This window comes from Brucella tritici (genome assembly GCF_902825325.1).
In the GTDB taxonomy this organism is placed as follows: domain Bacteria; phylum Pseudomonadota; class Alphaproteobacteria; order Rhizobiales; family Rhizobiaceae; genus Brucella.
This window is the reverse complement of the sequence record NZ_CADEAR010000003.1, coordinates 400772-458442: the sequence shown is the minus strand read 5'-3', so window position 1 is coordinate 458442 and position 57671 is coordinate 400772. Positions and strand designations below refer to the sequence as shown.

The window sequence follows — 57671 nt, the reverse complement described above, 5'->3', positions numbered from 1 at the left end:
GCCACCAGCCTATCGGTCTCATCACCCGTTTTGCGACGGCGAGCGAGCGACACAGCAGCGCCAACTGTCGGATGCCCGGCAAAGGGAAGTTCGTAGTCGGGCGTGAAGATGCGAACAGCCGCTTCATGCGCAGGATTGCTCGGCGGAAAAATGAACACCGTTTCGGAAAGATTAAACTCGCGCGCTATGGCCTGCATACGCGTATCGTTCAAACCTTCGCTATCATGGACGACAGCCAGCGGATTTCCAGCCAGAGCCTTGTCGGCGAAAACGTCGAAAACCTCATAGAATCTGCCGGAAACGGCGGCGTCACTCATCCTTCATTCTCCCCTCGACCTGCTTGCAAAACCGACTGTAAGGCCGATTTCACTCCAATGTCTCATGCTTCGCATTAATTGCGAGCATAGCCAATTTCGCGTCGCTGTCATCTGCAAGTCCGACCAAGTTTTAGAGATTGTTGAAATGCCAGTCGGCAAATGCTCGCACATAAGATGGTGTGGCCTCTCCCATGACGCCCGCTGCCTTCACCGTTATGATCTCTGATAGTTCCGGCTCCTCCTCTGCAGACAGGTGTTGCTCAATCCGCAATACTAGTTCCTTTGACGGCACATCGAAATAATAACGACGGAAAAGCGCAATACTGCGGTTTCCGGTCACAAGATTGACCTGTTGCTCTGCACGCGCATCAAGAAGATCAAGACCCGTTTCCTCGCGAACCTCCCGTCGCCGATTGGCGTCATAATCGACATATCCGTCGACAATGTCATTATCATCCACTGAGCCTGCCGGAAAATAGACCCTTCCCGCACCCGCATTTTGTGCGCTCATACGCCCGGCAATTAGATGTCCGTCGCTCGAGACAATCACGCCGACGCCGAAAATATGCCACGGACGTTCCTGCGACTCGTCATGCCGCCAATGCATCAGCGTCGCAAAGCTCGTGCGCTTGAAACCGGCCTGAAAAGCACTACCCGTTAATTCGGCTTGTGGTGCCAGATAAAACTCGCCGTCGAACAAAGTTGGATTCGCGACCTGCTCACGTGTCCAGTTTGACGCGATCGCGTCGCTGTTTTCCACGGCATATAGCAAAGGACCGGACAGCACCCGAACATCGGCGCTACCGATAATGTGGACAGTGTTTTCCCGTACCTGCTTCATCACTCAAACCATATTCAGGGTTACGGCTACCGGACAATGATCGCTCGCCTTTGGGCGATCCCATCCGGTTCGGGGATAACGATCGACCTGTTGGTCAGGCGGAAAGATTGTGCGCCAGGGCTGACCGCGCCGGATTATATTCGGAACCGCCTTCTCATTCTTCTCCGCGAATGATGGAGAAGCCATGATGTAATCGAGCTGGCAAAGATGACGCTCTTGTGGACCACGCGTGTGATAAAGCGTCCAGCGGTCCATAACAGGGCGACGCTCGACCAGATTGATCGCGAAGCCATCCCCTAAAAGCACGTCGAGCGCGCTTTCTTCTTCAACTATCGGCGTGAATTGATAGCCATTCCATTCGTCACCACCAATAATGATCCGCTCACGGTAATCATTGAAATCACCGCAGATCAGCCAGCGGCGATTTGCAACATTAGACGGTCCGAATTTATCCTCGATGATACGGCGAATGGCCCGCGCTTCTGCGCGTCGTACCGGCAGAGACGCTGTCCGTCCGTCAAATCCGTTGCGCGCACCCGTCATCGACTTCAGATGAGTCACAAAAAGCGATATGGGCTTACCTGCAATGCGAATATCCACATTCAGGCAATCCCGCTTGAAAATACGGTCATGGGGTTCAAGCCCGAGCTCGCCAAGGATAGGCTCATAAAGACCGAAATCATTATAAGTTACGTAGGCATAGCTCGTGACTTCATCGACCTCGATAGGCTGTCCGTCCCGTGTCGTGTCGCGCATCATAACGGCAACATCGATCCCGCGGCTGTCATTGCCATCTATGAGATATTTATGCCGGAAGCCATGGCCTATCATCTTGAAAAGGTAGCCATACTCGAAGGCATTGAGCGCAGCGAGATTGTCCACTTCCTGCAGGCAAAGAATATCAGCCCGTGTTTCGGCAATAGCGAGCGCCGTCATCTGGCGCGTATCGTCTGCATGCGCCACAGCGCGTGCCTGCTCGAGAAGGCGATATTGCGCCTCATCGTTGATTTCGAACAATTGCAAGGTGCGATCCTGATGCAATTCATTGCGAAAGCCGGAAAAATCGAACCGGCGCATCAGATTTTCGACATTGAAAGTAGCTATGGTAAACATGTCTTCGCAATCTCTCTGCTTGCCGCGGGATTGGCAAGAGGATGATTTTCGAAACCAATAAATTTCTGCCGAAGCAGTGACTTGGATATAGAATATACCCATATATCGGGAGAACGTTGATAGAAGCGAGCCGAAACGATGCGAAAAACTCTGTGCCTGACGATACTGACAGGACTGTTCGTTGCGGGCATTGCAAGTGCGGGTTCAGCCGTCGAACTGCGTAACAGCCAGTATCTTCCCTCGTTGAAACCGAGCGGTCCATTGATTATCGGCGGTCAGGCAGGCGCCAATCGGACAGATCCGAGCGCTCGCAACTGCTACGGTTCAACACTTTGCCGGGAAAGTGGGACTTATATTACTGAACACGGCGTATTGAACTACAAGAACGGCGATGCTCTGCAATATCGACGCACGATGCAACCGCCAACCGCCGGTGCGCGGCCAAGCAGCAATCATATTCAGTGGTGTTCAAACCGCTATCGCAGCTATCGGACATCCGACAATACGTTCCAGCCATTGGCCGGTCCGAGAACAGGCTGCAATTCGCCATTCCAGTAAGAAAAGAGCCGGGTCAAAACCCGGCTTTTTTATTTCCACCAACTCAGGCAGCAGCGGATTTCGTATGAGTCCGTATCAAACGGCCAAGACGCTTGATGCCTTCATCAATCATCTCATCATTGGCGCATGAATAGCTGAGGCGCAGCGTATTGGCACCAGTCCCATCGGCAAAGAATGCCCTACCGGGGACGAACGCCACTTTTTCACTATCGATAGATGCAGCCAGTAGCGCGGCACCATCCATACCTTCAGGCAGCGTAACCCAGATGAACATGCCACCTTCGGGCTTCGTCCAGCTTGTGGTCTCCGGCATATATTTCGCCAGCGCTTCGAGCATCTTGTCGCGGCGGTGCTTATAAACCTTGTGAAGCTTCGCCACCTGAACGCCAAAGCCGTTGCTCGCAACGCGCTGAATGGCGATCTGGTTGATCGTGGACGAATGAAGGTCCGCAGCCTGCTTCATCAGAACAAGCTTGCGAATAACCGGCTTCGACGCAACCACATAGCCAACGCGTAAACCCGGAGCCAGCGTCTTTGAGAACGAACCACAATAGATGGTGCGGGTTTTCTCGATGTCACCACCGTTTCGAGCAATGTCGAGCGCCAGGATTGGCGAGATCGCATCACCATTGTAGCGAAGATACTGATAGGCCGCATCTTCGATCACCGGAATGTCGAGTTCATCCGCCTGAGCGAGCAGTTTCTCGCGACCGGCAAGATCGACCGTTTCACCGGTCGGGTTACTGAAATCGGCAGACAGATAAGCAAACTTCACCTGACCGCCAGCTTTCTTGGCAGCTTCAACGTAGGATGCTGGGGTACGATTGCCGTTGATTGCCAGCGTATCGTAGTTCGGCTCATAAGCGTTGAAAGCCTGCAGCGCGCCGAGATAGGTCGGCGCGGTCACAAGTGCTGTGTCGGCAGGCGACAAAAACAGCTTGCCCAGATAATCGAGAGCCTGCTGCGAACCCGACGTGATAAACACATTGTCTTCCGTGCAGGGAATGCCGATCTTGGCAAGCTCACCCACCAGCCAGGTGCGCAGAGACTTGTAGCCTTCCGAAACAGAATATTGCAGCGCGGCATTGGCTTCAGGGCCAGTAAGAATATCCTTATAGGCTGCCTGGAATTCTTCGTGCGGGAAAAGAGCCGGATCAGGAATTCCGCCCGCGAACGAAATAATATCTGGACGTTCCAGAAGCTTCAGCAGTTCGCGGATTTCCGATGCGCGCATACGTTTCGAGCGCGTTGCAAATACATTTTCCCAGTCCAACACGGGAAATCTCCTCAATTAGACTATCCGTACATTTTACGGAACTTGTAACAGCCAAGTCTCCTCAAAACTTGGCTATTGGATGTGAAGCTCTAGCGCACTTTTCAGCAGACGAGAACAGCTTTTCCCATGCTTCTATGGAATAAAGATATTCGGAATTGTTTTGGCCTTCAAAGTGCACGAAACGAAAAAACTGGCGCAGAATTTGGGTTATTTTCGTTCGCCATATACTTACGATCACCCCTGTTACAACGCACCATGTATGAAGGGGCGCCAAGAAACGCCCCTCTTTTCATGTTTCATCGAATTCCAAAATCAAATGATATTCCGGCTCTGGCGTTTGCATCATTTGCAGACAACCAGAGCCTGAATCCCGCTGTTTTTAGTTGCGCGCCTTGTCGACGAGCTTGTTCGCTGCGATCCACGGCATCATGCCGCGGAGCTTTTCGCCGACTTCTTCGATCTGGTGGCTGTCGTTGTTGCGACGAATGCCCTTGAAGCGCGCTGCACCTGCACGATATTCCTGCATCCAATCGGAAGTGAACTTGCCGGTCTGAATGTCCTTCAGAACGCGCTTCATTTCTTCCTTGGTTTCAGCAGTGATGATGCGCGGACCGGTGACATATTCGCCCCACTCTGCAGTGTTCGAGATCGAGTAGTTCATGTTGGCGATGCCGCCTTCGTAGATCAGGTCCACGATCAGCTTCATTTCGTGCAGGCACTCGAAGTAAGCCATTTCCGGCGCATAGCCAGCTTCAACCAGAACTTCAAAACCGGTGCGGATCAGTTCGACCACGCCGCCGCAAAGAACAGCCTGCTCACCGAACAGGTCGGTTTCGCACTCTTCTTTGAAGGTGGTTTCGATGACGCCCGAACGACCGCCGCCAACGCCCGAAGCGTAGGAGAGAGCCAGATCGTGAGCATTGCCCGAGGCGTCGTGATGAATGGCGATGAGGCAAGGAACGCCGCCGCCCTTCTGGTATTCGCCGCGAACCGTATGGCCTGGGCCCTTCGGTGCGATCATGACGACGTCAATCGACTTCTTCGGCTCGATGAGGCCGAAATGCACATTGAGACCGTGGGCGAAAGCGATTGCCGCGCCATCACGAAGATTGTCGTGAATGTGTTCCTTGTAGATGTCAGCCTGCAACTCGTCAGGGGTTGCCATCATCATGAGATCGGCCCACTTGGCGGCATCGGCGACGTTCATCACTTCAAAGCCATCAGCCTGTGCCTTCTTCGCGGTTGCAGAACCTTCACGAAGGGCAACACGCACGTTGGCGGCACCGGAATCCTTGAGGTTCAGCGCATGGGCGCGGCCCTGGCTGCCATAACCGACGATAACCACCTTCTTCGACTTGATCAGGTTAACGTCTGCATCCCGATCGTAGTAAACGCGCATTTCCTTATTCCCTTCGTTCAGATTGTTCTTCGGCTTTCTTGCGTCCACCGATGTGATTAGGCCCCATAAAGGGCGAAAAACTGCTTGGTGGCGCGCCGGGCGTCCCGGATGACCACGTCGTCAGTCAATTCCAGATGGTCGCCAAGCAGCAACCGTATTTGCATGTCCCGGACGACAAGCCCGAAAAACGTGCGAAATGCCTCATCGATATCGTCGAAGGCCAGCAAACGTGCCTCCTGCCCCATATGGAGAATGGGTTTGAGGCGCTTGGCCATAGCCACTGGGCCGTTAGCCAGGACGATATCACCCAATGTCGATTTGCCAGACGCTGCATGGCTGACCGCCAGCCGATTCAGTGCAATCGATGTTTTTCCCGATAGCACCAGCAGCCAATCGCGTGCAAAATGCTCCAGGCTCGAGAAAAGAGATTCCGCATCCAGCTTCTCGCGGGTCAGCGGCACCACGCGGACTTTCGATGCTTGCCAGCGAACCATCGCCGTCAGCAGGCCATCGCGATCGCCAAACCATTTGTAGAGGCTTTCTTTCGAGCAGTTGGCGGCACGTGCAATGCTTGCCGTCGTCAAAGCGCGATCCCCGCCTTCCACTAGAAGACGCAACGCCTGCTCCAGAACGTCGTTCTGACGCGGCGAGAGAGCCTGCTGCTTTTGAGCCTGCAATTCGTCGCTGGTATCAGTCACGGGTCTTTTCCTCCACCTTGTACCGTACGGTACGGTTCCCTATTCATAATTATTGTTTCGTCAGCGGTCAAGCATGTTTTCTAAAATTGCAGCCGCCTAATACGGGAATATTTTCCATCGACATCAAATGCAAAAAGCGCCTTCCCGAAACCGGGAAAGCGCCCTTTAAAACTATCGATTCAGATGGATTTACAGATTCACCTGCGTTCCAATTTCCACCACACGACCAGTTGGAATCTGGAAATATTCTGTCGCGTCAGACGCGGTTCGAGCGAGCAGAATAAACAGCTTGTCCTGCCAGAGCGGCAAGCCGGAATGGGCCGATGCCTTGAGCGATCGACGCGACAGGAAGAACGACGTCGTCATGATGTCGAATTTCCAGCCAAGCTTGCGGCATATGCCAAGCGCGCGCGGAATATTCGGCTGCTGCATATAGCCGAAAGTGAGCGTTACCTGCATGAAGCGCTCGTTATACTGGGATACGCGCGCTCGATCAGCACTGGAAACCCATGGTCTCGACGCGGTCACGACCGTCAATATGACATTGTTTTCGTGCAGAACCTTGTAGTGTTTCAGGCTGTGCATGAGCGCGGTCGGAGCGCTTTTGGGATCGCCTGTCAGAAAAACGGCAGTACCCGGCACAATGGTCGGCGGGCGTTTGGTCATCTGCTGGACGATAAGATCAAGCGGAACTTCAGCCTTGCGAGTCTTGTGAAAGAGATGCCGCGTTCCGCGAACCCAGGTCCACATGATGAGAACGAGCACGACGGCAATACCGATCGAAGCCCAGCCGCCCTCATGAACCTTGATGATATTCGCACTGAAGAACATGATATCGATGATAAGGAAGCCGAGAATAATCGGCAGGGCGCGGCTCACGCGCCAGTTCCAGATACGGGTCATCACGATATAAAGAAGCACCGTGGTGACCAGCATGTTGCCAGTGACGGCAATGCCATAGGCTGCAGCCAGATTGCTGGACTTCTCAAATCCGAGCACCAGAATGACCACTGCCAATCCCAACAACAGATTGACCCGCGGAATATAAATCTGGCCATGCAGTTTTTCCGAAGTGTGCTGAATTTCAAGGCGCGGCAGAATGTTGAGCTGAACAGCCTGACGCGCCACCGAATAGGCGCCTGTAATCACTGCCTGGCTGGCAATCACGGTTGCCGCCGTTGCCAGCAGAACCATCGGCCAAAGCGCGAAACTCGGCATCATTTGGAAGAACGGCAATGCTGCGGCTTCACCATGCGAGAGGATGAATGCGGCTTGCCCGAAATAATTAAGCAGCAGGCACGGGAACACGACCCACAACCATGCACGTACGATCGGTTTGCGTCCGAAATGCCCCAGATCGGCGTAAAGAGCTTCAGCGCCGGTCATCGCAAGGAACACGGCACCAACCGTAATGAACGCCACACCAGGACTAACCGTCAGAAAGCGCACCGCATAATAGGGATTGAGCGCCACCATAACCGTGGGATCATCGAAAATATGCCATAAACCCGACGCACCCAGCGCCAGAAACCACAATGCCATGATCGGCCCGAAGACGATGGCGACCTTTCCCGTGCCCAGTTTTTGCACTGAAAACAGCGTCACCAGAATAACGACTGTTATAGGCACCACGAATGGCGTTAAGTCTGGAGCGACGATCTCAAGACCTTCCATTGCCGAGAGAACCGAGATTGCGGGCGTAATGACTGCATCACCAAAAAACAACGCGGCACCGCAGATACCGACACCCAGGATCAGGTCAGGTCTGCCTTTCAGTGCGCCCCTGACAAGCGCCATCAGCGAAAGAATACCGCCCTCGCCGTTATTGTCCGCACGCAAAACGAACAGCACGTATTTGATAGTCACAACAAGCGTCAGTGCCCAGAATATCAGCGACACAACACCCAAAATGTCGCTACGGGCGAGAATACCGTCGCTCGCCGCCGCATGGAGAGCTTCACGAAAGGCATAGATAGGGCTCGTGCCGATGTCACCATAAACGACGCCCAGCGCGCCAAGCACCAGCGTCTTCATACTCTCGTTGTGCTGCTCGGCATCTTCAGCAAATGCGACGCTCTCTGGAACGCCAACAGCAGGCATAGCGGCCTCTGTCGGCGTGTCATTGCCATTTAGCTCGCCGCTCATGTGCAGGCACCTCGCAACTTCCTGAAACGGTTCTGGCTGGAGTTACTGGGGATAGAATTGGAATAATGAGTGTATTCGCAAAAAGTTGCGAATTGCAGCATAGCTGCCGCACCTTTGCCCAAATCAGTTTTAATCATGGACATTGCGTCGATTGAGCGTAGCAATCTGCCCGAATGCAACAGATATTGAATTGCCTCGGCGCGGAAAGCGGACGTCGGAAAACTGCTTCAATGCGTCCCTCATACGATCCTGCGCGCCCCCAACGCGTATAATTAGTGGCGGACGCCTAAAGCTTGTCTCGCCCGAATGCAAATGCACTTTTTGCACAGCTCCAATCTGAGCCATGCATTGAGCGCATCGACTGATGCATTACGCCAGTGCGGCGATGTAACGACTAACCGTTACTGGCATCCCGTACATCAGTGCATCGGCTGTCAATCCATGTCCAATGGAAACTTCGTTCAACTGCGGAATACGTTTCACCAGCGCAGGCAGATTTTCTACTGTCAAATCATGTCCCGCATTGAGGTCCAATCCCAACGCTGTAGCCGTGCTTGCCGCCTTTTCCAGTCGATCCAGTTCACGCACTGCAGCAGCCGGATCGTCATGTGTCGCGCCATAGGGACCGGTGTAGAGCTCTACACGATCCGCGCCGATAGCTTTGGCACGTTCGTAGCCCGCCGGATCAGGGTCAGCGAACAATGAGACACGCATTCTGCCAGCTTTAAGGCGGGCCACGACCGGAGCCAGAAAATCAGCTTTCGACACGAAGTCCCAGCCATGATCCGACGTCGCCTGCGTTGGATCATCAGGCACGAGCGTCACCTGTTCCGGCTGATGCTTCTCCACGAGATCAAGGAACGCCTCGCTTGGGAAACCTTCAATATTGAACTCTGCCTGCGGAAATTCATCATCGATCAAAGCGCGTATATCGCCGAGATCGGAAAACCGGATATGACGCTGATCGGGACGCGGATGTACCGTCAATCCGGCAGCTCCGGCGGCAAGAGCAGCGCGGCCCAGACCGGTAACGCTTGGCCATGGCAAATCACGCCGGTTTCGCAGCATCGCAACAGCGTTGAGATTGACCGATAATTTCGCAGGCATTGAAGACTCCCGGATGAATATTCCGCTTTATAACGCCTGCTACGGAAAAATGTGAGTGTTTTGCCGTCGCACCGCAGCCGCAATCCCCAATCATGAAATCTGCTTGTAACAAATTGGGTTTGCAGGGTTTTCAAGCCCACATCAATTTACAGGGCAATCGCAACCTTTGTCGCTGCATCGGCGTTTAAAATAGATCAATTACGGAGGTCTACAATGCGAAATGAGGACATACCCGTCATTCGCCGCATTCCAACAAATCGGGACGACGTTTTCGCCTTTGCAATCGAAGGCCATCTCGATGATGCGTCATTGGAGAATCTCTACGGGCTTCTCGACGCAGCTTACGAAACGCATGAAGAAATCGATCTACTGATCCGCCTAACCGGCTATGAAGGGGTCGATTGGACGGCTGCGTTCTCAGAAAGCATGCTCTCCATGCGCTCTAAATCCCTGAAAAAGCTTCGCCACTATGCAATTGTCGGCGGGCCTTTATGGATTCAGGCAAGCATAACTCTGATGCAGCCTTTCCTGTCTATTGAGCTTCGTGCGTTCGAAGCAGACGAGGAAAACGAAGCCTGGGAGTGGCTCAGCGCACGACCGATAGACGAATAATTATTTTACAATGGTCAAACGTTCGGCTGCACGCGTGATCGCCGTGTAAAGCCACCGCTCACGTGTATCGCGAAACGCGAAACTTTCGTCAAAGAGCACGACTTCATCCCATTGAGAACCCTGCGCTTTGTGTACCGTCAATGCATAACCATAATCAAAATCGTCGTAGCGCTTTTTAGTCTGCCAGGGAATTTCACTGTCGGGATCTTCAAACTGCGCCTTGAGCAGCTTGATCTTCGCCACACCACGATCATCGTCCTCAGGTGTAACCAGAAGATTGATGCCGGGCTTCACCGTTTCCTTGGATGAAGTCATCACCTTCCAAAGTGAACCGTTGAGAAGTCCCTTGGCAGGATCGTTACGCAGGCAGACCAGCTTGTCGCCAGCCTGTGGGTAATCCGCAGTAAAGCCTTTTAGCTCCCGAAGGCGCTGGTTATAGCGGCGGCGCGTTCGATTGGTGCCGACGAGCACCTGATCGGCAGACAGCACCATTTCCTGATTGACGTCGCCTTTTCCGATAACTCTTGCAGCGCCATGGTCGCCATAGGGAAGCTCACGCCCTTCCCGCACATCGAGCGCCATACGGATGATTGGATTGTCCTGTGCCTGACGATGAATCTCGGTCAGGAGATAATCTGGGTCGTGTTCCGTGAAAAAGCCACCTCCGGAAATAGGAGGCAACTGTCCAGGATCGCCAAGAACGAGGATCGGAGTGCCGAAACTCATCAGATCGCGTCCCAGCGCCTCATCGACCATGGAACATTCGTCCACGACGATCATCGCCGCTTTGGCGACAGGGCTTTGCCGGTTAAGCGAGAAGGTCGGCGCGATGGAAGTCTTGCCGGTCGTTTCGTCCTCAATCGCTTCTTCGCCACGTGGGCGGTAGATGAGCGAATGGAGCGTGCGGGCATTGCTGGCGCCTTTCGAGCGCAGCACCTGTGCCGCCTTGCCGGTAAAGGCTGCAAACTGCACATCGCCATCCACATGCTCGGCGAAATAGCGGGCGAGCGTCGTCTTGCCCGTACCCGCATAGCCGAACAATCTGAAAATGGGACTGCGGCCGTCTTTAAGCCATTGCCCGACGGCCTTCAGCGCCTGATCCTGTTCCGGTGAAAACTGCATGATCCTTTCAGACAGGATTCGCTGCCCGAAAACAAGATCAAACCGTGATCAAACGTTTTTGCTCACCAGCGCTGCAAATCGATCGAGATCGACATTGCCACCGCTGACGATCACGCCCACCCGCTTGCCTTGCAGCTTAGATGCCACCTGCCGCGCACCGGCAAAAGCCAGACATCCTGTCGGCTCGACCACCATTTTCATCCGGCTGGCAAAGAACTTCATGCCTTGCACTAACTCATCGTCGCTGACGGCCAGAATATCACTAACAGCTTCGCGGATAATGGCAAAAGTCATGTCACCAAGGGCCTGTGTCTGGGCACCGTCGGCCAACGTCTTCGGCACGTCGATATGGACTATTTTGCCCGACCGGAACGACTGCTGACCATCATTTCCTGCCTCTGGTTCCACGCCGTAGACATTGCACTCCGGCGACAAGGCTTTCGCGGCCAGTGCCGAACCTGCAAGCAGACCACCGCCGCCAAGACAAACGAACAGAGCATCAAGCGGACCCGTTTCCTCGATCAACTCCTTGGCCGCAGTTCCCTGCCCGGCGATGATATCAGGATGATTGAACGGTGGAATGAGGGTCAGTCCCCCCTCTTCTGCCAGACGCTTTGAGATTACATCGCGATCTTCTTCATAGCGGTTATAGGTGACAACCTTCGCGCCGTAACCTCGCGTAGCGTCAAGTTTCGCGCGCGGCGCATCCTCGGGCATGATGATCGTCGCGCTAATGCCGAGCAATTTTGCTGCGAGCGCAATTGCCTGCGCGTGATTGCCGGATGAAAAAGCCAACACACCTCGCGCCTTTTGCTCATCTGTAAATCGGGACAGGGCATTGAAGGCGCCACGAAACTTGAAGGCACCTATCCGCTGGAAATTTTCGCATTTGAAAAAGAACTGGGCACCAGTTTCGTGATCGATGGTGGACGATGTGAATACCGGTGTCTGGTGAGCATAGCCTTCGATCTGCTTTGCAGCCGAAACCACGTCATCATAAGTTGGAAGCTTGTTCATCATTTGCCCTTCACCTTTATTTCAGCATCGGCCACAAGCTCAAAATGAGCAGTAAAGCCATGATAAAATTGAAACATTTCAACCGAAAGGGATCGGAAAGCCAACTGCGCAGCAATGTGCCAAATCCTGCCCACACTGACACGCTTGGCAAATTCACAATCGCAAAGGCGACGCTGACCAGAAACACCGCGACATAATAGTTGTCGTGGTTGGCATAGGTGGCAATTCCTGTAATCCCCATCACCCATGCTTTTGGATTGACCCATTGGAATGCTGCCGCCTGTAAGAAAGTCATTGGCTCGCTTTTATCCCGATGCTTGGCATCGCCAATGGAGCGCGACATCGCAATTTTCCAGGCGAGATAGAGCATATAGGCACCACCGGCAAACTTCAGCGCCACATAGAATGACGGCACCATCTCCATCAAAGCGCCGAGACCGAAACCAACCGCCAGCAGCAATACGAAGAAGCCCACGCCGATCCCCAACATATGCGGAATGGTGCGGCGGAAACCGAAGTTTACGCCCGAAGCCAGAAGCATCAGATTGTTTGGTCCCGGTGTGACGGACGAGACGAAGGCGAAGACAAGAAGCGCCAAAAAAACTTCAACGGACATAGGACGGCCTCGATTTATGGGGACAAATTAGCTCATTAAAAAACCGGCACAATCGAAACATTGTGCCGGTTTTCAACGATATTGTATCGGTTTTGATTGAAGGCTGTTACATACCTTCCGGCCCGCGATTCATGGCCGCGACGCCCGTACGGCAGGTCTCAACCAGACCAAGCGGCTTCATGATCGAAATAAACTGATCAATCTTCGCGGTTTTCCCGGTAATCTCCAGAATGAAGTGATCAGTCGTCGCATCAACCACCTTGGCCTTGAAAGCATCGGCAAGGCGAAGCGTTTCAGCCCTTGCCTCACCTTTGCCGGCGACCTTCACCAGCGCCAGTTCACGCTCGACAGGACGATCATGGCCGAGTTCAAAGGCGCGGTGGCTGAGATCGACAACACGATGAACCGGAACAATGCGGGCCAACTGATGGCGGATCTGGTCCAGCACGTGCGGCGTGCCGCGCGTCACGATTGTAATGCGCGACAGGTGTTTTTCATGCTCGGTTTCCGAAACCGTCAGGCTTTCAATATTATAGCCACGACCAGAGAAAAGGCCGATCACGCGAGCTAGGACGCCCGGTTCGTTGTCAACGAGTACGGCAAGCGTATGCGTTTCCGGCGTTTGCGTTTCGGCTGCAATGAAATAGGCCGATCCGGAAGCTAGGTTCTGTGCATTCATGATTTCTTTCCTCCGGATCAGACGAGCGCGCGGCCCTTGGCATCGATGGCGTTGGCAACCGCCTCATCTGTTGCTTCATCCGGCAACAGCATTTCGTTATGCGCCTTGCCCGACGGGATCATTGGGAAGCAGTTGGCGAGATTTGCCACGCGGCAATCGAAGATAACCGGCTTGTCGATGTCGATCATTTCCTGAATAGCAGCATCGAGATTACCCGGCTTGTCACAGCGAATACCATGCGCGCCGTAGGCTTCGGCCAGCTTGACGAAATCCGGCATCGCTTCGGTATAGGAGTGCGATAGGCGGTTGCCATGCAGGAGCTGCTGCCATTGGCGCACCATGCCCATATACTGGTTGTTCAGGATGAAGATCTTGATCGGCGCATTATGCTGGATGGCAGCCGACATTTCCTGAATGCACATCTGGATCGAGGCATCGCCTGCAATGTCGATAACCAGCGCATCAGGGTGCGCGATCTGTACCCCGAGAGCCGCCGGCAGGCCGTAACCCATGGTGCCGAGACCGCCAGAGGTCAACCAGCGGTTCGGTTCCTCGAAGCCATAGAACTGTGCAGCCCACATCTGGTGCTGGCCAACTTCTGTAGTGATGTAGGTCTTCCGATCCTTGGTCAGTTCATAAAGCCGCTCAATTGCATATTGCGGCATGATGACGTCCTTGTTCGGCGCATAGGCGAGCGAATTACGGGCACGCCAGCGATTGATCTGTTCCCACCAGGCACCGATTGCCTGCTTTTCGGGCTTCTTGTCAGAGGCACGGAACTGCCGAACGATATCTTCCAGAACATGCGCGACATCGCCAATGATCGGCACATCGACACGCACGCTCTTGTTAATCGACGACGGGTCGATATCGATATGGATTTTCTTCGAGTTCGGAGAAAATGCGTTCAGACGTCCGGTGATGCGGTCATCGAAACGGGCACCGATGCACAGCATGACATCACAATCATGCATGGTCATGTTGGCTTCGTATGTGCCGTGCATACCAAGCATGCCGAGCCAGTTCTTGCCGGAGGCTGGATAAGCGCCGAGCCCCATCAGCGTGGATGTGATCGGGAAATTGCTGATCTCGACCAACTCGCGCAGCAGACGGGAAGCTGCCGGGCCGGAATTGATCACGCCGCCGCCGGAATAGATGACGGGCTTCTTTGCATTAAGGAGCAGACGAACGGCATCCGAAATTGCCTGAGCATTGCCGTCGAGGACCGGACGGTAGCTGGTACGCGGCGCGGTTTCCGGCGGCGTATATATGCCCTTTGCGAACTGGATATCCTTCGGAATGTCGACCACAACGGGACCGGGACGACCGGTGGAAGCGACATGAAAGGCTTCGTGCAGGATGCGCGCCAGATCGTTGACGTCCTTCACCAGCCAGTTGTGCTTGGTGCAGGGGCGCGTGATACCGATCGTATCGCATTCCTGAAACGCATCGGAGCCAATCAGCGTTGTCGGAACCTGACCGGAAATGCAAACGAGCGGAATGGAGTCCATCAGAGCATCCTGCAGCGGCGTAACTGCATTGGTTGCACCCGGACCGGACGTAACAAGCATCACACCGACTTTGCCGGTCGAACGTGCATAGCCCTCCGCAGCGTGTCCTGCACCCTGCTCATGCCGGACCAGAACGTGCTGAACTTTGTCCTGCTGGAACAACTCGTCATAGATCGGAAGCACGGCGCCGCCGGGATAACCAAAGATGCTCTCCACACCCTGATCGATCAAAGCCTGAATGACCATTTCAGCGCCGGTCATTTCGCGTGGATTGCTCGCTTCTTGCGTTTCTGCGGCGTTTGCGTCCGCCTCACGTTTACCTGCAGTCATTGTTCTCTTCCCGTCGTCTGCATTTTATTTCTGATTTGGATAATAAAAAAGGCCCCCGAGGGAGCCTGTCTTTCGCGCATGGGAGCTTTCGCCGGATGGTTACACCATCCTGCCCATGCGCGCCCGTACCACAAGAATAATAATCATGTTCATGGTGGCGGACACTAATAGCCGGATTTGGCGTCGTCAACGCATAAATACATTGCCTGCGATATTTTCTTAGGCTCACCCGCCCCAAACGATAACTTTATTTCAACGGAAGATTCTTATCCTGACGCGAAACCTCCTGTTGAGGGCTGGGGCGGAGTGGGCAGCATGAGCGAAATCGGGGACAGTTCCAACGCGCGAGAACAAGGCGAATATGTGCAGCGCAATCGTACGGAAGGCCATGTCATCCAATGCGACGGCGAGAGCGCAATCGTCTCGGCATTGTCAGGTCCCTCTTCGGCAGCATCTGACGATTATTGGGCCGTAGGCCAGCTTATATCCATTCAGACCGGCAATAATCGCGTTGTAGGTCTCATCCGCAACGTGCTTGTTCCCGGAGATGTCTGGATACGCGGCGGTGACAATACGCTCCATATCCATGTCGAGTTTCTGGGCGAGGTTCGCGTGCAGCCGAACGGACAGACCTCATTCAATGGTGGCATTTCGCAGTTCCCCCACCCCGGCGCTATTGCCCATCGCATCCGTGCCGCCGATCTTGCTGCGATTTATGCACAAACCGCTCACAACAGCGTTTCGATCGGTACACTCACGCAGGATGCAACCGTTCCCGCCTACATATCTGTCGATGATCTTATCTCCCGGCATTTTGCTATCGTCGGCACAACGGGCGTCGGCAAATCGAGCGCCGTCATGCTGCTCCTACGCCGGATCGTCGCCGAAAAGCCCAATCTGCGCGTACTCATCCTCGATCCACACAATGAGTTCGCGAGCGCATTTCCCGATCTGGCCGTGGCGGTCGATCAGACGAATATCGAATTGCCATTCTGGATGCTGCGGCTGGATGAATTTGCAGATGTGATCTTTCGCGGGCGCGCGCCGAACCCGATGGAACTCGATATATTGCGCGATCTGGTCCTGCTTGCCCGCGAAAAAATGCAGGGCACTGAACTGTCAGCCACGAAAACATTGCGACGACAGCTTGCCGACCGCCAGAGCGTCAGCGCCGACACGCCTATCGCCTATCGTCTGCTTGACCTGATAGCCCTTATCGATGAGCGGATGGGACTTCTCGACAGCAAGGCGGAACGTCCCTATCTGCGCAGCCTTAAGGTTCGGCTGGAATCGATCTCTGTCGATCCCCGCTTCCGTTTCATGTTCGCAGTAACTGGTGGCCCGGAAACAATGCGGCAGGCCATTGGCCGGATTTTCCGCATACCGCAAAACGAAAGGCCTATCTGCACATTCCAGCTTGCAGGATTGCCGTCCGAAGTCGTCAATGCCGTTGCTTCCGTCTTGTGCCGTCTGGCATTCGATATCGCTCTTTCAAGCGAGGGCAGCCTGCAGACGCTCGTGATCTGTGAAGAAGCCCACCGTTATATTCCCGTCGACCGCGACGCCGGGTTCTGGCCGACAAGACAAGCCATAGCGCGAATTGCCAAAGAAGGTCGGAAATACGGCTCCTATCTCGGAGTGATAAGCCAGCGCCCCGGTGAGCTTGATCCAACGATCCTGTCACAGTGCAATTCGATTTTTGCGATGCGGCTCGGTAATGAGCGCGATCAGGAAATCATCAGGGGGGCTATTCGTGGCGGCGCGCAAAGCATGGCTGGCTTTCTGTCATCAATCGCTAACCGCGAAGCGATAGCCTTTGGCGAAGCATTCTCGACACCGATGCGCCTGACATTCGAAACCATCCCGCCGCATCAGCTTCCGGGACGCAGCAAGAGCGAAAGCGCTCTTTCAAGCTGGCGCAGCGATGGCAAAATATCGCTCGACCGTATCGTCGAAAAATTGCGTGCTTTTGAGAACAGTTCGCAGCCTGAACCGGTGGACCCGATCGGAAACGAGGATAATCTGTGGGGCAGCCCGGTCTCCACCAGTCGCCGTGACCCAACGCCTATGGACGAAGACTACCATCGTTCTTCTTCATCAAAGCCGCAAACATCACTTAGCCTCGACACAAAACAGAGCATTGAGAAGATGGGCGAACTGGTGCGCAGCTTTCGCAAGGACCGCGAGCGTTAGGCGCAGACGCGGTTACGGCCCATGTTCTTCGCGGCATAGAGCATCTTGTCAGCGCGACGATAGAGGTCCTTCGAGTTCTCGCGCCGGTCCCATATGGCAAGGCCAATACTGACGGTGACGCCAAGCCTCTCATCGCCCAGATCGATTTCAAGCGTCGATATGGCCTTGCGGATACGATTAGCAAGCTTGATCATCAATTCCGCGTCCATGTTCGGCGCAAGAACTGCGAACTCCTCGCCGCCAAGCCGGGCAACAACATCATGATACCGCGTATAGTCCTTCAGACACCGCGCCACTTCTTGCAGCACGATATCACCAATGTCATGCCCATAAGTATCATTCACTGTCTTGAAATGATCGAGATCGATAATCATCAACCCGACAGGCCGCTGAATCCGGTCGAACTGGACCAGATATTCCTTCAGCGCCTCATCGAAATACCGCCTGTTCTGCATGCCGGTCAGGCTATCCGTCAGCGCGGCATGTTCGAGGGTCTGCGACCGTTCGGAAAGATCCTGCGTGATGACCTGCAGCTTGCCGCGGTCCTGCGCATCGGTACGGATTTGCGGATAGATCAGGAAAAGCCCGCAAGCGATAGTCGCAATCAGCACCCAGATTGTGACGTAACTCAACTGATCGAGCCTCGAAACCAGTTCCGACGCACTCACATCAAGTGGCAAGGTCTGCAATTGTCCGATGTCGACACGAGCCTGGTAAAGCAACAGCCCAATACCGAACATCAAAACAATCAGAATAAAAAATGCCCGCTCCGATTTATGAAATCGCATAGTCCGCGCCCGCCTCTCCTGCTTCAGAGAGTGCCAGCGAGTTATTTCGTTGTCGTTAATTGAGCGAAGGCATCATCAGAATTTGCATGCACACACCAGCGATCATCAAGCTGATTTCGAAACCAGGTCGACTGACGCTTTGCATATTGCCGGGTGGCGATAACCGAACGTTCAATTGTTTCTTCCCGCGACATCGAGCCTTGCAGAAATGCCGTGATCTCACGCACACCAATGGCCTTCATTGCGGGCAATGCCGGGTCGAGATCAAGCGTCAGCAACGCTTTGACTTCATCAACCGCGCCATCGTCCCACATCAGAGCAAAACGCTGGGCAATACGCTCGGAAAGCCACGTCCGATCCGGCAGCAATACGATCTTGCGTGCTCTCTCATCGTCTATCAGTGCCTGCCCTTTCGTCTGCTGCCAAGCAAGAAGCGACTTTCCGGTGCCTTCAAAAACTTCCAGCGCCCGAACGATGCGCTGGCTGTCGAAGGGTTGAAGGGTTGCGGCCATATCCGGGTCACGTTCGCTGAGAAGCTGGTGAAGAAGTTCCGGACCATTCGCCTCCATACGTCCCCGCCAATAGGCCCGAACATCACCCGGCACCTCTGGCATCTGCGACAGTCCACCGAGCAGCGCTTTGAAATAAAGCCCCGTGCCACCAACAAAGATTGGGGTCCTGTGCTTCATGGCAGGTTGAGATAGCAGGCCAGCCACATCATCCAGCCATCGTCCAGTCGAATAGGATATCGACGGCGCGATGTGTCCATAGAGATGATGTTCGGCCGCAGCGAGATCCGCTTTGCTCGGTCGCGCACTCAGAAGATCAAGAACATCGTAAACCTGCATAGAATCGGTGTTCACGATGAAACCGCCAGTCTCACGAGCCATGCGAATGGCAAGTGCCGACTTGCCGCTGGCCGTTGGGCCAGCTATCAGGATTGCATTCGTGACCGCACCCTCATTCATCGCCGGAATTGTTCTCCATGTCCCAACAGGTTTCTCTCGTCGCCACTTTGATTGCCAACCCGGCCAAAGCATCGCTTGCATCAGCGCTCGGGATTAAAGCCTCAGCAGCGGTGAATGCAACCGGACTCTATTGGCTGGCCGACAACATTGCCTGCGACATTGCACTTCCATCGGGGATCAGCAGTGAAGAAGCCGAAACCCTGCTGCGCCACTCGCTTGATGGCGCGCCGATCGATGTGGTGGTGCAGGAACAGGAGCTCCGGCGCAAGAAAATTCTGATTGCCGACATGGATTCCACGATGATCCAGCAAGAGTGCATCGACGAATTGGCAGAGGAAGCCGGACTGCGCGAGCATGTGGCGGCAATCACCGCACGCGCCATGAATGGTGAAATCGCTTTCGAACCTGCCTTGCGCGAGCGGGTGGCCTTGTTGAAAGGCCTGCCGCTCAATGTCATCGACAAGGTCATTTCAACCCGCATCACACTGATGCCCGGCGGGCCGGAACTCGTGCGTACCATGCGGAAACATGGTGCTTACACCGCGCTTGTGTCCGGCGGTTTTACCTCATTTACCCAGCGTATCGCCGAAATGATCGGCTTCAATGAAGACCGCGCTAACAGGCTGATCGACGATGGCATGTATTTGACCGGCCTTGTCACAGAGCCAATTCTCGGTCGTGAAGCCAAGGTCGAGAAACTCGTGGAAATCGCCGAGCGCCTCGGTCTCACACCGGATGACGCAATTGCGGTGGGCGACGGAGCGAACGATCTCGGCATGATCCAGCTTGCAGGCACTGGTATCGCACTTCACGCGAAGCCGACTGTGGCAGCGCAGGCTCGAATGCGGGTTGACCATGGCGACCTGACCGCCCTCCTCTATATTCAGGGCTATAGAAAGGCGGATTTCGTTCAATGATCATTCTGCAAACGCCGCGCCTCATCATCCGGAACTGGGAGGATCGCGACCGCGACCTGTTCCATGTCATCAATTCCGATGAAGAGGTAATGCGTTTCTTTCCCTTCCGCAGGAACCGCTCGCAATCGGATGAACTGTTCGACCACCTCCAGAAGATGATTTCTGAAACGGGTCTCGGTTTCTATGCCCTGGAAGAAAAAGAAGGCGGTCAGTGCATCGGCTTCGCCGGTCTCGCCCGCACCAGCCTCGAACCTTATTTCCCGGACGGTACTGTTGAAATTGGCTGGCGGCTGGCCACTCCATTTTGGGGCAAGGGCTATGTAACCGAAGCGGGCAAAGCGCTGATCGAATATGCTTTCGGCACCCTTGACCTCTCGGAAGTCGTTTCCTTCGCCGTCCATAATAACAAGCGGTCCACAGCCGTTATGCAGCGCATCGGCATGACCCGTGATCCGTCGAGCGATTTCGACCATCCCCGTGTGCCGGATGAAACTCCACATTTGAAGCTTCATTCCGTCTATCGCATTCAGGCAGACTGACCGGCCACCCATCCCGAAGACCACGCCCACTGGAAATTATAGCCGCCGAGCCACCCCGTAACATCGACCACCTCGCCGATGAAAAACAGGCCGGGAACGGATTTGGCTTCCATGGTCTTGGAGTCGAGATCGCGCGTGTCGACCCCTCCAAGCGTAACTTCAGCTGTACGGTAGCCTTCCGAACCGGCAGGTTTGATGCGCCAGTCGTTTATCGCTGCCTCGACACGGCGGAACGTCTTGTCGGACATATCTGCCAGATGGCCAGTCGCACTGATATCTTCGGCTATGGTCTGTGCAAGTTTCCTCGGAAGATAAAGCGCCAGCGCGGTCTGCAATGCCTGCTTGCCGTTCTGTTTGCGTTGCTCGCGCAGTGCTTCGAAAATACCCGTTTCCGGCAGCATCGCAATGCGGATTTCTTCACCTTCCCGCCAGTAGGAAGAAATCTGCAAGATCGAAGGGCCACTGATACCACGATGCGTAAAAAGCATTGCCTCGGCAAATTTGGTTTTGCCACAGGAGACAACGGCATCGACGGCAACACCGGCCAGCGGCTTCAGGCGTTCCAGTGTATTGGGTTCAAATGTCAGCGGAACCAGCGCCGGTCGTGTTTCGACAATCCGCAATCCGAACTGCGTCGCGATATCGTAACCGAAACCCGTCGCTCCCATCTTGGGGATCGACTTTCCTCCACACGCCACCACCAGTGATCGACAGCGCACTGGACCATCCGACAACTGGAGAGAAAAGCCCTGTGCTGATTTCTCGACGGAACTGACACTGCAGCCAAGCTTCAGTCGCGCGCCATGGCGCTTCATTTCCCCCAGCAACATTTCGATTATCTGCAACGCAGAGCCATCACAGAAGAGTTGGCCAAGCGTCTTCTCGTGATAAGCGATGCGGTGACGCTCCACGAGCGCGATGAAGTCGCGCTGCGTGTAGCGACTCATAGCCGAGATACAGAAATGCGGGTTCTGCGAGAGGTAGTTCTTCGGGCTTGCATAAAGATTGGTGAAATTGCAGCGACCACCGCCCGATATGCGGATTTTCTCACCGGCTGCCTTGGCGTGATCCACGACCAGTACGGAACGCCCGCGTTTGGCCGCCTCGATGGCACACATCATGCCTGCCGCGCCAGCGCCTATGACCACAATATCGACTGTTTCCAACTCACCCTACTCCGAATGGCGCCGGTCCATAGCACACCGGAGGCGAATGAAACAGAAGGCCCTGCAATTTTGAACGACGAATGAGGAGCACTAGAATCTCTTCGTGCGGTTCCGACGCCAAGTGATTCAAACCGCAAAACAAAACGGCATTGCAGTTTTCCCTGCAATGCCGTTTCAGCAGTACACTCAATTCAGGATCAATTGATCCGGACAGTCACAAAACGCAGTTCTCCCGAACGTGAGGCCAGCATCATAAGCGCGTTCTTGCGTCCTTCGCGGCGCAGCGCATCAATACGCTTCTTCACGTCCTCGGGCGTCTTCACATTCACCTGTCCGATATCGACGATAACATCGCCGGTTTCGATACGTTTCTCACCTGCGGCTGAGCCGGGGGAAACATACAGGACCGCAACACCTTCCACATCTTCCGCAATGCCAAATTCTCCGCGAACATCGTCATTCAGTTCGCTGAGCTTCATTCCAAGCACGCTCGGGGCAGCATCGCTTTTCTGCTCCTTTTTCGGCATATCCGGCGTTACCGTGCCTTCATCACCGCCCTCACCTTCCGGCGGCGGAGCCTGATCTTCCGTCGCAGCTTCGGTGCTCTTGTCGTCCTCAACCAGACGTCCCAGCTTGACTTTCAGCGTCTTTTCCTCGCCTTGGCGAACCACAACGATCTCGACTTCCTTGCCGACCGGAGTTTCTGCAACTAAGCGCGGCAGATCGCGGGCGGTATCGACCGGCTTGCCTTCGTAGCGGATCACGACATCGCCGGCTTCAATGGCCTCGTTGTCAACACCGGAATTTTCAATCAGCCCGGCAATCAGCGCACCCTTGGCTTCCTTCAGACCGAGGCTCTGGGCTATATCTTCAGTTACAGGCTGGATACGCACACCAAGCCAGCCACGGCGAACTTCGCCAAACTCCTTAAGCTGGTCGATAACACCCACAGCCATCTCGGCCGGGATAGCAAAGCCGATACCGATAGAGCCGCCCGATGGTGAGATGATCGCCGTGTTGATGCCGATCACCTTGCCATCCATGTCAAACAGCGGGCCGCCCGAATTGCCTCGGTTGATGGCCGCGTCAGTCTGGATGAAGTCATCATAGGGGCCAGAATTAATGTCGCGCTTGCGAGCCGAAATGATGCCCGCTGTTACCGTTCCACCGAGACCGAATGGGTTGCCAATTGCAAGAACCCAATCACCGATACGCGCTTTTTCCGAATTACCGAACTGCACGGCCTTCAGCTGGTGCTTGGACGGATCAACCTTGAGAATTGCCAAATCGGTCTTGATGTCTTTTCCAACCAGTTCCGCTTTCAGCTTGGAACCATCGTTGAAATTGACTTCGATTTCGTCCGCATCGGCGATGACGTGATTGTTGGTGACGATGAAGCCCTTGTCGGAATCGATGACGAAGCCGGAACCAAGCGACTGGACCTTGCGCGATTCGTCTCCCTGCACACCGCCCTTGTCACCAAAAAAATCCTTGAAATACTCCTGGAATGGAGAGCCTTCCGGCACCTGCGGCATCGGAATCGCACCGTCACTTTCGCCGTCTTCTTTGACGGTCTGCGAGGTCGAGATATTCACGACCGCATCCAGCAGTCCTTCGGCCAGATCGGCGACGGAAGCTGGCCCCTGAGCCGCGATTGCCGGAGGCGTTCCTATCGAAAGAGTGCCAGCGACGGTCATCGCTCCCAATGCCACGGTTGCGAAAAGGGTGCGAACAAATCCCGCCTTTGGTGCAATTGCCATGAAGCCCTGCTCCGTTCCTGTCTGCTTGCAGTCGTTTGATTAGCGATAAGTCGCTGCAAAATACGGCCTGTTTACGGCCCCGCATAGACTACAGACGATAAATAACGGAAGGAAAGCGGCTTATCCCCTGACAAGCCAGACAATGCCGACGCCGATTGCAAGGGCTGCAATCCCGGCAATGCGCAACATATTCTCCGGCGTCTCGCTCGCTTCACGAGCGAGCTTCTTCGCCAAAAAAGGAAAGCCGCCGTAGAGCAGCCCTTCGAGAACGAAGAGAAGACCTACGGCGGCTAGAAAATCGCTCATGAGCGTTTGACCCGGTTGTTACTGGGCAGGCGTTGCCAGCTTGCCGCCAGCATCACGGAAGAACTTGAAGAACTCCGAATCCGGCGAAAGAACCAGCGTTGTATCCGGTGTCTCAAGCGCTTCACGATAAGCGGACATCGACCGATAGAAGGCGAAGAAGCCAGGGTCTTTGCCTGCAGAACGTGCGAAGATTTCACTGCGCTGCGCATCGCCTTCACCGCGAAGGATTTCTGATTCCTTGCGTGCTTCCGCAATTGTTTCGACGACCTGGCGATCTGCAACAGCGCGGATACGCTGGGCAGCTTCACGGCCACGGGCACGCAGGCGCTCGGCTTCGGCAAGACGCTCCGCCTTCATGCGGTCATAGGTCTGCTGCGAGACTTCAGCTGTCAGATCGGTACGACGGATGCGCACATCGGCGATGGTCAGGCCAAGCGACGTTGCATCGGGACGAAGCTGGTCACGCACTTCGCGCATCATGTCGCCACGTTCTTCCGAAAGTGCCGCTTCGAAACCACGCTGGCCGTAAACACTACGCAATGCAGCATCGAGACGGGTGCGAAGACGCTGTTCAGCAAGCAGCGTGCTACCGGAAACGGTTTCACGGAACTTGCGCGCATCGGTGATGCGGTAGACGAGGAACGCGTCGACATCATAGAACTTGCCGCCCGAAACCTGAACGCGGATATCGTCCAGATCGAAACGCAACAGACGATCATCGATCAGCTGCACGGTATCTGCATCGAGGAAACCGAAAGGCAGTTTGAAATAGATGCCCGGTTCCGTCTTCACATCAACAATCTGACCGAAACGAAGCACGATGGCCTGCTGACGCTCAGATACGATAAAAGTAGCAGAGTAGATCAGGAAAGCGATGACGGCGATTATACCGCCAATGATTGGGAGCCTGTTCTGGGCCATTACTGGTTACCTCCGCTCGGGGTCGTCGTGGTCGCATTCACGCCGGGACGTGGCTGCTGGCGCATGAGTTCGTTCAGCGGCAGATAAGGCACGACATCCTTTCCAGGTTCGACAATAACTTTCTTGGTGCTCTTCAGCACCTGTTCCATGGTTTCGAGGAACAGACGGTTGCGCGTCACTTCCGGCGCCTTCTGGTATTCACCCAGAACGGAGCTGAAACGCTGCGCCTCACCTTCCGCGTCCTGAACGACACGGTTCTTGTAAGCGGCTGCCTCTTCGCGAAGCTGTGCTGCTTCACCGCGAGCCTGACCGAGCTTCTGGTTCGAATACTGGTTCGATTCTTCTACGAAACGATCTTCGTCCTGTTCAGCACGCTGCACTTCATCAAAGGCATCAGCCACTTCACGCGGCGGCGCTGCATCTTCGATGGAAACGGCATTGATCTGGATACCGGCCTTGTAAGTATCGAGCGTCTGCTGAACGATATCGCGAACGCTGGATGCGATTGCAGAACGGTTATCACGGAAAACGTCTTGAGCGGGACGACGACCGACGATTTCGCGGATCGCGCTTTCAGAAACCTGCTGCACCATCGCATCCGGATTATCGACGTTAAACAGATATGCCTGCGGATCGGAAACGCGGTAGAGAACCGAGAACTGAACGTTGACGATGTTCTGGTCGCCCGTCAGCATCAAGCCCTGCGTGGCACTCCGGTTGCCCTGCCCGCCAATATTGATCTGCTTTTCGACGATCTGCGCCTTTTCATAGGTTTCGATTGGCCACCAATGGAAATGCAGGCCCGGCTCGGACACTTCTTCCTTCGGCTTGCCAAAGCGCAGTTCAACGGCAAGTTCGTCCGGCTGCACGGTATAGATCGACTGGAAGAGCCAGAAGCCGACGACTGCCGCGCCAATAAGGAAAAGAACGCCGCGATTGCTGCCGCCCTTGCCACCACCACCGGGGAAGACCTGCTTCAGACGATCTTGTCCTTTACGCAGAATGTCTTCGAGATCAGGTGGTGTGTTCGGGCCGCCGCCGCGTGGGCCCTTCGGTCCTTGTCCCCAGGGGCCGCCATTATTGTTGTTATTGTTATTATCGCCGCCGCCGCCCCATGGGCCGCCGCCACCATTCTGATTACTCCAGGGCATCCTCACCTCTCGTCCAGGCGACGGGAAAGCGAGCTGCCCACTCCCGTCATCAACTAATGTTTCCGTTTTATAGGCATCGGGAGGTCCGCTTTCAACGCGAAGACGACAAAATTCGTGAACTATGCTTTACACAGCACGTTTTTCGTACACGAAATAGCGCGTTGGGTGACTATCCTTGTCACCGGCGGGCACATCCTCCTGCGAAATGACGCACCAGATTTGCGGATCGATTTCTGGAAAATGCGTATCTCCGTCGATCTCGGCCAGAACCCGAGTCAGATGAATGCGATCGGCAAGCGGCAAGGCCTCCGCATAAATCTTTCCGCCACCTATGATGCAAACCTCTCTGAGGCCCAGATCAAAAGCCAGCTTTTGTCCGAGCGCAATTGCCTCTTCGAGAGAACCGACAATGCTCGCGCCTTCAGTCCGAAATTCCTTGTCCCTCGTCACCACGATATTGGGTCGCCCCGGCAAGGGACGTCCGATGGATTCCCAGGTCCTCCGCCCCATGATAACCGGCTTGCCGAGTGTCAGGGCCTTGAAACGCTTGAGATCAGTCGAGAGACGCCATGGCATATCGTTGTCACGCCCGATGACACCGTTTTCGGCGGCAGCAACAATGATCGAAACTATCGGCCGACTAGAGGACATAGTGCACCTCAGACCGCAATCGGGGCTTTGATCGTCGGGTCAGCTTCGTAACCTTCAAGCTGGAAATCCTCGAAACGGAAGGCAAATAGGTCCTTCACTTCTGGATTGATCCACATGGTCGGCAATTTCTTTGGCGTCCGGGTAAGCTGCAAATGCGCCTGCTCGAAATGATTGGCGTAAATATGCGCATCACCCAGCGTATGAATAAATTCTCCCGGCTTCAGCCCGGCGACCTGCGCGATCATCATCGTCAACAACGCATAGGAAGCGATATTGAACGGCACGCCCAGAAAAATATCCGCCGAACGCTGATAAAGCTGGCAGGAGAGCTTTCCGTCCGCGACATAAAACTGGAAAAGACAGTGACATGGCGGCAGGGCCATTTCATCGACCAACGCCGGGTTCCACGCCGATACGATCAGACGCCGCGAATTGGGATTTCCATGCAGCATTTTCATAAGATTCGCGATCTGATCGATGTGACGGCCATCCGGCGCAGGCCAAGAGCGCCATTGATAGCCGTAAACTGGCCCGAGATCGCCATTCTCGTCTGCCCATTCGTCCCAAATCGAGACACCGTTCTCCTTCAGATAGGCGATATTCGTGTCGCCTTTCAAGAACCACAGCAGCTCATGGATAATCGAGCGGAGATGCAGCTTCTTGGTCGTAAGAACCGGGAAGCCTTCTTCAAGATTGAAGCGCATCTGATAGCCGAAAACCGACCGCGTGCCGGTGCCTGTGCGGTCGCCACGGTCCACGCCGTTATCCAGCACATGTTGAAGAAGATCGAGATAGGTGCGCATGAGGATTATCCGGAACCGATTCGTTTTGAAACCACTATAAAGAAAAAACCCCGGCGTGAGACACCGGGGCTTTGGATTCACGAGATCGCTGTGGATCAAAGGTCGCCGAGTTTTCCGAGCTGCTTTGCAACCAGATAATAGAAGGTGACGCGATTTTTGTTGCGGTCGCCCTTCATAACTTCTGCAACATGCGCAACCACTTCATCGCCCTTGGCTTCATCATCGACGCCGAGTTTCTTCGCAACCCAGTTGGTGCGGACGCGCTTCATCTCTTCCGGGTCCGTTGCCGAAACGAGCGAGGAATCGCGATTGCGCAACGCAATACCCAGATGCTTGACGATCTTGTCGACTACAGCTTCATCGGCACCGGCATCGTAGCGACGGACATCCGCGAGATATTCACTCATATATCCACTCTCCTTCGAATGGGGTACAGTACCCCGTTTCAGCCACGGAATCCGGCTATATAAGAATTCACTTGCCGACCCCGATATGTTGCGAGGATTGACCAGCAAATGCAGGCTGTCAATGAAAAATGAACGCAAGGGCTAGTTGTCGAGGTTCGCAGGCAAACCCCGTTAAAAACTGCGCCCCCTCTTCCAATCACGATCAACCGCGCCTATATACGGCGTGTCGGCGCAAGCCGACTATGGTGATAAACGGACGGTGTAATAAACCCATTGGACCCGGGGGCGGTACCCGGCGCCTCCACCAGAATACAGATCAGCCTATCGGTTTGTACTGTGGCGGGGGCGAAATAGGATCGACAAGGGTGTAAAGATCGCTCTTTTACTCGGCATGATACCACCGTTATCGGGTCAATTGAGTAGTTGCAAATGACAACAAAGCTCAGGGTTATGCTCTCGCTGCCTAATGGCGGTGCGGGAAACCCACTCTAAAGTCCTTAGGGTTAGCCCCTTAAGGCGGGGTTCGGAGGCACCTGGCAACAGAAGCCTCCACTTTCCCTTCCCCAAAGCCTATGCAGCCGCAGCTTCCGTATCCAGTTCGCTCGCCTTACGCGAAAGAACGATCTGCGTCAGCACGAAGGCCGTCAGCGCACAACCGGCGATTCCGCCTACCATCGGCAGAGCCGTTCCATCAAAGAATGAACCGGTTACACCAATCGCCACGCCGCCAATCACGAAATGCAGCGTCCCCATCAGCGCGGAAGCAGTTCCAGCAATCTCGCCGTAATCCTCAAGAGCCAGAACTGCCGTTGTCGGGATAACGAGGCCGAGAAAACCATATCCCACGAACAGGAAGCCTGCGATCAGCCAAAGCGACTGATGGCCCATGAGTGCCGCGGCGAACATGGCGAGCATTGCCGCTGCAAAACCGGAGACCGCGAATCGCATGACGCGGCGAAGCCCGAAGCGCGATCCCAACCACCCATTCAACTGCGACACGCCGAAGAACGATACCGCATTGGCCGAGAATGCAATGGCATATTGCGTCGGCGTCAGGCCGTAATGGTCGATAAGCACGAAGGACGAATTCGCGAGATAGACGAAGAACGACGCGATGCCAAAGCCGCCGACAAAAACCAACCCAAGGAAATAACGGTCCTTGAGCAGACGGCCATAGCCGCGCAGGGCACTGCCCAGATTGCTTTCAAGTCGTGCCTCTGCCGTCCGCGTCTCTTTCTGTGCAGTTGCCACCAGAATGATACCGATAGCGGCAGCGACCAGAACCGCCCAGAAAACACCACGCCAGCCAAAGAAACTGATGATGACCGAGCCGGTCAGCGGCGCCAGAATCGGCGAAATAGAGAAAACCAGCATCAGAAGCGACATCAGACGCGCTGCCTCGATGCCTGTATGAAGGTCGCGCACGACAGCCCGTGGAATGACCATACCTGCCGCTGCTCCCAGCCCCTGAACGAAGCGGAAAAGCACCAGCACATCTATATCGGTCGCCATAGCAGAACCGATACTGCCGATACCAAACAGTACCAGACCGCCGTAAAGCGGAAGTTTGCGTCCGACCATGTCGGACAGCGGCCCGCAGAAAAGCTGCGCAACCGCAAGAGCAATGAAAAAGGCCAGAAGACTCATCTGCACAGCACCAGTTTCCGCATGCAAATCAGCGGCAATGGTGGGCAGAGCTGGCAGATACATATCGATCGCAAATGGGCCAATGGCGGAAAGAAGGCCAAGAACAATGGCATTGCGCACAAGACTAGAAGCCATGGGGGACGCGCTTTCATCAATGTTTCGTGAGATTCCCGCACCGATTTCGGATCTCCGGTTTTGCTTGGGAGGATGGCGCCATCGGGCTCGCAAAATCGGTACAGGACAGATAATTATTTGTATTCGCTACCAGTTTTCGTCTGAGCCGTATGATGTCGACCTGTTTTCCATTACAGTCGACACTTGAAAACTCTGCAACGAAAGGCATTCTATACGCATGGTCAAAACAGATTTGACACTAATGTCAAATTAGACACCATTGTCCAAAACGTCAAGCTATCTTATGTTGGAGTTATGAAGCCTACTGACATAATCGACATGGCCGCCCTGCCCGAGAAGCGTGCTGTATCCGAAAAGGGCCTGAATTCCGCGGCGATAAAGCCCGGACAGTGCATGAAGCGCGACTTCATTTTGTGCTCTGCGGCACGCGTTTTCAATCGCGATGGTTTTCAGGGCGCGAGCATAGACCTTATTGCCAACGAAGCGGGCGTGTCGCGTCAGACCATCTATAATCACTATCGCGACAAGGAAGCCTTGCTTGCCGCCGTCGTTGAGGATGCGCTTGCGCGCATGAATGCGAGCCTGTTCGCAGTTCTGGCTACCTTCCCCCAGACTGGGGAAAATCTGGAGCACGATCTGGTGGCTTTCTCGATCCGCATGAGCCGGAATTGCATTTACGATTCGTCCGGTGCGTTTCTGCGCAAGGTCATGCAGGCCAACGATACCAATCTGCCGCTCGCAGCCAATATTTGCAGCACCAAAGGTCCGGCACAAGCTATTCCGGCTATAGCGGCACGTCTGGCGCGCCTTGCCATGGATGGACATCTACGCGTTGACGATCCAGATCTTGCTGCACGCCATTTCATGGCACTCATCAATGCCGATACGCACTATCATATGCTGACGGGCCAAGGCGTTGATGATGCAATCATCGAGAAGAGCGCCGTCAACGGAGTGCGCACCTTCCTGATGGCCTTCGGAAGACGATAGGGCAAGCGCACCCTGCTGCGTTCAAAAATTGCACATCTTTCCGCCACAGGCATCGCCCTGTAGCATTTTCAAGTCATATATCATCGGTTCCTGCGAGAACGAACTTGACATCGACCTCCGAATCCGTGGGATAAGCAAACCATGGTACAGGACCTAATCCGTTACGATATTCTCGCTCAGGAAGCCCTACGCGGCGTCATTCGCAAGGTTCTTGCGGAAGTGGCCAAGGCTGGCTTGCCAGGTAACCATCATTTCTTCATCACGTTCCTGACTGGAGCGCCCGGTGTGCGAATTTCCTCGCGCCTGAAGGAGAAATATCCCGAGCAGATGACAATCGTTTTGCAGCATCAGTTCTGGGACATGCTGGTTACAGATCAGCTGTTCGAAGTTGGCCTGTCGTTCGGTGATATTCCTGAAAAGCTTACGGTGCCTTTTTCTGCCGTCCGTGGCTTCTACGACCCTTCGGTCAATTTCGAACTCGAGTTCGATGTCGCGGTCGCACAGCCGGAAAGCGACAATGACGAAGGCGGCAATGTAGCCCCTATCGAAATCCTCCCGACGGAAGCACCGGTCGAGAAGTCAGAAAAGCCCAAATCGAAGTCGCGCAAGACTGCAGCCGAAAAAGAAGCCGCCGCGGCCAAAGACAGCAATGCAGATGATGGCGCCGACAAGGAAGCCAAACCTTCTGCCGATGTTGTTTCTCTGGATGCCTTTCGGAAGAAATAATTCCGCGCGGTCCATCCTCATGTGAAGAATGTGCCAGAGCTCCTGCTGGTTTCGTCCGTTTGTTTGATTGGATAGTTCAGATTCACTGTTGATCGTGATCAATGGTGAAAAACAAGCAGGCGTTTTATACTCTGTTCTGACGGCAACCAGTTCAGGATTGATTTCGATGATTCGTGCAATTGCTCAGGCAGTATTGTGGATAAGCGGCATCGTAGCCGCCTTCTTTGTGGCAAAGGACGAACCCAACTTTCCTCTTCTGCAGATGACAGTTGGGCTCATACTTCTAATTCTGGTGTCCTTGGCCATCTGGTGGTTTACCAATCCGAAGGACCCCCAGAAATAAAGCCAGCCTATTACGAGCTTGCTAGATTGAACCGAAACGCAGTATTTTTTCAGAAGCTTCAACATTTCCACGTGGTTCCATGAGCGACATCGTCAATCTCAGGCAGTTTAAAAAGCAGAAAGCCCGCGCTGAAAAAGAAAATCGGGCTGACCAGAACCGCATTCAATTCGGTCTAACGAAGACTGAAAAGGCCTTCGCCCGTACGGAAGCAACGAAAGTGGAACGTTTTCTGGATCAGAACCGTCTGGAAAAGAACGATAAGCCGGACGAGACAAAGTGAACTCGTCCGGGCGGTTACGCAAACATTCCGTCAGTATTCGCGGACACGCGACCAGCTACACGCTTGAAGACCCATTTTTCGAACTGATTGAGGAGATTGCTGCCGAGCGGGAGTTGTCCGTGGCGGCTCTGATCGCCGAAATCGACAGCAAGCGTGACAGGTCAATCAATCTGTCTTCCGCGCTCAGGCTCCACGTTCTCGACTGGCTTAAGTCCAGAATAACTCAAGGCTGAGGTGCTGGTAGCGCAGGTGTCGGTTCCAGACTTTTCAGGAATTCATTCAGGGATTGACCGCCCTCTGGCGATACCAGGGGATCTTTCGATCCACCAGCCGGCCCGCCTTGGGGTTTCTCTGCCTCAAGCCGTTGGGCTTCCTCAGCAGTTTTCCGAGCCACTTCGCGCGCACTGGCCTCGGCGCGTCGTCTCGCCTCGTCCTCACGCTGCGAACGATCACGTTCCGCTTCATCCGCTTCGAAAAGCCCAAGCTGACGACGAAGACGCTGCTTTTCCATCAGGCTCGCCTGCATGGATTCAACACGTTCCTGTTCCCGTTCAAGCGCACGCTGGGTCAGGAACTGAACGAGCGGCTGCTTGTCGAATGACATCTGGGGCTCGTTGTAGCTACCGCCCAGCGAGAAGGCTACCTGCGGCGAGATGCCAGTATCGGCGCCATCCCCGTTCTGGAATGTCAAAGTACCGTTTCCGCCAATTCCAAGTGTCGACAGATCGAATTGCAGATCGCTGAGAAGAGCAGCACTTCCATCGCTCAGATTTGCCGCAGCCATACGCGCGACACCGCCGCTGATCGTAAAGTCAAACCGCGCATTACCGGGTGCAAATGTGCCCTGCCCGGTTGCCTTATCGGCAATGGCGACAAATTGCTTGGAAGCGAGCTTGTCAGGACCGGAAGACTGGTCGCCCGTGGCATCGGCTGCCGCGATCATTGCAGGCAATGCCGTCCCATCCAGACCATTGACGGTAAAATTCTCCACATCAAAACTTGCAGTTCCGGCCAATGACCCGACCAGTGCGGTAACGCTCTCACCACTGCCATTCAGATTAACAGCAGCCTTCACTACACCGCCAAGCGGTGCAATACCACTCTCGAGCTGGTAAAAATCCTTGAGGTTTGCGCCACTCCATTTCAGCTCTGTCGAGAGGATAGCGTTCTTGTCGCTGTTGCTCAGAGACACGTTGCCAATGAGATATCCACCCGCCCAGTTGCCGGTCAATTCATTCAACTGGAGCCCGTCCATGGTCTTCACAAGCCGTGCGGCAAAGTCCGTGGCCGTTCCAAATCCATCCATGTGAGCCTGCGCCACGCTGAGTTTCATGTCCAACAGCAGCGGCAGTGACGGGCGGACCGCGAATGCTCCGCGTGGCCAGATTGACTTCGCGGTGGGCTTTGCCGGCTCGAATGCATCCTGCCCAAGCATGATCGCTGCAAGACTAGCGACCTCAAGCGTCGCGAGCTTTGCCTCCCCCTTCAACTGCGGCAGACCGCTATCGGCAAAATTGGCCTCCAGCCGCGCGGAAACATCTTCTCCATCCAGCTTTCCGGCGAGATTGGGGAACCGCAAGATACCCTTTGCAAACTGAAAATCGCTGGCAAGGTCTGCCGAAAGCCCTTCACCAAATCCGGGCAGTGCGAAACCCGCCGTTGCGATGAACGGTTGCAGATCGGCGGACTTCAGTTGGGCCTTGCCGCTGGCAGCGACATCCCCTCCGATCAACGAAATCACACCATCTGCCACAGCCGACCCGTCAGGTACCGTGAGCTTGAGCAATGTCCGCATGCCTGCACTCGGCGCACCCTGCATGCTCAGATCGGCAGTGAGCTCACCAGCAAGCCCAAGCGGCAAGGCGGGTAAGCCGATCAATGCGAGTACCACCTCGCCTTGATCCGATGTTGCCGTGCCGTTCAATTGCATCTGTAACGGCTCGCTCTCACCCTCGCCGCCGCTCGCCGTGCCCGAAAGGTCCAACTTCATGCCGCCTGTTTTTCCGGTAACGCTGAACGAAAATTCGCCGACACCAGGAGCGCTTTTGGTATTTGTCTCGACAGGCCGTGCACCCTTGCCCTTGGATGCCGTACCTTTTGAAGGCACCTTGTCGGCTTGTGGCACGGACGGCGCCACCGCGTTGGCAATGACATTAATTTCGCTATCCTCGAACAACCCTGGAAAATTCGCCGCACGGATCGAGAGCGCATGAAACAGCGGGAGCTGCGGATAGCGATTGGCCATCAACGAGAGGAAACGCGAAAGGTCGCCGGACAGGATCGTCGCATCGAGCGAGCCGGAAGGCGTATTGGCAAAAGGCTCATAAGTGCCTGTTGCGGTCAGCGTCGTGCCCGCTACATCACCGACCAGCAGCCGGTCGAAATCGAAGCGCCCGTCATGCAGCCGAATCGCCATATCGACATTGCCCGCTTCCATGTCCTGATAGCGGACGGGCCCTGCCTTGAATGCCAGGTTCAGCGACTGACCGTCGAGAAAACCCAGCCCGTCACCACTGGAGAAAAAGGCTGTAAAGGCTTGTAGCGCTTCGCTTTCAACCGCGCCGCCATTGAGGGCTAGCGTGATCGCTGGCTGCGCCAGCCCCTTCACTTCGCGAACAAACGAGCCTTTGAGTGTTGTCTTCCCCAACGCAATTTCGAGATTATCGATCCGCTGCATTCCGTCACGAAGATCGACCTGTCCTGAAAAACCCGCGCCTTCGAGCTTGCGCACGGAATCGTCAACAGTCTCGTTGAGCCAGCTTGCCAGACCGGACGGCTGACGTGAGGCAACGAGCATATCGCCCCTGAAGCCGAAATCCTTGCCAACCGAGAGCGTGCCCTTGGCTTCTACCTTGGTTCGTCCCGGAAGGTCGGCAGCGAACTGACGAATATTCCAGTTCTTTCCGTCCGGTTCCGCGCTCACTGTGACCGAGCGTATCGTTGTGCCGCCCGCGATGACGGCAGGAAGACGCAAATCCACATTGCCGGGTATGGTCGGAATGGGCAGTTGCTCGAGAACGCGGCGTGCTATCGTAATACGATCAGCCGCCGGCATTGCGGAACCGGATTGTTCTTCGCTGGTGGCTTCATTCGGCCCCCAGAAAAGCTGCTGTCCATCGGCGCTGACCTCGAAACGCGGCTTGTCGCCATAATCGATAAATGCCTTGCCGTTCACTACATAAGGATTGTCGGCAGGTCCCTGCTCCATCCGGAATTCGCTGGCATCGAAGCGATTGCGATCCGCCTTGAATTTACCGGTTACTCGCACACCACTGAAGAAGGGCGCTTCCGTCGGCGTTTTCTGTTCCTTAGTCGTCTTGGCAACCATATCGGAAGAGCGAAGCGAAAAATCACCGGCATAGTCGAGCCGACCGTCAGTTACGGTCACATCGCCATCCGTCTCGAAAGTAGCTGGGATAGCATCCGGCGAGATTCGAGCGCGTACACGTAGCGACCCGTCCGGCTTCGCCTCGCCGCTCGAAAGATCGATCGCCAGCCTTTCGCCCTGAAGAACGAGACTTCCGTTTGCTTGCCACGGACCTGCAAGACTGTTTGCCGAGATCACAGCATTGAGTTCGGTAGCTGTATGACTGCGACCGCTTGCCTGTTCGCGAAGGGTAATCGTTCCGTCATTGACGGAAAGCCGTTCCAGCTTGATTTTCGTCGGATCGAGCGGCGTCGATGGGCGGATTGCCCAATCAACCTTGCCGCTTTTGTCGAGAGAAATTGTAGCCCGAGGACGATCCACGCGCATATCGAAAATCAGAAGCTGGCCGCGCAGAAACGGCATCAGTTCGGCATCCATCGAAAACGTATCGACAGTCATCACCGGATGAGTTGCATCGGCCCCAACACGCACATCAGAGAACGCGACGGAAGGAAACGGCAAAAGCCGCGCACTGACGTCACCGGCGACCTTGACGGGACGGCCCAGAACACGGCTCGCCTCGCGCTCGAAATCGGCACGATAGCCGCTCCAGTCAACAAAAGGCGGCACAACAAGTGCTGCCGTCAACAGCAGCACGAGAAGCCCGCCGACGATGACGAATATGCGGCCCAAGAACCAGCTCCGGTCAAACAGATTGCAAGTTAGCGCGAAACAAAGAGTGAATCACGCTGTCTTTATCTGCGCAACATAACGGCATCGATCCGGCGACAACAAGGCAAATTGCATCGCAGCCACATCGATATGCACGCCTGCCTGAATCAAACTATTGGCAAACCCGTCCAAACGGCTGATTTGAATCACGAAATCAGTATTTTGCCCGGGTTCATGATATTATCGGGATCGAGTGCGTTCTTGATGGCGCGCATATAGTCCGTGGCTTCACCCAGCTCCATCGCCAGATACTTCATCTTGCCCTGCCCGATGCCATGTTCGCCGGTGCAGGTTCCCTCCATGGCAATGGCGCGTTTGGCCAGCCGATCCATGAAAGCTTCGGCGCGCTCCATCTCGCTGGCGTCTCCTGTATCAAGGAGCAGGAGAAGGTGAAAATTACCATCCCCCACATGCCCGACAATCGGAGCTATAAGGCCTGTTTCGGCAAGGTCTTTTTCCGTCTCGCCGATGCAATCGGCCAGACGCGAAATCGGCACGCAGACATCGGTGGAAACGCCCTTGCAACCGGGCCTCAGCAGGAAGGACGCAAGATAGGCGTCGTGACGCGCGCGCCAAAGCCGGTCACGTTCCTCAGCATCGTGGGTCCACCGGAATTCGCCGCCGCCATTGCCCGCAGCAATTTCTCCAAACAATTCCGCCTGTTCGGCAACGCCATTTTCCGTGCCGTGGAACTCAACAAACAGATAGGGCTGCGCCTCGTAAGGCAGTTTGGAGTGAAGGATCAGCGCCTGCATCTGGAGTGTATTCACAAGCTCGATACGTGCAACGGGAATACCCATCTGGATGGTTTCAATCACTGTGCGGCAAGCCGAATCCACATCCGGGAAAGGACAGATACCACCGGAGATCGCCTGCGGTATCCCCTGCAGTTTCAATGTCAATTCAGTGATGATGCCAAGTGTTCCCTCGGCTCCGACGAGCAGCCTCGTGAGATCGTAACCCGCAGCCGTCTTCTTCACACGCTTGGAAGTCTCGATCAGCCGCCCATCGGGCATCACAGCTTTCAGCGCCAGCACATTCTCGCGCATGGTCCCATAACGCACTGCATTCGTACCGGACGCACGGGTGGAAGCCATGCCGCCCAGCGTGGCATTGGCACCCGGATCAATCGGAAAGAACAGTCCCGTATCGCGCAGATATTCATTCAGTTCCCGGCGCGTAATGCCCGGTTCCACCACGCAATCCAGATCTTCCGCGTGCACGGCAATCACCCTATTCATGCGCGTGAGGTCAAGAGAGACGCCACCAGCGGGCGCATTCACCTGCCCTTCGAGCGACGAACCGGCGCCGAAGGCGATAACCGGAACGCGGTGTTCGGCGCAGATACGCACAACATCCTGCACCTCCTGCGCAGTCTCCGCAAAGATGACGATGTCCGGCGCCTGTGTCGGCACATAGGTCGTCGTGTGGCCGTGCTGCTCGCGGATAGCCTGACCGGTCTGCGCACGCTCACCGAAACGCTGCTTGAGAATACCCACGGCTGCTGCAATACCGTTCTCATTGCGTGCAAGCGCGACAACATTTTCGAGCGACATCGTTCATTCTCCGAAATTCATATTCAAACAGCAGGCAACGCCAATGCGACAGGGTCTTGTCCAAGGTGTTCGGCGACAGCCCGGATAACCAGATTATGGTCCTCGCGCTGCGGCAGCCCCGATACGATTACGGCGCCGATCACGCCGGCCCCGGAAACACGGATCGGAAATCCGCCACCCGCGAGCGCGTAATCTTCCACATTCAATGCTTTATGGGGAGCAAACATGCGATCGTCGCGATTCTGTTCCAGAACAAGACGATAGGTCGAAGCATGAAAGCGGCGCACGACATTGAACTTACGGCGCAACCACTCCTGATTGTCCACAGTGCTTCCGGCGGTCGTCGCATAAAATAATTGCCGGTCCCACAGGGAAATTTCGGTGGCAATACCTAGCTTTTCCTTCACGGCGATATCGCGAATGCGCGCGCCCACCGCAAATGCGCCGTTCTCGTCAAATGACGGAAAAATAAGCGCCTGTTCCTGCCGGATGATCTGCGCAATCGCCTGCTTGTTGTCGTCGCCCTGTGCCATTTTCTGCATTCCCCCGATGAGCCGCACGAAATCTGTGCGTTCCTTGTGCGCCTTCGATCACGTGATTGCAATAAGGGTTGTCCGCCATCAAACTTGATTGATCGAACACAAGCGGCTAGTGGAGCCTTATGGTTCAGAACCCCAATATAGATGTGCCTTTGAAAGGCGATCAAATACCGGAATTTGTCGAAACCGCCGTGTTCAAGCGCGACGTGTTCTCGGAAACCCATGCCGGCTACTTCGTAGGCGATCCCGATACCCGTATCATCCGTCGCGTCGTAAGCGCTGCTCCCTGGTGGTCGAAGCCGCTGGCATGGATATTGGCCCGGCGCGAAATCCGCGGCCTCAAGACGGTACGCGGCATTGAAGGTGTCCCGCAACTGATCGCCACCGACAAGGACGGGCTGTATCGATCCTGGACCGAAGGCACACCGCTGCATCTTGCGCGTCCTTCCGATCCGAAATGGTATCGCACCGCGCACCGCATCCTGCGCGATATGCGCCGTCTTGGTGTCACCCACAATGACCTCGCCAAACCACAAAACTGGCTGATGACGCCCGAAGGTGAAGCTGCAGTCATCGATTTCCAGCTTGCAAGTGTTCATCATCGTCGTGGCGCCCTCTATCGCCTGATGGCTTATGAAGACTTCCGCCATCTCATCAAGCAGAAGCGCGCTTTTGCAAAGGACATGATGACACCAACGGAAAAGCGCATTCTGGCGCGCCGTTCCCTGCCGTCGCGCATCTGGCTGGCGACAGGCAAGAAAGTTTACAACTTCATCACGCGCGGCATTTTCAGCTGGTCGGACGGCGAAGGCACCGGTGACCGGATCGACAATGAAGGTCCTGCTATTCAGGCTGCCCTCAAATCCGATCCGCGTGTCTCGGATGTAGCTCTCGCGCTTTATTCGCTGCCAGCCAAGGGCGTCGGCATCTACGCCTTCGTGGAAACGCTAAGTGCCGACGAAAAAAGCCTGCGCGCAAGACTCAAGGGCCAGAAGGTTGAACTGATCCAGCCGGTTGCCCATCTGCCACGACGCATAGACGGAACCATCCGGGACGACATTCTGCGGCTGATCGCGATGAACCAGATGACGGAACTCGACGATCTGTTGCAGCGCGAACCGGAACTGCGTGGACTGGTTGAAGCACTGGCTTCGCATCGCCTGAACTTTACGGATCGTCGCGTCACTCAATTAGAGTAGTCGAATATTTTAACCCTTTCGCTGGTCTTTCAGCCACGAATCATTACATTCGGGTCAAATGTCTGACTTTCCCGACGATATGCCGTTTTTCGGCGATGACGACGCTCCGGCAGGCCGCACGCCTGCTCCCGGTGGCATCGCCGCACGTGCCATGGCAGCACGCAACCAGCAGCGTGGCGAACCCGATTACCTGAAAGGGCTGAACCCGGAACAGCGTCAGGCTGTCCTGACGACAGAGGGTCCTGTTCTGGTACTTGCCGGTGCGGGGACGGGAAAAACGCGCGTTCTGACAACGCGTATCGCACATATTCTGACCACCGGCCTTGCCTATCCGAGCCAGATTCTCGCCGTGACTTTCACGAACAAGGCCGCGCGCGAAATGAAAGAGCGCATAGGTCATCTGGTTGGAGGTGCGGTCGAAGGCATGCCATGGCTTGGCACGTTCCACTCGATCGGTGTCAAGCTGTTGCGCCGTCATGCGGAACTTGCAAATCTGACATCGGATTTCACGATCCTCGATACCGATGACGTGATCCGCCTCATCAAGCAGCTCATTCAGGCGGAAGGCCTTGATGACAAGCGCTGGCCTGCCCGCACCTTCGCCAACATGATCGACGGCTGGAAGAACAAGGGATTCGGGCCGTCCGATATTCCCGAAGGCGATGCGCGCTCGTTCGGCAACGGTCGCGGACGCGAGCTTTATCAGGCCTATCAGGAGCGCCTGCGGACATTGAACGCCTGCGATTTCGGCGATCTTCTGCTGCATCCGATCCGTATCTTCCGCAATCATCCGGATATCCTGCGCGAATATCACGCGAAGTTCCGCTACATTCTGGTGGACGAATATCAGGATACGAATACGGCGCAATATTTGTGGCTGCGTCTGCTGGCACAGCGACCAAAACCACGAACGACAGCGCCAACACAGGCCGGAGGCTCGCCAGTACAGCCCGCTAGGGCGTCCGAAGGCCCCCGCAGAGCCGATGAGCGCAGCGAATTCGGCGTGAGCGGGGATAAGGTCAATCTATGTTGCGTCGGCGACGACGATCAGTCGATCTACGGCTGGCGCGGAGCGGAAGTGGACAATATTCTTCGCTTCGAAAAGGATTTTCCGGGCGCAGTCGTCATCAAGCTTGAGCGCAACTACCGCTCCACGGCACATATCCTCGGCGCAGCCGCCCACCTGATCGCACATAATGAAGGCCGTCTCGGCAAAACACTGTTTACCGAAGCGCCCAATCCGGACGATCCGAAGGTAAAAGTTCATGCAGCATGGGATTCCGAAGAGGAAGCCCGTGCTGTCGGCGAAGCCATTGAGCAGGCCCAGCGTCAGGGGCACCTCCTCAACAACATGGCGATCCTCGTCCGCGCTTCCTTCCAGATGCGTGAGTTCGAAGACCGTTTTGTCACGCTCGGCCTCAACTATCGCGTCATCGGCGGCCCACGCTTCTACGAGCGGCTCGAAATACGTGATGCGATGGCCTATCTGCGCGTCGTGGCACAACCGGCCGACGATCTGGCGCTGGAGCGCATCATCAACACGCCTAAGCGTGGTCTGGGCGAAGCCGCGATCCGCCAGATTCACGACTATGCCCGCGCGCGCGATATTTCCATGTTCGCTGCTGCCTGCGACCTCATTGAAACCGAGGAATTGAAGCCGAAGCCACGCTCCGCACTGCGCGAAGTGGTCGAAAACTTCCTGCGCTGGCAATCCCTGATCGACAACACACCGCATACGGAACTGGCCGAAACCATTCTGGATGAATCCGGCTATACGGCCATGTGGCAGAATGACAAGTCTGCGGAAGCGCCGGGCCGGCTTGAAAACCTCAAGGAACTGATCCGTTCCATGGAGGAATATGAGAGTCTGCGTGGATTCCTTGAGCACGTCGCACTCGTCATGGATGCCGAGCAGAACGAGGATCTCGATGCCGTCAACATCATGACGCTGCATTCGGCCAAGGGTCTGGAGTTTGAAACCGTTTTCCTTCCCGGCTGGGAAGAAGGCTTGTTTCCGCACCAGCGCGCACTTGATGAAGGCGGACGTTCCGGCCTTGAGGAAGAGCGCCGTCTCGCCTATGTCGGCGTGACCCGCGCCAAGAAAAATCTGCATATCTGGTTCGTTTCCAACCGACGCATCCACGGCATGTGGCAATCGACCATTCCTTCCCGTTTTCTGGAAGAACTGCCGGAAGCACATGTGGAAGTGGCCGAACTGGAGGGCAATTACGGCGGTTATGGCGGCGGCTACGGACAGTCCCGCTTCGACAAGGCCGATCCGTTCCAGAATTCCTATTCGACGCCGGGCTGGCAGCGTGCACAGCAGAACCGATCCGATGCCACACGCAACAACTGGGGTTCTCGTTCGGGCAGCAAAGTGGAACGCATCGGCTATGGCGAGACCGATTCCGGCTTTGGTGCCGGGCGCGGCTCCGTGAAGGGACGCACGATTGACGGTGAACTGGTGGCCAAGTCAGTGGCTGACAAGCCATCGGCCTTCAAGCCCGGCGATCGCGTGTTCCATATCAAGTTCGGAAATGGCACGATCTCGCTTATCGATGGCAACAAGCTGACCATCGATTTCGACAAGGCCGGACAGAAGCGCGTTCTCGACAGCTTCGTCCAGCCTATCTAAATTCCATCTTGAATCAGAGATTGGCAGCTGGACTATTCCGGCTTGCCCTTCGCCCAAGTGACATCACCCTTGTAAAGCGGCACGGTTGAAAGCGACGTTTTCGCTGAACCGTCCTGAACCTGTGTCGCATGGGCGAGATAAAGCAGCGTATTATTTGTCTTGTCATAAATGCGGGTGATGACAAGCTTCTTCCAGATCAGACTGGTACGCTCGGAGAAAACCCGTTCTCCACCCTTGCCGAGATTGATATCACCGATTGTGATCGGCCCTGTCTGCTCGCATGAGATGGACGCATTGGACGGGTCCTCAAACCAGTTGCCTTTCTGCAGCCGATCGATCATGCCGCGCGAAAACGACGCCAGATGACAGGTTACGCCCTGCACTTTCGGGTCCTGCACCGCATCGATGACGATATCGTTTCCAAGCCAGTCGACGCCAACCTTGCCAACTTCTTCCGCCGGCGCCGCCGAAGCGGCAACGACCAGCATGGGAGCAAGCAACAACCAGGCAAAACGCTTCAGTCCGACCATATCTTCCAGCCTCCAGAACTGTTGTGATGCGAAGGTGGGTGAACAATTACGGCTTTGCAAGAGCAGAAATCAGCTGCTCCACTTTTCAAGAAATGCTTCGATTTCGAGCATCTGAATGTCCGGTACTGCTTCATAGAGCTTTTCCACCGGCCAGTTCCACCATTCGAGTTCAAGCAGCCGTTCTATGATGGCATTATCGAAGCGTTTGCGGATGAACCGGGCGGGAACACCACCGACCACATGATAGGGTGGCACGTCCTTTGTTACGACCGCGTTCGCACCAATCACAGCACCATGACCGATCTGGATGCCCGGTGTGATGACCGCACCATGGCCGATCCATACATCGTTGCCGATGACCACGCGCTGTTCCTGACGCCTTGCCCGGAACTCTCCATCAACGCCCAGATAGCGAAAATACTCATTCGGCCGATAGCTGATCTTATGCGTCGTCAGCCGTTCCATCGGGTGTTCGAGAGCATTGATGCGAACATTCGCGGCAATGGAACAGAACTTGCCGATTTCGGCGTAGATCCCCTCACCGTTACGCTCGAAATAGGTGAAGTCGCCGACCGTGACTTCACGAAGAATCACGCGCTCGCCAATATCGGCATATCGCCCCAGCTTGACGGATTTCAGTTGGGCCGTGGAATGAATGCGCGGTTCGCTGTTCTGGAAACGAAGATCACCGGACGACGTCATTGCAAATTCACCCCAAGCTTCCCTGCAGCACAGTCAGCTCTGGAACGAACTGCCTAAGCCGCTTCCTGCGAACCATCTTCCTCGCCGGAAAGATAATCCTTGATAACATTCGGCAGAACATCGTCAAACTTCGCAATGAGGGTCTGGTGAATTTTGGCACGGAACGCGGGATCGAAACGCTCAAACCCCTGCACACAGCCGAAGGGTGCTGATCCCGCTTCGATTGCTTGCAGTTCTTCCGCCCAATGCTTCTCCTGGACGAAATCCAGATAAGCCAGTTCTCTTGCCGGGCGAACGGAGGCTTTGTGCCGCAAGATCTCCAAATGATTGGCGAGAGCAACGGTATTGAACTGTTCGATATCGCGATATCGGAAACTGACCTGCTTATTCAGAACGTCGGGCTTCTCCGCGAAGAAAGTCGCCAGCGTGCTGCGCCGCAGCGGATGGGGGTGATGATGGATCGACATAAAGCGATCCTTCGTGCCAGCGGCAACGGCGCCCTTCCATTGCGCCATGCGGAATTTCGGAAACGTATATTCGTATCGCGATACCTTGCCGAGCAATCGGCGCAGCTTGTATTTCCAGCGGGTGTTTTCAGGTCTTACCCAGTCACCATGGAGAACAGGACGTTCGTTCTCATAAAGATCGGAAATTGTCAGCGGAGCATTCACGAAGAAATCGTCGTTGGAATAGATGAAATGTTCCGACAGGCCCGGTATCCGCCACATCGCGCCTTCGATAGCACGGGCGTTGAACGAAGGACGGGCAGCGGGCAGACCTTTAAAAATGTCATCATGTGACACGATCTGGATAAAGGACGCGTCGCACTTGCTCTCCTGCTTGAACGCATCGAGGAACCGTGGCTTCTGATGATCGGTGATGATGAAAATACGCTTGATGAACGGCGCGAATTTGATGACGGAAGCGATGTTGTAATAAATCTCGCCATTATCGAGATAGCGTTCGCTGGTTACGGCTTCAAAATGCGTGCGAGCGGAATCGGGAGCGAACTGTTTTCTGGCAGCCATATGCGCCGGGTCCTGCCCATCGACCCAGGCAATGATATAATCGATTTCCACTATGTCACTCACAAGAAATTGCGGTTTTATGACGGAAATATATCAGTTTAGCTGACCTTGCAAAAAGAAAGAATGGAGAAGCTGTTCAATTTTGGTCATGTCTGAACGACTCTGGCTCCACAAGCTATGAGGAGCCATTTCTACCGCGCGACAAATCGTCAAAAATTTCAGAAATTATTGAAAATTGAGCAGATGGCAGTACATTACCGGCACGCTCTTCGTGATGGCAGGGATGCGGCTATATCGACCGTTCTGCAACGCATAAAGAAAAGATAGGTTGTTGAGCAGCGCAGCAAGGCGCGTTGCGAAATTCAAGGCTGACTGGACATGAAAAAATTTCTGCCCATCTTCATCATTGCCTTCATCGTCGTCATTGTCGGCGCTGCAGGTTTCAACCTTTTCCGCGACAAGCAGGCAGCAAAAGAACCCTTCGGTGGTCCGCTCAACCTCGTGACTATGGACGGCACGCCTTTCACCGAGAAGGACCTGCGCGCCGCGCCAGCAGCCATTTTCTTCGGTTTCACCCATTGCCCGGACGTTTGTCCTACGACGCTTTATGAACTGGATGGCTGGCTGAAGCAGCTTGGACCCGAAGCCAGTGACATCAAGGCTTATTTTATCACTGTCGATCCGGAGCGCGATACGCAGGAAGTCATGAAGACCTATGTGGGCAATGTTTCCGACCGCATCATCGGAGTCACGGGCACGCCGGAGAATATTGCTGATGTAGTCAAATCCTACCACGTCTACGCCAAGAAAGTTCCGGGCGAAGACGGCGAATATACGATGGATCATACGGCGTCGGTATTTCTGCTCGACAAGGGCGGTCGCTTCCGCAGCACCATCGCCTATCAGGAAAACCCGGATACAGCTCTAGAAAAGTTGAAGAACCTGGCCAAAGGCGCTGCGAACGGCTAGCGCGGTTCTTGTGAAAAGTGGAAGCGTGAACCCGCCCCCGCTGTTTGGTTTTACGCATTATCCAACGCAAAACCGCTTCGCACTTTTGCAGGAAATGCTCTAAGTAGAGGCTCCGAAGCATTTCCTTCGGAAATGCGTCAAAGATAGAGAGCTTTTTACTTCATGGCCCAGTCACGACTTTTCTTTTCGGCGGATAAGGCGGAAGCCGAGCGCGTCTACAACACTCTCGAACAGTCTTTCGAGGAAGACGGTTTCCCAATCGCTATCACCGAGATCGATGAAGACCGGCAGATTTTCGAAGTATCGGTCTATGTCGAGGACGATGCCGAAGATGTAGCCAGGCGGATCGGTGCCTTGGTAGGGCCGGGTCTTTTCGCCGTCGAGGAACTCCCTGATATCGACTGGGTCACACATTCGCTGGAAGGTCTGAAGCCTGTCAGAGCCGGACATTTCTTTGTCCATGGCTCGCACGACCGCGACAAGATCGAAGCCGGCGACATCCCTATCGAGATCGATGCCGGTCTTGCCTTCGGCACCGGTCACCATGGAACGACTGCAGGATGCCTTGAACTGATCGAGGAAACCGTCAACAGCGAACACCCGACCAATGCGCTCGACCTTGGCACAGGCAGCGCTGTTCTTGCCATCGCCATCGCCAAGCTGGCTCCCATTCCGGTACTGGCTACCGACATCGACCCTATCGCCGTTACGGTCGCCGCTGAAAATGCCGCCAAGAACAGCGTGGCAGAACATATCGTTACGGCAACAGCGGAAGGCTTCGGTCATCCGATCTTCCGCTCCTATTCGCCATTCGACCTGATCGTCGCCAACATTCTCGCCAATCCCCTGATCGAACTCGCGCCATCCCTCAAGGAACATATGGCATCCGGCGGTTCCATCATTCTGTCCGGAATACTTGACAGCCAGCACGATGCGGTGCTCGCTGCCTATCAGGCACAGGGACTCACCCATCAAAAGACGCTGCATCGCGAAGGCTGGGTGGCAATTCATCTGAAGTAACAGGCCGTATAAATCACGGCGTATTCCTGTTTTGAGCGAGTTACACCTATGGCTTTTCAGAGTTTCGACGTCACCACAAACCCGGCCAATGGTGGCCCGCGCGTTGCGAAGCTGCGTGCGAAAATGGCCGAATTGGGCCTCGACGGTTTTCTGGTTCCTCGCGCGGACGAGCATCAGGGCGAATATGTTCCGCCCCGTGCGCAGCGCCTCGCATGGCTGACCGGTTTCACCGGATCGGCCGGTGCCGCGCTCATCCTCAAGAACAGTGCCTTTATTTTCGTCGATGGACGTTATGAGCTGCAGGTTCGCGCCCAGACCGACCCGAAGGTCTTCTCCTATGAAAGCCTCGTTACAAATCCGCCAGCTTCCTGGCTGGCAGACAACGGCAAGGGCCTGCATATCGGCTTCGATCCTTGGCTCCATACCATTTCCGAAGCCCGCAGTTTACGTGAAGCACTGGAGGCTCAGGGCGGTCAGCTCGTTCCGGTCGAAATCAATCTTGTCGACGCCGTATGGGACGACCAGCCTGAAGTGCCGACGGCGGAAGTCACTATCCAGCCAGCCCGTTTCGCCGGACATGAAGCGGAAGACAAGATCAAGGAAATGCAGGCAGCAGTTGCCGCAAGCGGCGCTCGTGCTACCGTCCTGACTGACCCGTCATCAGTCGCATGGGTGTTCAATATTCGCGGCAAGGACGTGTCCAACACGCCGCTTCCATTGAGCTTTGCCATCATTCCTGCAAAGGGTGAACCAGAGCTTTTCATCGATGAACGCAAGCTCGCCATCGAACCGCGCGCCTATCTGACCCAACTCGCCAAGCTCTCGGCACCGAGCGATCTGGAGGGGCACCTCAGCGCTCTCGCGGCCAAGGGAGAAGCTATTCTTCTCGACCCGATCCTCGCGGCAGAAAAACTTCGCCTCATTGTCACCAGCGCAGGTGGCAGCGTAATCGAAGGCAAAGACCCTGCCCGTATTCCACGCGCAATCAAGAACAAGGCCGAGCTTGACGGCTCACGAGCTGCCCATGAGCGCGACGGCGTGGCGATGGTCAATTTCCTATCATGGGTCGACGCCCAGAAGCCCGGCACAATCGATGAAATCAGCGCGGCGCAGAAGCTGGAAGAATCGCGCGCAGAAGCTGGGCGCGACTTCCAGATGCCGCTGGAAGATATATCCTTCGACACGATCTCCGGTGCGGGGCCAAACGGCGCTATCATCCATTATCGCGTCAATACCGACACCAACAGAACGCTTGAAGATGGCGAGCTTTATCTGGTCGATTCCGGCGCACAATATCGCGACGGCACCACCGACATCACACGCACCGTCCCCATCGGCAAGGTAACGCCAGAGACGATCAAGGCATTCACGCTCGTATTAAAAGGTGTGATTGCGATCACGACGGCTCGCTTCCCGAAAGGCACACGCGGGCAGGATATCGACGTTCTGGCGCGTATCGCACTATGGAAGCATGGTTTCGACTATGCGCACGGAACCGGCCACGGCGTCGGCTCCTACCTGTCGGTGCATGAGGGCCCGCAGAGCATTTCGAAAAAGGGCGCACAGGAACTGCTGCCGGGCATGATCCTTTCCAATGAACCGGGCTATTACAAGCCAGGCTCATTCGGCATCCGCATCGAAAATCTCATCATCGTCACCGAACCGGAAATCCCTGAAGGCGGCGACATTCCGATGATGGGCTTCGAGACACTGACGTTCTGCCCTATCGACCGGCGCCTGATCGACAAGTCGCTTTTCACGCAGGAGGAAATCGACTGGCTGAACCGCTACCATGCCAGCGTGCGCGAAAAGCTTTCAGCCCACCTCAAGGACACTGAGCGCAAATGGCTCGAAGCGGCAACCGCGCCGCTTTGATAAAGCATTCACACGGTGAAATGGCGTAGCGCGATCAAAAGCGCTACGCCTGCAAAAAACATGGTCATCATGCTGAGCCGCAACGAAAGCACGATACAGACCGCAAGCACGAGCAGTTCCCGCCAGCCGTGATCTGATGCAGGTGCGGCCACAATGGCCGTCAAAACGGCCGCAGGCACGGCGTTGAGCGCCGCTTCCACCCTATAATGCACATGGCTGAAGCGTGACAGCACCAGATGTCCGCCGATGCGGGTGAGATAGGTGCAGAGCGCACCGGCAAGAATGATCCAGATCGTGGTGGACATTTACGCCTCCCCTTCGCGTGGCTTGGCAATAATCGCCGCAAGTACAATGCCGCCGAGTGCACCCAGCGACACATGCCACGGAGATCCCACGAACTTGTAGGCCGCCACGGCTGAAATCGCACTGACGATGACAACCGGCAACCAGTTCTGCCGATGGCGGAAACTCATCACCATGCCGAGAAAATAGATCGGCAACAAAAAGTCGATGCCGAAGGCATAGGGATTCGTGATCAGATTGCCGAACAGCCCGCCAATCAGCGCTTCGAGAACCCAGGTCAGATAGAATGTGAGCCCGATGGCCATATACCAGACGAAGGTGACCGGCTTACCGGCTTCGGCTCGTTGTTCAACTTCCGCATACTGGATGTCCACCAGAACGAAAAAGGCCAGCGCCTTCTGCCATGGCTTGAAGTGACGGATGCGCCGACCCGTGGTCGCCGAATAGAGCACGTGCCGGAAATTGACGGCGAAGATCGACATGACGATCATCCACGGCGCGATGTTCTGGCCGAAAAGATCAAGCCCGACCATCTGGCTGGCGCCGGCATAGATGATGGAGCTCATGAACACCGCTTCGGCAAGCGACAATCCGTTATCGACTGCAAGTGCGCCGAACAGCAAGCCAAAGGGCGCTCCGGCAACGACAAGCGGAAGTCCGCGCCGGACACCGTCAATAATATCGGCGCGCGCTGAAGCCCTTACGGGCCGAAAAGTCTGGTCCACGAATATTCACTCCTCCGAATGAAGAGTAGTTAGGAAATTCTGCGGCCCGTTGGAATATGATTTCCCAAAAAATCATACTATTAAACAGGAATGCCGCATTTGCGCATCACTCATAAATCCGGCTGATGCATTCATGAACGATCATGATTGTTGCGGAATGGTCTTTTCGATTTTGTGCATCCAGTCCACAAGCGGGCGAGCCCGTTCAGTGAAGTCGACAAGACGATCTGCCAGATCAGCGCGGGTAATCGTTTCAGGGTCGATTTCTATCCGCACCGAAAAATGCCGATTGCGAATTGCTTCCAGCAAATCATCATCGGTCACGGCCTCAAAACCACGCGGCGTGCGTTTCAGCCGGTCGTAGTCGCTGATTTTCAAACCGTTTTTCTTGAGTTTCGCGACCATGCCGCGGAATTCTTCCGGCTTCTCGGCAATAGAAGTGCGTATGGCCAGAAGCAGTTCTTTTTTCGGGCCCCACCACGCAACACAAGCGTAGCAATCGCGGACACCCGGCAGGCCGATGCAGACATAGAAGCACCCGCTTTCGTCCCATTTCGTGCCCGATTGCGACAGCAGCGCAGACAGGTGGCGGTTATAGGGTGCCTTGTCCTTGGAAAACCGCGTATCGCGTTTGATGCGGAACTGCGATTTCACTCGGTCGCCCTTGAACGGCAGACCGGCCTTTTCGAAACGACCTGTCAGTTCGTCCACAAGATCGCCAAGCGGCTCCTTCAATTGCTGCTCGAAAAGATCCTTGTTCTCAACGAACCATTCGCGATTCTGGTGAAAATCCAGAGCTTTCAGAAACGGGATCGCTTTCTCACCGAATCCACTGAACGGGGCCATTATTCTTCTCCGACCAATGTGAACCAGGCGTCTTCATCGATGACTTCGATACCAAGCTCCGACGCCTTGGCGAGTTTGGAACCCGCTCCCGGTCCGGCCACCACGAGATCGGTCTTTTTCGACACCGATCCGGCTGTCTTTGCCCCGTAGCGCTCGGCCATGGCCTTTGCCTCATCGCGCGACATACGTTCCAGACTGCCGGTAAATACCACCGTCTTGCCTTCAACCGGCGAACCGGTGGCAACGCGCGCTTCCTCATCAAGCGGCGTTACTTCGGCGAGAAGAGCGGCCAGCACTTCGCGGTTATGTGGCTCCGCATAAAAATCCACGACAGCTTCAGCAACGATGGAACCGATGCCCTCAACCGCAATCAGTTCCTGCCAGGATTCGTTGCCCTTATCGGTGCGGTCGCCTTCTTTCGGCGGTACAGCCTCCAGAGCCGCTTTTTCAAAAGCCGCATAAGACAGATAGGCCCGCGCAAAACGCTTGGCATTCACCTCGCCAACGTGACGGATGCCAAGGCCGAACAGAAAACGATGCAGGGCAATCTCGCGCCGGTCATTGATCGCATCGTAAAGCTTCTTCACGGAAGTCACGCCGAAGCCTTCGATGTTCTCGAGTTTCTTCAGAGGCGAATCCGCCTGTCGTTTTTGCAGCGTGAAAATATCCGCAGGCGATTTGATCTTCAGGCTGTCATCTTCGGCATGGAAGAAAAACTCGACCTGTTTTTCACCAAGACCTTCAATATCGAACGCATTGCGCGATACGAAATGGCGAATGCGCTCAACTGCCTGTGCAGCGCAGGTCAGACCGCCGGTGCAGCGATAAACCGCCTCCCCCTCTTCGCGGACCGCATGGCTACCACAGACCGGGCATTCATGCGGGAATTGGAAAGGAACAGCATCAGCCGGGCGCTTCTCCAGCACAACATCGACAATCTGGGGGATGACATCGCCTGCACGCTGCACGATGACCGTATCGCCGACGCGAATGTCATGCTCATCCGCGCGAATACGCTCACCCTTGAGGCCGATACCCTTGATATAGTCCTCGTTGTGCAGCGTCGCATTCGTGACGACTACTCCGCCGACAGTGATCGGCTCCAGTCGCGCTACCGGCGTCAACGCGCCGGTGCGCCCGACCTGAATGTCGATACCGCGCAAGATCGTCGTAGCCTGTTCTGCCGGAAACTTGTGCGCAATGGCCCATCGCGGGCTGCGCGAGCGGAAACCGAGCCGCGTCTGCAGATCGAGCCGATCAACCTTATAAACGACACCATCAATGTCATAATCGAGTTCGGCGCGCTCAAGACCGATGGCACGGTAATGCGCGAGCAATTCGTCTGCACCGTGAAGCCGCTTCGTCAGCGGATTGACCGGGAAACCCCATTCGCGGAAAATCTCGACCATGCCCGTCTGCGTATCGGCAGGCATGTCCGACATCTCACCCCAGGCATAGGCAAAGAATTTCAGCTTGCGGCTCGCTGTCACCTTGGCGTCGAGCTGGCGGAGCGAACCTGCTGCCGTGTTGCGCGGGTTCACATAAGTCTGCTTGCCTTCGGCCGCCATCTGCTCGTTGAGCGCGAGGAAGTCGCTCTTGGCCATATAGACCTCGCCGCGCACTTCCACGACGGAAGGCGCACCCGCCGGAAGCCGGTTCGGAATTTCAGCAATAGTGCGGATATTCGCCGTCACATTCTCGCCGGTCGTGCCGTCCCCGCGCGTCGCACCGCTAACCAGAATTCCATTCTCGTAACGGATCGACATGGAAAGTCCGTCAATCTTCGGTTCAGCGGTAAATGCGATGGAATTATCCGGCAGATGCCCTAGGAAGCGATAGACACTGCCCACGAAATCGCGGACGTCCTCATCCGAAAACGCATTGCCGAGCGAAAGCATCGGGCGTGCGTGAACAACCTGCGCGAATTTCGAAACCGGCGCAGTGCCAACCCGCAAGGATGGGCTATCCGCCCGCACCAGATGCGGGAAGCGCGCTTCTATCGCATCGTTACGCCGCTTCAGCGCGTCATACTCGGCATCGGAAATCTCTGGCCGGTCATTGGCATGATAAAGCTCGTCATGATGAGCAATTTCGCGCGCCAGCCGTTCCAGTTCAGAAACGGCTTCAGGCTCGGTCAGTTTTTCGACGGGAGTATCGGTCATAAGCGAAGCAAAACCTGCTGATTCAATTTTGCTCAACATAACCAAGAAATACGGCTACGCATACAGCCGCGCACGGTTACGAACATGTGGTCACACTGACAACGTTCTGTCAGGAGACGAGCGCGCTATTTCTTTGTTGGTACCCCATATCCGACGCCAAACCGCTTCGCACTTTTGCTGGAAATGCTCAATTCTCGGCCAGCAGGCGCTCTGCTGCTGCACGCGCTTCATCGGTGATGCTGGCACCGGCCAGCATACGGGCAATCTCTTCCTGCCGCTCATCGACCCCGATGGATCGGATCGAGGTCGCCATCCGGTCTTCATGGGTTGCCGATTTGGCAATCAGGAAATGTGTGGAGGCACGCGCTGCCACCTGCGGCGCATGTGTGACCGAAAGAACCTGTACACGACCGGAAAGCCGTGCAAGGCGCTGCCCGATGGCATCCGCCACCGCACCGCCCACGCCGGTATCGATTTCATCGAATACGAGCGTCGGAGCAGAACCGCGATCCGCAAGCGCCACCTTCAGCGCCAACAGGAAACGTGAAAGCTCCCCACCTGAAGCGACCTTCATCATCGGCCCGGCCCGCGTGCCGGGATTGGTGCGCACCCAATACTCAACCGTATCGATGCCTTCCGCAGCCCGCGCTTGCGCGTCGGTCGTCATTTCAACGATGAATTCTGCGCGCTCCAGCTTCAGTGCAGGCAATTCGGCCATCACAGCCGCCTTCAGATGCTCCGCTGTTTCTTTACGTGACCCGGAAAGTTTAGCCGCTGCCGTGTCATAGGCCGCCCGCATTTCGGTTGCCTGACCTTCAAGCTGGATAAGCTTTTCCGCTCCAGCGTCCAGATCGGCAAGATCAGCATCCATTTTGTCACGCAGCGCAGGCAATCCCTCCACCGCGACAGAATACTTGCGCGCCGCAGCGCGCAGAGCAAAAAGCCGCTCCTCGACCTGTTCCAGCACACGCGGATCGAAATCGATCTCGCGCATGGCGTGATCTATACCGTCCTGAGCGAGAGCCAAACTGTTGAGCGCCTCATCGATTGCCTTGCAAACCGGCTCCAGCAGATGCGGCGCTTCCGGAATCTTGCGCTCCAGACGGCGCACGAGGCTCGCCAGCGTCGGTACAGGTGATCCCTGCCCCGACAGCAACTCGCCAGCTTCGTTCACGTCACCGGCGATCTTTTCGGATTTCATCATGATCGCGCGGCGCTCGGCGAGCTCTTCTTCCTCGCCGGGTTGCGGATCAAGCTTGGTCAGTTCTTCAACCGAAGAGCGCAGGTAGTCACCTTCACGCTCGGCCTGCTCGACGCGGGCGCGATGCTTGGCAAGTGCGGTTTCCGCATCGCGCCAGGCCTTGTGACGCTCGCGAACCACTGCCACCTCTGGCTCGAGACCACCGAAAGCATCCAACAATGTGCGGTGAAGATCGGTATCGATCAGCGCGCGGTCGTCATGCTGGCCGTGGATTTCCACCAGCCTGCGCCCAAGATCGCGAAGAAGCGCGACGCTTGCCGCCTGATCATTGATGAAGACGCGCGTGCGACCATCGCCCATCTGCAGGCGACGCAGGATGATGTCACCATCATCTTCGAAACCGTTATCACGCAGAAAAATCCGGGCCGGATGCGCGCCCGGCACATCGAACACCGCTGTCACCTGCCCCTGATCGGCACCGTGACGCACCAACGAAGCGTCGCCACGTGCGCCAAGCGCCAGCGAAAGCGAATCAAGCAAAATAGACTTGCCCGCCCCGGTTTCACCGGTAAGCACGGACAAGCCTGTCTTGAACTCGATGTCGAGCCTTTCAATCAGAACAATATCGCGGATCGACAGGTGCGACAGCATGTGAGAATCAGCTTATGAGCCGCCGCCGGTAATGAGCGACGAAGCCTTGGCCAGCCACGAATTGCCGTTTTCGCGTGGTTCAAGACCACCACTCTGCAGAAGCTTGTAGCTGTCCTTATACCACGGGCTATCCGGATAGTTCTTGCCGAGAACCGAAGCTGCCATCTGGGCTTCAGACGTCAGGCCAAGCGCATAGTAGGCTTCGACGAGACGAGCGAGCGCTTCTTCCACCTGACGGGTGTTGGAATATTCCTCCACAACGCCACGGAAGCGCTTGATAGAGGCAAGATATTCCTTGCGTTCCAGATAGTAGCGGCCAACCTGCATTTCCTTGCCTGCGAGCTGGTCGCGGGCGAAGCGGATCTTGGCCTTGGCATCATCCGTATATTCGGAATCCGGGAAACGATCGACCACCTCCTGCATCGCAGCGATTGCGCGACGGCTTGCAGCCTGATCGCGGGTCACGTCCGGAATCTGGCGGAAGTAGGAAAGACCGATGATGTAATAGGCATAGGCTGATTCAGGCGAAGTCGGGTAAAGCGTATTGTAACGCTTCGCCATCGAGATCGCTTCTTCGTAATTGCCCTTGCGGTAGTTGGTAAAGGCAGCCATCACGAGCGATTTGCGTGCCCATTCCGTGTAGGGATGCTGGCGGTCGACGGCGGCGAACTTCTTCGCAGCTTCATCAAGGCGACCTGCATCCAGATTGGCGAGACCTTCATTGTAGGTTTTGTCGGCAGGATCGATCGTCTCGACATACTTGGTGAGATCGATGTCGTCGTCCTTGCTGGCACAACCGGCGAGCGGGATAAGAACGGCGATAGCGCCAGTCAGCAGCGCGGTTTTCGTCACACCCTTGAATTTGAAACTCGTCATGCGGTCTCCGGCCTTTTGGCAGCGTCATTCCTGTTTGGAGTTGCGTGCTTCTAGCACTGCACGGCTGCTCCATCCATACAAATCATTCAGCTTCAGCGAATGTACAAACATAGCTGACGCCGTTTTGGCCGTCCATAAACCACATGCAGGCGAAATCGGCAATCGTCTAGTGGTCTGAAATCCGCGGGACGGCATATCGAAACGCGTAACCAGTGTGAATTGTCCCCGGTATTGGCTACCCGTATGGGTAGATGCTCCCCGATCAATCCACCGCAGAACGGCGCACCGACTCAATTGCGAGGTGAACCGGCGAACACGGCTCAATTAAGGCCATGCGCCGATGCACACTCATTTCTTTGCTGATATTAAAGCGCCCATGGAGCCGCGATATTCGGCTTCACGGCGACGAAATCGGATGCTCTGGAATTCTGGCGAATACCGGATGCCTCGACAATATCGAATGCCGTCTTGTCCGACAGCAGCGCCTTGACCGTTTCTGCATTCAGCCGGTGGCCGCTGCGATAGGAACGGAAGCAACCGAGAAACGGCAGACCGGCTAGTGCCAGATCGCCGACGGCATCAAGCGTCTTATGACGGACGAACTCATCCCTGAAACGCAGACCGCCCGGATTGATGACAGAATTGTCGTCACCAATGACAAGCGAATTGTCGAGCGACGAGCCAAGCGCATGGCCGGAAGCCCAGAGGCGCTCCACATCCTTCATGAAACCGAAAGTGCGCGCGGTGGAAAGCTCCTTGCGGAAGGTCGCTTCGTCCACATCGTCGGCAAATTTCTGCCGGCCGATCAGCGGGCACTCGAAGTCGATCTCGACCTCAAACCTTGTACCGGCAAAGGGACGGAATTCCCCCCAGGAGCCACCGGCTTCAACGCGGACCGTTTTCAGAATACGGATAAAGCGGCGTTTCGCTTCCTGCGTGACGATACCCGCCTCATCGAAAGCTTCGATGAAACGAGCAGAAGTACCGTCGAGAATAGGAACTTCAGGACCGTCAATTTCAACGACAAGGTTATCAATGCCCAGCGCAGCGACCGCAGCCATCAGGTGCTCGACCGTGTCGATCTTGGATTCTTTCGGTCCGAGCGACGTGCAGAGGTCAGTGGCGCCAATCTGTGAAACATGGGCCCGTACTTCCGGTGCCTTGCCCTTCAGGTCCGAGCGCTGAAACACGATACCCGTATCGGCATCGGCTGGGAAAAACGTCGCCGAAGCCGGGGCCCCGCCATGAACGCCGACGCCTGAAAGCGTGACCGCACGACCAATTGTCTTTTGATAAGCGCTCAAGACAGTTCCAATCTGCTGAATAAAATGAATGCAGGCCGTTCAAACGGAATTTCAACACAGCCCGTTTCGCAATTCTTTGCGTCTATATGGATAGATATAGCTAAAATTGCGACCGGAAATACACAGGGTTCACAAACATGTGCTGCCCCAACCATACCCCGTTTCAATTAAAATAATAATTTGCGTGACTTGAACAAAATCACGCTTTCTTACGAATGTTTTGATTTTGTTTACTGAAACGAAAAAACCGCGGGAGTTACCCGCGGTTTTCCTATTCACTAACCGAAATGGCTCAGTTCGACTGACGGCGCAGGAATGCCGGGATTTCAAGCTGATCTTCTTCCGAAGCTGCACGCGGCTGCGGGCGGCCCTGATCGTCAAGCTGGCCGCGACGCGGTGCGTAGATCGACGAGTCCTGCTGCGGAGCACGACGTTCAGCCGGACGCATGCCAGGTTCACGATGCTGAGCCGGTTCCAGACGAGCGGCAGGCTGATCTTCCTCACGACGCGAAAGACCATGGGTCAGGCGCTTCAGGAGGCTCATCGGGCCGCGCGGCTCTTCCTGTGCAGGCTGCTGCGGAGCGCGACGGGCATTGATTTCAGCCTGTGCAACCGGCGGGAAATCCGAAACGGCAGGCATGCGCGGAGCCGGGCGCGGCTCGCGTGCCGGCTGTTCGTGCATCTGCGGCTGCTGGTAGGACTGCGGCTGCGCTGCCTGAAGACCTGCCGGGGCCTGCGGCATCGGTGCACGGGCAACCGGAGCGCGTTCAAAGGATTCCGGTGCCGGAGCCTGGAAAATGCGGCTCTGCGGACGGAATTCCGGCTCAGCAGAAGCGGCAGGAGCTGCCGGTGCGGCTGGAATTTCAGCTTCGGCAGACTGGATTGCCTGGGCAATCGGATCGACCTGACGCGGCTGTTCAACGACCGGAGGACGAAGTGCGCCATGTGGAGCCATCGGCTTCGCCTGTGCCGTCTGCTTTACCGGCTGGCGAAATTCCAGCGGCGCAGGCGCCGCGTCTCCTAACTGCTTATCGATACCGGTAGCGACGACAGAAACGCGGATGACGCCTTCGAGGCCTTCGTCGAAGGTTGCGCCAAGGATGATGTTCGCATCCGGATCGACTTCTTCACGAATACGCGTCGCAGCTTCGTCAACTTCGAACAGGGTCATGTCGCGACCACCGGTGATCGAGATCAGGAGGCCCTTTGCACCGCGCATTGAGGTTTCGTCGAGCAGCGGGTTGGCGATTGCAGCTTCGGCAGCAGCCATTGCACGGCCTTCACCGGAGGCTTCGCCTGTACCCATCATGGCCTTGCCCATTTCGCGCATCACCGAACGAACGTCAGCGAAGTCGAGATTGATGAGGCCTTCCTTGACCATCAGGTCTGTGATGCAGGCAACGCCCGAATAGAGCACCT

Annotated in this window: 53 protein-coding genes and 1 other RNA gene (2 of these 54 running past the window's edge); 16 read left to right on the top strand and 38 right to left on the bottom strand. The window is 55.5% G+C overall.

Going from position 1 to position 57671, the window contains the following annotated elements; all coding sequences use genetic code 11:
* The 3 genes from HWX93_RS06650 to HWX93_RS06640 all read right to left on the bottom strand — a co-directional run.
* Nucleotides 1–317: the beginning of a PhzF family phenazine biosynthesis protein gene (locus HWX93_RS06650; protein WP_176036910.1), read on the bottom strand. The gene continues 610 nt to the left of window position 1, outside the view; 317 of the gene's 927 nt are visible here — the first part of the coding sequence; its start codon is at nt 315–317; its stop codon lies beyond the left edge, outside the window.
* Between the two features lie 130 nt (nt 318–447).
* Nucleotides 448–1158, bottom strand: a complete 711-nt coding sequence (locus tag HWX93_RS06645) for an NUDIX domain-containing protein (RefSeq protein WP_176036909.1) — start codon at nt 1156–1158, stop codon at nt 448–450.
* A 3-nt stretch (nt 1159–1161) separates the two neighbouring features.
* Nucleotides 1162–2271, bottom strand: a complete 1110-nt coding sequence (locus HWX93_RS06640; RefSeq protein WP_176036908.1) for an endonuclease/exonuclease/phosphatase family protein — start codon at nt 2269–2271, stop codon at nt 1162–1164.
* Nucleotides 2272–2409: 138 nt separating this feature from the next.
* Here HWX93_RS06640 and HWX93_RS06635 point away from each other — a divergent pair, with 138 nt between their 5' ends.
* A complete protein-coding gene (locus HWX93_RS06635) occupies nt 2410–2829 on the top strand; it encodes a BA14K family protein (protein ID WP_109989085.1) in 420 nt (139 codons plus the stop codon).
* A gap of 43 nt (nt 2830–2872) precedes the next feature.
* On the opposite strand, the gene HWX93_RS06630 is transcribed toward HWX93_RS06635, so the two are convergent.
* From HWX93_RS06630 to HWX93_RS06610, 5 genes are all read right to left on the bottom strand, one after another.
* Nucleotides 2873–4105, bottom strand: coding sequence for a PLP-dependent aminotransferase family protein (locus HWX93_RS06630; protein WP_176036907.1), 1233 nt, complete (start codon nt 4103–4105; stop codon nt 2873–2875).
* Between the two features lie 379 nt (nt 4106–4484).
* On the bottom strand, nt 4485–5504 hold the full coding sequence (ilvC, locus tag HWX93_RS06625) for a ketol-acid reductoisomerase (protein WP_061346051.1): 1020 nt from the start codon (nt 5502–5504) through the stop codon (nt 4485–4487).
* A 56-nt stretch (nt 5505–5560) separates the two neighbouring features.
* Nucleotides 5561–6202, bottom strand: coding sequence for a TetR/AcrR family transcriptional regulator (locus HWX93_RS06620; RefSeq protein WP_109989083.1), 642 nt, complete (start codon nt 6200–6202; stop codon nt 5561–5563).
* Nucleotides 6203–6391: 189 nt separating this feature from the next.
* Nucleotides 6392–8347, bottom strand: a complete 1956-nt coding sequence (locus tag HWX93_RS06615; RefSeq protein WP_176036906.1) for a potassium transporter Kup — start codon at nt 8345–8347, stop codon at nt 6392–6394.
* 369 nt (nt 8348–8716) lie between these two features.
* Nucleotides 8717–9454 (bottom strand): pyridoxine 5'-phosphate synthase, encoded by a 738-nt coding sequence (locus HWX93_RS06610; RefSeq protein ID WP_176036905.1) that lies wholly within the window; start codon nt 9452–9454, stop codon nt 8717–8719.
* Nucleotides 9455–9667: 213 nt separating this feature from the next.
* Here HWX93_RS06610 and HWX93_RS06605 point away from each other — a divergent pair, with 213 nt between their 5' ends.
* The gene (locus HWX93_RS06605; RefSeq protein ID WP_176036904.1) at nt 9668–10066 is read left to right on the top strand and encodes an STAS/SEC14 domain-containing protein; all 399 of its coding nucleotides are present in this window, start codon (nt 9668–9670) and stop codon (nt 10064–10066) included.
* Here the strand turns inward: HWX93_RS06605 and HWX93_RS06600 are convergent, their stop codons facing one another.
* From HWX93_RS06600 to HWX93_RS06580, 5 genes are all read right to left on the bottom strand, one after another.
* Nucleotides 10067–11188 carry an ATP-dependent DNA helicase gene (locus HWX93_RS06600; RefSeq protein ID WP_109989079.1) on the bottom strand — a complete coding sequence of 374 codons (1122 nt, stop codon included), beginning with the start codon at nt 11186–11188 and terminating at the stop codon, nt 10067–10069.
* 48 nt (nt 11189–11236) lie between these two features.
* Nucleotides 11237–12205, bottom strand: a complete 969-nt coding sequence (locus tag HWX93_RS06595) for a threo-3-hydroxy-L-aspartate ammonia-lyase (protein ID WP_176036933.1) — start codon at nt 12203–12205, stop codon at nt 11237–11239.
* Between the two features lie 16 nt (nt 12206–12221).
* Entirely contained in the window at nt 12222–12821 is a 600-nt protein-coding gene (locus tag HWX93_RS06590; protein ID WP_176036903.1) for a LysE family translocator, read from the bottom strand.
* A gap of 106 nt (nt 12822–12927) precedes the next feature.
* Entirely contained in the window at nt 12928–13500 is a 573-nt protein-coding gene (gene ilvN, locus HWX93_RS06585; RefSeq protein WP_061346045.1) for an acetolactate synthase small subunit, read from the bottom strand.
* 17 nt (nt 13501–13517) lie between these two features.
* The gene (locus tag HWX93_RS06580; protein WP_176036902.1) at nt 13518–15341 is read right to left on the bottom strand and encodes an acetolactate synthase 3 large subunit; all 1824 of its coding nucleotides are present in this window, start codon (nt 15339–15341) and stop codon (nt 13518–13520) included.
* Nucleotides 15342–15656: 315 nt separating this feature from the next.
* Between HWX93_RS06580 and HWX93_RS06575 the strand changes: the two genes are divergently transcribed.
* Nucleotides 15657–17534, top strand: a complete 1878-nt coding sequence (locus HWX93_RS06575) for an ATP-binding protein (RefSeq protein WP_176036901.1) — start codon at nt 15657–15659, stop codon at nt 17532–17534.
* Here the strand turns inward: HWX93_RS06575 and HWX93_RS06570 are convergent.
* Complete coding sequence (locus tag HWX93_RS06570) at nt 17531–18322, bottom strand: GGDEF domain-containing protein (RefSeq protein WP_176036900.1); 792 nt, start codon at nt 18320–18322, stop codon at nt 17531–17533. The genes HWX93_RS06575 and HWX93_RS06570 overlap by 4 nt on opposite strands.
* A gap of 41 nt (nt 18323–18363) precedes the next feature.
* Nucleotides 18364–19290 (bottom strand): tRNA (adenosine(37)-N6)-dimethylallyltransferase MiaA, encoded by a 927-nt coding sequence (miaA, locus tag HWX93_RS06565; RefSeq protein WP_176036899.1) that lies wholly within the window; start codon nt 19288–19290, stop codon nt 18364–18366.
* A gap of 17 nt (nt 19291–19307) precedes the next feature.
* On the opposite strand from miaA, the gene serB reads away from it, so the two are divergent.
* Both serB and HWX93_RS06555 read left to right on the top strand, forming a co-directional pair.
* Nucleotides 19308–20207 (top strand): phosphoserine phosphatase SerB, encoded by a 900-nt coding sequence (gene serB / locus HWX93_RS06560; protein WP_176036898.1) that lies wholly within the window; start codon nt 19308–19310, stop codon nt 20205–20207.
* Nucleotides 20204–20746: a GNAT family N-acetyltransferase gene (locus tag HWX93_RS06555; protein ID WP_176036897.1), complete on the top strand. Its 543-nt coding sequence runs from the start codon at nt 20204–20206 to the stop codon at nt 20744–20746. The genes serB and HWX93_RS06555 overlap by 4 nt, the downstream gene beginning before the upstream one ends.
* On the opposite strand, the gene HWX93_RS06550 is transcribed toward HWX93_RS06555, so the two are convergent.
* The 8 genes from HWX93_RS06550 to HWX93_RS06515 form a co-directional block, all read right to left on the bottom strand.
* Nucleotides 20734–21912 carry an NAD(P)/FAD-dependent oxidoreductase gene (locus HWX93_RS06550; RefSeq protein ID WP_176036896.1) on the bottom strand — a complete coding sequence of 393 codons (1179 nt, stop codon included), beginning with the start codon at nt 21910–21912 and terminating at the stop codon, nt 20734–20736. The two genes, HWX93_RS06555 and HWX93_RS06550, sit on opposite strands and share 13 nt — an antisense overlap.
* 197 nt (nt 21913–22109) lie before the next feature.
* On the bottom strand, nt 22110–23672 hold the full coding sequence (locus HWX93_RS06545; RefSeq protein ID WP_176036895.1) for a Do family serine endopeptidase: 1563 nt from the start codon (nt 23670–23672) through the stop codon (nt 22110–22112).
* A 120-nt stretch (nt 23673–23792) separates the two neighbouring features.
* Nucleotides 23793–23978 carry a DUF2065 domain-containing protein gene (locus tag HWX93_RS06540; RefSeq protein ID WP_105542215.1) on the bottom strand — a complete coding sequence of 62 codons (186 nt, stop codon included), beginning with the start codon at nt 23976–23978 and terminating at the stop codon, nt 23793–23795.
* 18 nt (nt 23979–23996) lie between these two features.
* The gene (gene hflC, locus HWX93_RS06535; RefSeq protein ID WP_176036894.1) at nt 23997–24899 is read right to left on the bottom strand and encodes a protease modulator HflC; all 903 of its coding nucleotides are present in this window, start codon (nt 24897–24899) and stop codon (nt 23997–23999) included.
* On the bottom strand, nt 24899–26050 hold the full coding sequence (gene hflK / locus HWX93_RS06530; RefSeq protein ID WP_061346037.1) for an FtsH protease activity modulator HflK: 1152 nt from the start codon (nt 26048–26050) through the stop codon (nt 24899–24901). The genes hflC and hflK overlap by 1 nt, the downstream gene beginning before the upstream one ends.
* A 126-nt stretch (nt 26051–26176) precedes the next feature.
* Complete coding sequence (locus HWX93_RS06525) at nt 26177–26701, bottom strand: dihydrofolate reductase (protein ID WP_176036893.1); 525 nt, start codon at nt 26699–26701, stop codon at nt 26177–26179.
* 8 nt (nt 26702–26709) lie between these two features.
* Nucleotides 26710–27504, bottom strand: a complete 795-nt coding sequence (locus tag HWX93_RS06520; protein WP_176036892.1) for a thymidylate synthase — start codon at nt 27502–27504, stop codon at nt 26710–26712.
* 95 nt (nt 27505–27599) lie between these two features.
* Entirely contained in the window at nt 27600–27911 is a 312-nt protein-coding gene (locus HWX93_RS06515; protein WP_109989067.1) for a DUF2853 family protein, read from the bottom strand.
* Between the two features lie 186 nt (nt 27912–28097).
* On the opposite strand from HWX93_RS06515, the gene ssrA reads away from it, so the two are divergent.
* Nucleotides 28098–28465, top strand: a transfer-messenger RNA (tmRNA) gene (gene ssrA, locus HWX93_RS06510).
* A 16-nt stretch (nt 28466–28481) separates the two neighbouring features.
* Here the strand turns inward: ssrA and HWX93_RS06505 are convergent.
* On the bottom strand, nt 28482–29693 hold the full coding sequence (locus HWX93_RS06505; protein ID WP_176036891.1) for a multidrug effflux MFS transporter: 1212 nt from the start codon (nt 29691–29693) through the stop codon (nt 28482–28484).
* Nucleotides 29694–29987: 294 nt separating this feature from the next.
* Between HWX93_RS06505 and HWX93_RS06500 the strand changes: the two genes are divergently transcribed.
* The 5 genes from HWX93_RS06500 to HWX93_RS06480 all read left to right on the top strand — a co-directional run bounded on the left by HWX93_RS06500 (nt 29988) and on the right by HWX93_RS06480 (nt 32265).
* Nucleotides 29988–30683: a TetR/AcrR family transcriptional regulator gene (locus HWX93_RS06500; protein WP_176036890.1), complete on the top strand. Its 696-nt coding sequence runs from the start codon at nt 29988–29990 to the stop codon at nt 30681–30683.
* 141 nt (nt 30684–30824) lie between these two features.
* Entirely contained in the window at nt 30825–31409 is a 585-nt protein-coding gene (locus tag HWX93_RS06495) for an SspB family protein (protein WP_176036889.1), read from the top strand.
* A gap of 88 nt (nt 31410–31497) precedes the next feature.
* Entirely contained in the window at nt 31498–31752 is a 255-nt protein-coding gene (locus HWX93_RS06490) for a hypothetical protein (RefSeq protein WP_176036634.1), read from the top strand.
* A 79-nt stretch (nt 31753–31831) separates the two neighbouring features.
* Complete coding sequence (locus tag HWX93_RS06485; RefSeq protein ID WP_176036888.1) at nt 31832–32032, top strand: DUF4169 family protein; 201 nt, start codon at nt 31832–31834, stop codon at nt 32030–32032.
* Nucleotides 32029–32265 (top strand): ribbon-helix-helix domain-containing protein, encoded by a 237-nt coding sequence (locus HWX93_RS06480; RefSeq protein WP_109989062.1) that lies wholly within the window; start codon nt 32029–32031, stop codon nt 32263–32265. The genes HWX93_RS06485 and HWX93_RS06480 overlap by 4 nt, the downstream gene beginning before the upstream one ends.
* Here HWX93_RS06480 and HWX93_RS06475 read toward each other — a convergent pair.
* The 3 genes from HWX93_RS06475 to HWX93_RS06465 all read right to left on the bottom strand — a co-directional run bounded on the left by HWX93_RS06475 (nt 32256) and on the right by HWX93_RS06465 (nt 38220).
* Nucleotides 32256–36092, bottom strand: coding sequence for an AsmA family protein (locus HWX93_RS06475; RefSeq protein ID WP_176036887.1), 3837 nt, complete (start codon nt 36090–36092; stop codon nt 32256–32258). The two genes, HWX93_RS06480 and HWX93_RS06475, sit on opposite strands and share 10 nt — an antisense overlap.
* A gap of 185 nt (nt 36093–36277) precedes the next feature.
* Nucleotides 36278–37687 carry an FAD-binding oxidoreductase gene (locus HWX93_RS06470; protein ID WP_176036886.1) on the bottom strand — a complete coding sequence of 470 codons (1410 nt, stop codon included), beginning with the start codon at nt 37685–37687 and terminating at the stop codon, nt 36278–36280.
* Nucleotides 37688–37710: 23 nt separating this feature from the next.
* Nucleotides 37711–38220, bottom strand: a complete 510-nt coding sequence (locus HWX93_RS06465) for a heme-degrading domain-containing protein (RefSeq protein ID WP_176036885.1) — start codon at nt 38218–38220, stop codon at nt 37711–37713.
* Between the two features lie 128 nt (nt 38221–38348).
* Between HWX93_RS06465 and HWX93_RS06460 the strand changes: the two genes are divergently transcribed.
* Together HWX93_RS06460 and HWX93_RS06455 are read left to right on the top strand one after the other, a co-directional pair.
* A complete protein-coding gene (locus tag HWX93_RS06460; RefSeq protein ID WP_176036884.1) occupies nt 38349–39425 on the top strand; it encodes a serine/threonine protein kinase in 1077 nt (358 codons plus the stop codon).
* 58 nt (nt 39426–39483) lie between these two features.
* The gene (locus tag HWX93_RS06455; protein ID WP_176036883.1) at nt 39484–42060 is read left to right on the top strand and encodes an ATP-dependent helicase; all 2577 of its coding nucleotides are present in this window, start codon (nt 39484–39486) and stop codon (nt 42058–42060) included.
* A 32-nt stretch (nt 42061–42092) separates the two neighbouring features.
* Here the strand turns inward: HWX93_RS06455 and HWX93_RS06450 are convergent, their stop codons facing one another.
* The 3 genes from HWX93_RS06450 to HWX93_RS06440 form a co-directional block, all read right to left on the bottom strand.
* A complete protein-coding gene (locus HWX93_RS06450; protein ID WP_176036882.1) occupies nt 42093–42590 on the bottom strand; it encodes a CreA family protein in 498 nt (165 codons plus the stop codon).
* 69 nt (nt 42591–42659) lie between these two features.
* Nucleotides 42660–43292: a DapH/DapD/GlmU-related protein gene (locus HWX93_RS06445; RefSeq protein ID WP_176036881.1), complete on the bottom strand. Its 633-nt coding sequence runs from the start codon at nt 43290–43292 to the stop codon at nt 42660–42662.
* A gap of 53 nt (nt 43293–43345) precedes the next feature.
* Nucleotides 43346–44371 carry a hypothetical protein gene (locus tag HWX93_RS06440; RefSeq protein ID WP_235969073.1) on the bottom strand — a complete coding sequence of 342 codons (1026 nt, stop codon included), beginning with the start codon at nt 44369–44371 and terminating at the stop codon, nt 43346–43348.
* A 327-nt stretch (nt 44372–44698) separates the two neighbouring features.
* On the opposite strand from HWX93_RS06440, the gene HWX93_RS06435 reads away from it, so the two are divergent.
* The 3 genes from HWX93_RS06435 to HWX93_RS06425 all read left to right on the top strand — a co-directional run bounded on the left by HWX93_RS06435 (nt 44699) and on the right by HWX93_RS06425 (nt 48184).
* Nucleotides 44699–45289 (top strand): SCO family protein, encoded by a 591-nt coding sequence (locus tag HWX93_RS06435; RefSeq protein ID WP_176036880.1) that lies wholly within the window; start codon nt 44699–44701, stop codon nt 45287–45289.
* Between the two features lie 162 nt (nt 45290–45451).
* Complete coding sequence (locus HWX93_RS06430; protein ID WP_176036879.1) at nt 45452–46309, top strand: 50S ribosomal protein L11 methyltransferase; 858 nt, start codon at nt 45452–45454, stop codon at nt 46307–46309.
* 48 nt (nt 46310–46357) lie between these two features.
* Nucleotides 46358–48184, top strand: a complete 1827-nt coding sequence (locus tag HWX93_RS06425; RefSeq protein WP_176036878.1) for an aminopeptidase P family protein — start codon at nt 46358–46360, stop codon at nt 48182–48184.
* Between the two features lie 8 nt (nt 48185–48192).
* On the opposite strand, the gene HWX93_RS06420 is transcribed toward HWX93_RS06425, so the two are convergent.
* The 8 genes from HWX93_RS06420 to ftsZ form a co-directional block, all read right to left on the bottom strand.
* Nucleotides 48193–48489 carry an AzlD family protein gene (locus tag HWX93_RS06420; RefSeq protein ID WP_061346017.1) on the bottom strand — a complete coding sequence of 99 codons (297 nt, stop codon included), beginning with the start codon at nt 48487–48489 and terminating at the stop codon, nt 48193–48195.
* The gene (locus tag HWX93_RS06415; protein ID WP_061346016.1) at nt 48490–49212 is read right to left on the bottom strand and encodes an AzlC family ABC transporter permease; all 723 of its coding nucleotides are present in this window, start codon (nt 49210–49212) and stop codon (nt 48490–48492) included.
* Nucleotides 49213–49353: 141 nt separating this feature from the next.
* A complete protein-coding gene (locus tag HWX93_RS06410; protein WP_176036877.1) occupies nt 49354–50058 on the bottom strand; it encodes a DUF2461 domain-containing protein in 705 nt (234 codons plus the stop codon).
* A complete protein-coding gene (ligA, locus tag HWX93_RS06405) occupies nt 50058–52220 on the bottom strand; it encodes an NAD-dependent DNA ligase LigA (protein ID WP_176036876.1) in 2163 nt (720 codons plus the stop codon). Before ligA ends, HWX93_RS06410 begins: the two co-directional genes overlap by 1 nt.
* A 187-nt stretch (nt 52221–52407) precedes the next feature.
* Entirely contained in the window at nt 52408–54072 is a 1665-nt protein-coding gene (recN, locus tag HWX93_RS06400) for a DNA repair protein RecN (RefSeq protein WP_176036875.1), read from the bottom strand.
* A 12-nt stretch (nt 54073–54084) separates the two neighbouring features.
* Nucleotides 54085–54948 (bottom strand): outer membrane protein assembly factor BamD, encoded by an 864-nt coding sequence (locus tag HWX93_RS06395; RefSeq protein ID WP_010659737.1) that lies wholly within the window; start codon nt 54946–54948, stop codon nt 54085–54087.
* Nucleotides 54949–55313: 365 nt separating this feature from the next.
* On the bottom strand, nt 55314–56252 hold the full coding sequence (gene lpxC / locus HWX93_RS06390; protein WP_176036874.1) for a UDP-3-O-acyl-N-acetylglucosamine deacetylase: 939 nt from the start codon (nt 56250–56252) through the stop codon (nt 55314–55316).
* Between the two features lie 292 nt (nt 56253–56544).
* On the bottom strand, nt 56545–57671 hold the 3' portion of the coding sequence (ftsZ, locus tag HWX93_RS06385) for a cell division protein FtsZ (protein ID WP_176036873.1). It continues 571 nt past the right edge of the window; the window shows 1127 of its 1698 coding nt (coding positions 572–1698); the start codon falls outside the window, past its right edge; the stop codon is at nt 56545–56547.

Coding starts and splice junctions, on each gene's coding strand:
- hflK (WP_061346037.1), bottom strand. CDS start 26,050: ATGCCCTGGAGTAATCAGAATGGTGGCGGCGGCCCATGGGGCGGCGGC.
- HWX93_RS06640 (WP_176036908.1), bottom strand. CDS start 2,271: ATGTTTACCATAGCTACTTTCAATGTCGAAAATCTGATGCGCCGGTTC.
- HWX93_RS06520 (WP_176036892.1), bottom strand. CDS start 27,504: ATGCGCACCTATCTCGATCTTCTTCAACATGTGCTGGATAACGGCGTG.
- ilvN (WP_061346045.1), bottom strand. CDS start 13,500: ATGAATGCACAGAACCTAGCTTCCGGATCGGCCTATTTCATTGCAGCC.
- HWX93_RS06610 (WP_176036905.1), bottom strand. CDS start 9,454: ATGCCTGCGAAATTATCGGTCAATCTCAACGCTGTTGCGATGCTGCGA.
- miaA (WP_176036899.1), bottom strand. CDS start 19,290: ATGAATGAGGGTGCGGTCACGAATGCAATCCTGATAGCTGGCCCAACG.
- HWX93_RS06470 (WP_176036886.1), bottom strand. CDS start 37,687: ATGTCGCTCGAAAATGTTGTCGCGCTTGCACGCAATGAGAACGGTATT.
- HWX93_RS06540 (WP_105542215.1), bottom strand. CDS start 23,978: ATGAGCGATTTTCTAGCCGCCGTAGGTCTTCTCTTCGTTCTCGAAGGG.
- HWX93_RS06425 (WP_176036878.1), top strand. CDS start 46,358: ATGGCTTTTCAGAGTTTCGACGTCACCACAAACCCGGCCAATGGTGGC.
- HWX93_RS06460 (WP_176036884.1), top strand. CDS start 38,349: ATGGTTCAGAACCCCAATATAGATGTGCCTTTGAAAGGCGATCAAATA.
- HWX93_RS06635 (WP_109989085.1), top strand. CDS start 2,410: ATGCGAAAAACTCTGTGCCTGACGATACTGACAGGACTGTTCGTTGCG.
- HWX93_RS06545 (WP_176036895.1), bottom strand. CDS start 23,672: ATGGCAATTGCACCAAAGGCGGGATTTGTTCGCACCCTTTTCGCAACC.
- HWX93_RS06500 (WP_176036890.1), top strand. CDS start 29,988: ATGAAGCCTACTGACATAATCGACATGGCCGCCCTGCCCGAGAAGCGT.
- HWX93_RS06495 (WP_176036889.1), top strand. CDS start 30,825: ATGGTACAGGACCTAATCCGTTACGATATTCTCGCTCAGGAAGCCCTA.
- HWX93_RS06645 (WP_176036909.1), bottom strand. CDS start 1,158: ATGAAGCAGGTACGGGAAAACACTGTCCACATTATCGGTAGCGCCGAT.
- HWX93_RS06575 (WP_176036901.1), top strand. CDS start 15,657: ATGAGCGAAATCGGGGACAGTTCCAACGCGCGAGAACAAGGCGAATAT.
- recN (WP_176036875.1), bottom strand. CDS start 54,072: ATGCTGTCGCACCTGTCGATCCGCGATATTGTTCTGATTGAAAGGCTC.
- HWX93_RS06600 (WP_109989079.1), bottom strand. CDS start 11,188: ATGCAGTTTTCACCGGAACAGGATCAGGCGCTGAAGGCCGTCGGGCAA.
- ilvC (WP_061346051.1), bottom strand. CDS start 5,504: ATGCGCGTTTACTACGATCGGGATGCAGACGTTAACCTGATCAAGTCG.
- HWX93_RS06555 (WP_176036897.1), top strand. CDS start 20,204: ATGATCATTCTGCAAACGCCGCGCCTCATCATCCGGAACTGGGAGGAT.
- HWX93_RS06450 (WP_176036882.1), bottom strand. CDS start 42,590: ATGGTCGGACTGAAGCGTTTTGCCTGGTTGTTGCTTGCTCCCATGCTG.
- HWX93_RS06430 (WP_176036879.1), top strand. CDS start 45,452: ATGGCCCAGTCACGACTTTTCTTTTCGGCGGATAAGGCGGAAGCCGAG.
- HWX93_RS06420 (WP_061346017.1), bottom strand. CDS start 48,489: ATGTCCACCACGATCTGGATCATTCTTGCCGGTGCGCTCTGCACCTAT.
- HWX93_RS06445 (WP_176036881.1), bottom strand. CDS start 43,292: ATGACGTCGTCCGGTGATCTTCGTTTCCAGAACAGCGAACCGCGCATT.
- hflC (WP_176036894.1), bottom strand. CDS start 24,899: ATGGCCCAGAACAGGCTCCCAATCATTGGCGGTATAATCGCCGTCATC.
- HWX93_RS06395 (WP_010659737.1), bottom strand. CDS start 54,948: ATGACGAGTTTCAAATTCAAGGGTGTGACGAAAACCGCGCTGCTGACT.
- HWX93_RS06595 (WP_176036933.1), bottom strand. CDS start 12,205: ATGAACAAGCTTCCAACTTATGATGACGTGGTTTCGGCTGCAAAGCAG.
- serB (WP_176036898.1), top strand. CDS start 19,308: ATGTCCCAACAGGTTTCTCTCGTCGCCACTTTGATTGCCAACCCGGCC.
- HWX93_RS06410 (WP_176036877.1), bottom strand. CDS start 50,058: ATGGCCCCGTTCAGTGGATTCGGTGAGAAAGCGATCCCGTTTCTGAAA.
- HWX93_RS06570 (WP_176036900.1), bottom strand. CDS start 18,322: ATGCGATTTCATAAATCGGAGCGGGCATTTTTTATTCTGATTGTTTTG.
- HWX93_RS06465 (WP_176036885.1), bottom strand. CDS start 38,220: ATGGCACAGGGCGACGACAACAAGCAGGCGATTGCGCAGATCATCCGG.
- HWX93_RS06515 (WP_109989067.1), bottom strand. CDS start 27,911: ATGAGTGAATATCTCGCGGATGTCCGTCGCTACGATGCCGGTGCCGAT.
- HWX93_RS06455 (WP_176036883.1), top strand. CDS start 39,484: ATGTCTGACTTTCCCGACGATATGCCGTTTTTCGGCGATGACGACGCT.
- HWX93_RS06435 (WP_176036880.1), top strand. CDS start 44,699: ATGAAAAAATTTCTGCCCATCTTCATCATTGCCTTCATCGTCGTCATT.
- HWX93_RS06525 (WP_176036893.1), bottom strand. CDS start 26,701: ATGTCCTCTAGTCGGCCGATAGTTTCGATCATTGTTGCTGCCGCCGAA.
- HWX93_RS06505 (WP_176036891.1), bottom strand. CDS start 29,693: ATGGCTTCTAGTCTTGTGCGCAATGCCATTGTTCTTGGCCTTCTTTCC.
- HWX93_RS06580 (WP_176036902.1), bottom strand. CDS start 15,341: ATGACTGCAGGTAAACGTGAGGCGGACGCAAACGCCGCAGAAACGCAA.
- HWX93_RS06605 (WP_176036904.1), top strand. CDS start 9,668: ATGCGAAATGAGGACATACCCGTCATTCGCCGCATTCCAACAAATCGG.
- HWX93_RS06615 (WP_176036906.1), bottom strand. CDS start 8,347: ATGAGCGGCGAGCTAAATGGCAATGACACGCCGACAGAGGCCGCTATG.
- HWX93_RS06485 (WP_176036888.1), top strand. CDS start 31,832: ATGAGCGACATCGTCAATCTCAGGCAGTTTAAAAAGCAGAAAGCCCGC.
- ligA (WP_176036876.1), bottom strand. CDS start 52,220: ATGACCGATACTCCCGTCGAAAAACTGACCGAGCCTGAAGCCGTTTCT.
- HWX93_RS06590 (WP_176036903.1), bottom strand. CDS start 12,821: ATGTCCGTTGAAGTTTTTTTGGCGCTTCTTGTCTTCGCCTTCGTCTCG.